Annotated in this window: 38 protein-coding genes (2 of these 38 cut by a window edge); 18 read left to right on the forward strand and 20 right to left on the reverse strand. The window is 48.1% G+C overall.

Annotation, left to right across the window (positions count from 1 at the left end):
* The 5 genes in view from HGH91_RS18875 to HGH91_RS18895 are tightly spaced (at most 12 nt apart) and all read right to left on the reverse strand, a layout consistent with a single transcriptional unit that may run on beyond the window.
* Positions 1-2,249: the 5' portion of a tetratricopeptide repeat protein gene (locus HGH91_RS18875; protein ID WP_168740357.1), read on the reverse strand. Its footprint begins 613 nt before the window's first position; only the first 2,249 of its 2,862 coding nucleotides appear in the window; it begins with the start codon at positions 2,247-2,249; its stop codon lies beyond the left edge, outside the window.
* Positions 2,250-2,259: 10 nt separating this feature from the next.
* Complete coding sequence (locus HGH91_RS18880; RefSeq protein ID WP_168740358.1) at positions 2,260-3,747, reverse strand: glycosyltransferase family 2 protein; 1,488 nt, start codon at positions 3,745-3,747, stop codon at positions 2,260-2,262.
* 12 nt (positions 3,748-3,759) lie between these two features.
* Positions 3,760-5,190 carry a glycosyltransferase family 2 protein gene (locus tag HGH91_RS18885; protein WP_168740359.1) on the reverse strand — a complete coding sequence of 477 codons (1,431 nt, stop codon included), beginning with the start codon at positions 5,188-5,190 and terminating at the stop codon, positions 3,760-3,762.
* Entirely contained in the window at positions 5,190-6,341 is a 1,152-nt protein-coding gene (locus HGH91_RS18890) for a HEAT repeat domain-containing protein (protein ID WP_168740360.1), read from the reverse strand. Before HGH91_RS18890 ends, HGH91_RS18885 begins: the two co-directional genes overlap by 1 nt.
* 3 nt (positions 6,342-6,344) lie before the next feature.
* Complete coding sequence (locus tag HGH91_RS18895; RefSeq protein WP_168740361.1) at positions 6,345-6,716, reverse strand: response regulator transcription factor; 372 nt, start codon at positions 6,714-6,716, stop codon at positions 6,345-6,347.
* A gap of 282 nt (positions 6,717-6,998) precedes the next feature.
* Between HGH91_RS18895 and HGH91_RS18900 the strand changes: the two genes are divergently transcribed.
* The 4 genes from HGH91_RS18900 to HGH91_RS18915 are packed head-to-tail and all read left to right on the forward strand — an operon-like array spanning position 6,999 to position 12,912.
* A complete protein-coding gene (locus HGH91_RS18900; RefSeq protein WP_211092354.1) occupies positions 6,999-10,391 on the forward strand; it encodes a response regulator in 3,393 nt (1,130 codons plus the stop codon).
* 7 nt (positions 10,392-10,398) lie between these two features.
* Entirely contained in the window at positions 10,399-11,220 is an 822-nt protein-coding gene (locus HGH91_RS18905) for a CheR family methyltransferase (RefSeq protein ID WP_168740362.1), read from the forward strand.
* 3 nt (positions 11,221-11,223) lie between these two features.
* Positions 11,224-11,805 (forward strand): chemotaxis protein CheB, encoded by a 582-nt coding sequence (locus HGH91_RS18910; protein WP_247651776.1) that lies wholly within the window; start codon positions 11,224-11,226, stop codon positions 11,803-11,805.
* A 3-nt stretch (positions 11,806-11,808) separates the two neighbouring features.
* Entirely contained in the window at positions 11,809-12,912 is a 1,104-nt protein-coding gene (locus tag HGH91_RS18915) for a sensor histidine kinase (RefSeq protein ID WP_168740363.1), read from the forward strand.
* Here the strand turns inward: HGH91_RS18915 and HGH91_RS18920 are convergent, their stop codons facing one another.
* The 3 genes from HGH91_RS18920 to HGH91_RS18930 form a co-directional block, all read right to left on the reverse strand.
* On the reverse strand, positions 12,913-13,746 hold the full coding sequence (locus HGH91_RS18920) for a hypothetical protein (RefSeq protein ID WP_168740364.1): 834 nt from the start codon (positions 13,744-13,746) through the stop codon (positions 12,913-12,915).
* A 26-nt stretch (positions 13,747-13,772) separates the two neighbouring features.
* A complete protein-coding gene (locus tag HGH91_RS18925) occupies positions 13,773-14,573 on the reverse strand; it encodes an alpha/beta fold hydrolase (RefSeq protein ID WP_168740365.1) in 801 nt (266 codons plus the stop codon).
* 135 nt (positions 14,574-14,708) lie between these two features.
* Positions 14,709-15,692, reverse strand: coding sequence for a YncE family protein (locus HGH91_RS18930; protein ID WP_168740366.1), 984 nt, complete (start codon positions 15,690-15,692; stop codon positions 14,709-14,711).
* A 139-nt stretch (positions 15,693-15,831) separates the two neighbouring features.
* Between HGH91_RS18930 and HGH91_RS18935 the strand changes: the two genes are divergently transcribed.
* From HGH91_RS18935 to HGH91_RS18975, 9 genes are all read left to right on the forward strand, one after another.
* Positions 15,832-16,377 carry an RNA polymerase sigma factor gene (locus HGH91_RS18935; RefSeq protein ID WP_168740367.1) on the forward strand — a complete coding sequence of 182 codons (546 nt, stop codon included), beginning with the start codon at positions 15,832-15,834 and terminating at the stop codon, positions 16,375-16,377.
* Positions 16,378-16,446: 69 nt separating this feature from the next.
* Positions 16,447-17,400: a FecR family protein gene (locus HGH91_RS18940; RefSeq protein WP_168740368.1), complete on the forward strand. Its 954-nt coding sequence runs from the start codon at positions 16,447-16,449 to the stop codon at positions 17,398-17,400.
* A 251-nt stretch (positions 17,401-17,651) separates the two neighbouring features.
* A complete protein-coding gene (locus HGH91_RS18945) occupies positions 17,652-21,143 on the forward strand; it encodes a SusC/RagA family TonB-linked outer membrane protein (RefSeq protein WP_168740369.1) in 3,492 nt (1,163 codons plus the stop codon).
* 19 nt (positions 21,144-21,162) lie between these two features.
* On the forward strand, positions 21,163-22,548 hold the full coding sequence (locus tag HGH91_RS18950) for a RagB/SusD family nutrient uptake outer membrane protein (RefSeq protein ID WP_168740370.1): 1,386 nt from the start codon (positions 21,163-21,165) through the stop codon (positions 22,546-22,548).
* A 29-nt stretch (positions 22,549-22,577) separates the two neighbouring features.
* Positions 22,578-23,783, forward strand: coding sequence for a TlpA disulfide reductase family protein (locus HGH91_RS18955; protein ID WP_168740371.1), 1,206 nt, complete (start codon positions 22,578-22,580; stop codon positions 23,781-23,783).
* An 18-nt stretch (positions 23,784-23,801) separates the two neighbouring features.
* A complete protein-coding gene (locus HGH91_RS31275; RefSeq protein ID WP_247651777.1) occupies positions 23,802-24,974 on the forward strand; it encodes a TlpA disulfide reductase family protein in 1,173 nt (390 codons plus the stop codon).
* Between the two features lie 28 nt (positions 24,975-25,002).
* Positions 25,003-25,509, forward strand: a complete 507-nt coding sequence (locus HGH91_RS18965; RefSeq protein ID WP_168740372.1) for a hypothetical protein — start codon at positions 25,003-25,005, stop codon at positions 25,507-25,509.
* A gap of 103 nt (positions 25,510-25,612) precedes the next feature.
* Positions 25,613-26,275, forward strand: a complete 663-nt coding sequence (locus HGH91_RS18970; protein WP_168740373.1) for an HAD family hydrolase — start codon at positions 25,613-25,615, stop codon at positions 26,273-26,275.
* Between the two features lie 77 nt (positions 26,276-26,352).
* Positions 26,353-27,057: an NUDIX hydrolase gene (locus HGH91_RS18975; protein ID WP_145669176.1), complete on the forward strand. Its 705-nt coding sequence runs from the start codon at positions 26,353-26,355 to the stop codon at positions 27,055-27,057.
* 4 nt (positions 27,058-27,061) lie between these two features.
* On the opposite strand, the gene HGH91_RS18980 is transcribed toward HGH91_RS18975, so the two are convergent.
* The 8 genes from HGH91_RS18980 to HGH91_RS19015 all read right to left on the reverse strand — a co-directional run bounded on the left by HGH91_RS18980 (position 27,062) and on the right by HGH91_RS19015 (position 45,719).
* The gene (locus HGH91_RS18980) at positions 27,062-29,824 is read right to left on the reverse strand and encodes a glycoside hydrolase family 2 protein (protein ID WP_168740374.1); all 2,763 of its coding nucleotides are present in this window, start codon (positions 29,822-29,824) and stop codon (positions 27,062-27,064) included.
* Between the two features lie 112 nt (positions 29,825-29,936).
* Entirely contained in the window at positions 29,937-31,766 is a 1,830-nt protein-coding gene (locus HGH91_RS18985) for an alkaline phosphatase (protein WP_168740375.1), read from the reverse strand.
* A 249-nt stretch (positions 31,767-32,015) separates the two neighbouring features.
* On the reverse strand, positions 32,016-32,561 hold the full coding sequence (locus HGH91_RS18990) for an RBBP9/YdeN family alpha/beta hydrolase (RefSeq protein ID WP_168740376.1): 546 nt from the start codon (positions 32,559-32,561) through the stop codon (positions 32,016-32,018).
* Between the two features lie 217 nt (positions 32,562-32,778).
* On the reverse strand, positions 32,779-33,537 hold the full coding sequence (locus HGH91_RS18995; protein ID WP_168740377.1) for a hypothetical protein: 759 nt from the start codon (positions 33,535-33,537) through the stop codon (positions 32,779-32,781).
* Between the two features lie 26 nt (positions 33,538-33,563).
* Positions 33,564-35,123 (reverse strand): RagB/SusD family nutrient uptake outer membrane protein, encoded by a 1,560-nt coding sequence (locus HGH91_RS19000; RefSeq protein WP_168740378.1) that lies wholly within the window; start codon positions 35,121-35,123, stop codon positions 33,564-33,566.
* Positions 35,124-35,135: 12 nt separating this feature from the next.
* Positions 35,136-38,264: a SusC/RagA family TonB-linked outer membrane protein gene (locus HGH91_RS19005; protein ID WP_168740379.1), complete on the reverse strand. Its 3,129-nt coding sequence runs from the start codon at positions 38,262-38,264 to the stop codon at positions 35,136-35,138.
* A gap of 72 nt (positions 38,265-38,336) precedes the next feature.
* Positions 38,337-41,183, reverse strand: coding sequence for a TIM-barrel domain-containing protein (locus HGH91_RS19010; protein WP_168740380.1), 2,847 nt, complete (start codon positions 41,181-41,183; stop codon positions 38,337-38,339).
* 450 nt (positions 41,184-41,633) lie between these two features.
* Positions 41,634-45,719, reverse strand: a complete 4,086-nt coding sequence (locus HGH91_RS19015; protein ID WP_168740599.1) for a hybrid sensor histidine kinase/response regulator transcription factor — start codon at positions 45,717-45,719, stop codon at positions 41,634-41,636.
* A gap of 397 nt (positions 45,720-46,116) precedes the next feature.
* On the opposite strand from HGH91_RS19015, the gene HGH91_RS19020 reads away from it, so the two are divergent.
* Positions 46,117-46,914: a DUF4350 domain-containing protein gene (locus HGH91_RS19020; protein ID WP_168740381.1), complete on the forward strand. Its 798-nt coding sequence runs from the start codon at positions 46,117-46,119 to the stop codon at positions 46,912-46,914.
* 3 nt (positions 46,915-46,917) lie between these two features.
* Here HGH91_RS19020 and queG read toward each other — a convergent pair whose 3' ends face one another.
* A complete protein-coding gene (queG, locus tag HGH91_RS19025; protein WP_168740382.1) occupies positions 46,918-47,832 on the reverse strand; it encodes a tRNA epoxyqueuosine(34) reductase QueG in 915 nt (304 codons plus the stop codon).
* A gap of 50 nt (positions 47,833-47,882) precedes the next feature.
* Here queG and HGH91_RS19030 point away from each other — a divergent pair, with 50 nt between their 5' ends.
* A complete protein-coding gene (locus HGH91_RS19030; RefSeq protein ID WP_168740383.1) occupies positions 47,883-49,913 on the forward strand; it encodes a DUF3857 domain-containing protein in 2,031 nt (676 codons plus the stop codon).
* A gap of 3 nt (positions 49,914-49,916) precedes the next feature.
* On the forward strand, positions 49,917-51,830 hold the full coding sequence (locus HGH91_RS19035) for a DUF3857 domain-containing transglutaminase family protein (RefSeq protein ID WP_168740384.1): 1,914 nt from the start codon (positions 49,917-49,919) through the stop codon (positions 51,828-51,830).
* Positions 51,831-51,905: 75 nt separating this feature from the next.
* On the opposite strand, the gene HGH91_RS19040 is transcribed toward HGH91_RS19035, so the two are convergent.
* Entirely contained in the window at positions 51,906-53,189 is a 1,284-nt protein-coding gene (locus HGH91_RS19040; protein WP_168740385.1) for an OmpA family protein, read from the reverse strand.
* A 380-nt stretch (positions 53,190-53,569) separates the two neighbouring features.
* Between HGH91_RS19040 and clpB the strand changes: the two genes are divergently transcribed.
* Together clpB and HGH91_RS19050 are read left to right on the forward strand one after the other, a co-directional pair.
* Positions 53,570-56,170 (forward strand): ATP-dependent chaperone ClpB, encoded by a 2,601-nt coding sequence (gene clpB, locus HGH91_RS19045; RefSeq protein WP_168740386.1) that lies wholly within the window; start codon positions 53,570-53,572, stop codon positions 56,168-56,170.
* A 143-nt stretch (positions 56,171-56,313) separates the two neighbouring features.
* A complete protein-coding gene (locus tag HGH91_RS19050) occupies positions 56,314-56,793 on the forward strand; it encodes a nucleoside deaminase (RefSeq protein WP_168740387.1) in 480 nt (159 codons plus the stop codon).
* Between the two features lie 38 nt (positions 56,794-56,831).
* Here HGH91_RS19050 and HGH91_RS19055 read toward each other — a convergent pair whose 3' ends face one another.
* Positions 56,832-57,188: an anti-sigma factor family protein gene (locus tag HGH91_RS19055; protein WP_168740388.1), complete on the reverse strand. Its 357-nt coding sequence runs from the start codon at positions 57,186-57,188 to the stop codon at positions 56,832-56,834.
* 17 nt (positions 57,189-57,205) lie between these two features.
* Positions 57,206-57,671, reverse strand: the 3' portion of a protein-coding gene (locus tag HGH91_RS19060; protein WP_168740389.1) for an RNA polymerase sigma factor. It continues 116 nt past the right edge of the window; 466 of the gene's 582 nt are visible here — the last part of the coding sequence; its start codon lies beyond the right edge, outside the window; it ends in the stop codon at positions 57,206-57,208.

The following is a 57,671-nucleotide window of genomic DNA, read 5'->3' on the forward strand; positions in this document are numbered from 1 at the left end:
ATAAAGCGCCGGTACTCCACCGTGGCAATATTGTATTTATTGCCCGAATAGTCGAAGCTGGAATTCAGGTAGTACAAGCCGAACTGGTTTTTCAGCGTTTTGCTTTCCAGGTAGTCGTGATAGTCCCTGTTTTCCGGTGTGTTATGCAGCTTTACCACCGTATCGGCTACCAGTGCGGCGGCCGCAAAATCTTTTTTATTTTCCAGCGTAATGGCCCGCTTCATTAAGAAGCCTTCATTGTCGGGGTAGTATTTAAGCCCCTGCGCTGTATAGGCCAGGGCGCTGTCGTAGCGTTGTTGCCCGTTCAGGATATTGATGCTGTACAGCAAGGCCATGGAGTCTTTCGGGTGCAGGGCCAGCACCTGGTTGAAGCGCTGCAAAGCACTGTCGGGCTGCTGGTGGCGCTGGTATTCGGTTCCGGCCGACATCAGGCTGTTGACATACGCTGTTTTATATTTCTGTGTGTAAGGATACCTGTTCATCAATTCGCCCGTAATGGCGGCAGCAGCGGCGTATTCATGCTGATCCTGCAATACGGATGCTTTCTTTAGCAGGAAATCGCGGTTGCCCGGGTAGTAACCTAATGCTTTGTCGGCGTAATACAAGGCGCTGTCAGGCTGGCCGGTGGCGCTTTCCAGGTTGACCATATAATCCAGTGCATCTATGTTATCGGGAGATACGTCCAGCACCTGCTTAAACTGTTGTTTGGCGAGGTCGTACTCCTCTGCTCTCATATAATTGCGCCCGTTGGTCAGGTAAAGGTCGGTGAGGTGATTGTTCAGGCGTTCATCTGCCGGGAACCGGGCAGCCAGTTGCCGGGCAATGGCGGCCGCTTCTTCATATTTGCCGGTTTCGCTCAGCAGGGCAGATTTTTTCAGCAACAAGCCGGCATTGTCGGGATAGTAGGCGAGTGCCTGGTCTATTACTTTCAGTGCGGCGGCATTATTTTTTTGGGAGATATAGGTATTGGCCAGGAGGTTAAGGGCGGTACTGTCATTGGGACTGGCCTTCAGGACACTTTCAAAAGAGGCGGCGGCCAGGTCGTACTGCTGCTGTGCGAGATAGTCGCGCCCACTGGCGGTTTGCAGGGTTACCAATCTTTCCCGGAGTGGTGCATTGGGAGTACGCTGATACAGCGTTTCTGCCAGCGCAGCCGCAGCGCTGTATTTATGGTCGCTTTCCAGTACATCCATTTTCATGGCCAGCAATCTGGCATCGGCCGGGCGATGCTTTAATCCCTGGTTAATCCAGGCGAGGGCTTCTTTATAGGCGCCCCGGGTCATACTGTAGCCAATGAGTTTATCCAACGCATCGCGGTTGCCCGGATCTTTTGCCAATACGCCGGCATACAACGTATAGGGGTCGGTGTTAGCATAGTAGTTAGCGGCTTCCAAACGCAGCGAGGTAGCGAGGGTGCGGGCTTTGGCATCGGAAGGATATCGCCGCTGTATTTCGGCCAGGGTAAGAAGTGCATCTGTATAAGCATGCATTTCCTGTTCTATGCCCAGCTTGCGCATCAGCAGGTCGTAAGCGCCCGGCCGCGCCGCCAGGGACTCGTTTACCTGGTCTAAGGCCGATTGATAATTGCCGCCTTTCAGCGCCACTGATAGATTGGCTTCGCGGGCGTCCTGGTTGCGGGGATCTACCAGTAATACGCGGTCATAACTTTGCCGGGCCATACTGCTATTGCCCAGTTGCTGAAAGTATTTGCCACTTACCAGGTAATGTTCTATATAGGCATTACGTACGGTGGTATCTTCAGGGTACTTGCTCATCAGCGTCTCTGCATATTCATTTCCCTGGTATACTTTGTGTTGCAGGTCCAGTATGCCCAGCTTCTTACGCATAAATTCCGGGCTACCGGGGAAGTTGCTAAGCGCTTCATCGGCATAGCACTCTGCTTCTGCATATTTACCGGTGGTCAGTTCTACATTGATGGCATAATAATAGGCATCGCGGTAGCGGGGATTTTTAGCCAGTACGGCTTTAAAATATTTCCTGGAGAGATCGTATTGCTTCGTGACCATATAAAGCCTGGCCAGCAGTAGCTGCTGGTCGATGAAGTCAGGTTGTTTTTCCAATGCCTGCTTCGACAGGCTGATGGCTTTGTCGTAGTGCTCCTGCTTCGTTTCCTGCACCGCCTGGTTGTACAGGGATTCAGCGTTGTCTTTTCCTTTAGAGAGCTGTGCCTGCGTTTGCAGGGCGCAACACATCACAATGCCCGTTAACAGCTGTTTTAATACCGCCATTATTTTTTATTTAAGCGTTTACTTTCTTTTTACTGAAACCTTGTCTCTGCATGTTTCCCCAGGTCGATTTTTTTCCGGTGAGAAAGAACCAATATCCTTTTAGTGCAAAAAATACGATCAGCGGGTGATAGATCAGCGGTTCCAGGAAGGCCATTAATGCCAGGCCTATCACCTCCCGCCAGGTTTTATAGTACCGGTAGGTAAGCTGATCCCAGCAAATGGCCAATGTGGTAATCATTACGGAATACAGGTACACAAAGGCCAGCAAAATGATGGCATATTGCCAGCTCACCTGTTCCGTGGCAATCAGGTAGATATAATAGCAGATACCTATAAACTCGATGATGGGCGCGAGGAATTCAAAAAACAGGTTGTAGGGAAGCACGATCAACCCCAGTTTTCTATAACGGGGATTAAACAGGAACTTCCGGTGTATAGTGATGATTTCGCTCAGCCCCCGGCCCCAACGCGTACGTTGCCGGCCAAATATTTTCAAATTGGGAGGACCTTCCGTCCAGCATTGGGTGGTGGGAATATAACGGATGGCATATTTCTGTTTATTATCGATCATGTAGGCACACATGCGGGTCACGATATCCATGTCTTCTGCAAAGGAAGTGTGATCATAGCCCCCCGCTTTAATGGCCACCTCCTTATCAAATAAGCCCAAACCACCGGATACATTGGGAACGCAATTGATGCCGCTCCAACCCATTTTCCCCAGCACATATGCCCGTATATATTCCATTTCCTGAAAGCGGGGTAGCAGTTTTTCGGGGGGACGTACCCGTATTATAATGCCTTCATCTACTTCACAGGAGTTGGCTACACGCAGCGTGGCGCCAGTGGCAATCACCCGGCGGCTGTCTTCTATCATATGTACATATCCGCATTCCGGGCAAGGTTCGCCTACTTCCTTCGTTTTCTTGTGTTCCTCATCCATAAAAGGCTTGATCATACGCAGCAACGTATCCTTTTCGATGATACAGTCTACATCTGTACACAGGAAATAGTTGAACGAAGCGGCATTAATACCGGCGTTGGAAGCATCTGCCTTACTCTTTCCATTCACTTTGTCGATCACCATCAGCTTATCATAGGCCGTGTTGGTGGACTTGAATATGCGTCGTACCGGCCGTGTTGTAATGCGCTCATTGTAGGCAAAGTCTACTTCTACCAGTTCAAACTCATTGATCAATTTTTCGAGGGTATCATCGGTGCTCCCATCGTTTACAATGATCACTTCAAAGCGGGTATAGTTCAGGGTGAGGAGGGAGCGTACATTCATGATGATGGTAACGCCCTCGTTGAAAGCGGGGGCTATCACTGATATGCCCGGTGTGAGCGGCGATTCCAGTAGCTGGTCGTAGTTGGTATAACTGCTCTTGCGCCGGAAAAGTTGGATGCCACGGTAAGATAAGTAAGCCAGCAGGGCATACATAAATAACATGGTACCTCCATATATAAATACACCGCCTTCAAAAAACGATTTCAGCATACTTTTATTACTTTATTTCTTTTTCCCAAAGCCCTGTCGCTGCATATTTCCCCAGGTGCTTTTTTTACCGGAGAGGAAATAATAGTACCCACGCAGTGAGTAGAGCACAATAAGGGGATGATAGATTAAAAACTCCATAAAAGGCGTCATGCACAAATAGGCTACTTCCCACCAGGATTTATAATACCGGAAGGAGAGCTGGTCCCACACAATGGAAATAGTGGTGATCATCACCGAGTACAGGTACACGAAGAGCAGCAGTAGCAGGGCATATGGCCAGTTGATGTTGCCGGTAACAGCCAGCAGGATATATACAACGATACCGCTGAATTCAACCAGTGGCGCCAGCAATTCGAAGAAGAAGTTGAAAGGGAAAACGATCAGCCCCATTTTCCCGTAGCGGGGATTCATGAACATAGGGAAGTGACTATACATCAGTTGTGCCAGCCCCCTGGCCCAGCGGGTACGCTGCCGGTTAAATATTTTGAGCGTAGCCGGCGCTTCTGTCCAGCACAACGTTTTGGGTATATAGCGTATGGCGTAATCGATTTCATTTTCATGCGCATAACGGCACATCCGTGTCAGCAATTCCATATCTTCTCCAAAGGAACTATGATCATATCCACCACAGCGGGTGGCCACCTCTTTATCAAACAGGCCCAGTCCCCCGGATACGTTGGGCACGCAGTTGATATAACTCCAACCCATTTTTCCCAATACAAAAGAGCGGATATATTCCACTTCCTGGAAGCGGGGGAGGAGCTGCGCCGGAGGGCGCATACGGATCATCACACCTTCGTCAAACTCACAGGAATTGGCAATGCGCAGGGTAGCGCCTACGGCAATCACGCGCATTTTTTCTTCCTGCATAACGGGCAGGATCAGCTCCAGCAGGGTGTCTTTATGCAGTATGCAGTCTACGTCACTGCAAACGAAGTAATTGAACGTAGCGAGATTGATACCGGCATTTACTGCATCTGCTTTGCTTTTCCCATTTACTTTATCGATTACTAATAAAGAGGAATAGGCGGGGTCAGTAGACTTATATATTTTCCGTATAGGATGTGTCCGTATTTTCACATTGTAGGCATAGTCCACTTCCACCATTTTAAACTCCGCAATAAGCTGTTCCATGGTATTGTCGGTACTGCCATCATTAATAAGTACAATCTCGTAACGGGGGTAGTTGAGGGTCAGCAGGGATCGTACGTTGGAAATAATGGTCATCCCTTCATTAAAGGCCGGCGCCAATATAGTAATGCCCGGCGCCAGCGGTGAACTGGATAAGAGGTCCAGCTGGTGGAGGGAATTTTTCCGGGTGTACCGGCTGACCGCCAGCCGGGAGAATATGGTCAGTAAGGCATATACCAGCAGTAACACCAAGCCATATACGAAAATCGCGCTTTGATATATTTTTCCCAGTATTTCTAAAATACCACTCATTAGTATTTGATTAATGGGTTCATACAGTGTTTCAGAATGCGCAGGTTTTCTGGTGTGGCGGTAGCCATCAGTTCTTCTATCACCTGTTGGGCAATCCAGTCATTTTTTACCAGTGATTTGGCGGCGCTCTTGCGCAGGTCAAAGTCGGTGGAGTGCAGGAATTCCAGTTTCAGGAAATCTATATGACGTCCACTGCTGATACGGCCAATGGCCTTTAATATTTCTATCTGACAATGCAGCGGTTGCGTACTGTAAATGCTTACCAGTTTGTCTTCCACGTCGGGCACCCGCAATTTTCCCAAACAGTTGATGGCGTCGGCCCGCAGGTAATGGTCTTTGGTATCTAAAAGTTTGATAACGGCAGGCACCGCGGGCAATTGGTTGTAATGCACAATCAGTTTCAGGCAAAAGGAAACCACGCTCTTATTGGAGGAGTAAGTAACCCAGCGGGCAAAGTTAGGAATCGCAATGTCCTCGGTAGTGCTGATAATACGAAGTAATTCTACCTGGTCCCACATCAGCAGGGGTTCCGTTACCACATCAAAAAACTTAAATGGCTCATTCTTACTGAGTTTGATATAGGCATGGCGGGCGGCGGCTCTCAATTCACGGTTACGGCTATTTGTTAACGGTAAAATAGTCACATCTGCCACCGACATGTTCATGCTGGTAAATTCAGTCAGCGCCTGTACTTTCTTTTCCCAATGGCCGGCTTTCATTTTTTTCATGGCGTCTTTGTCCAGCTCCAGTTGCATGTAAAGACTACGTAGCAGTAGCCCCATATTTCCCCTCACGTTACGGCGAAAGTGGATAATACGCTCGGTAAGAGCAGTCCGGGCCCACTTTTTGTCCAGTGGCAGCTCCTGGAAGGCGTCCAGGTTAAGCACCACCTGGTCGGCCGGCAGCGTGTCGGCTTCCGGGTGGGTCAATACTTCATCTATTATGAGGCTATCTATTTTGGGAAGCAGTTTTGCTAAACGCTTATCCCGGCGGTTACCCAGATAACGGTTTCTCAAAATAGAAAAATAAGCGAGCAGGGTACCCAGGGCAGCTATTACTATAAATATCATGGCTAGCTGTATCACCAGCGGAGCATACCGGAAGGTATTAATAACGGGTTCCAGGAAGGCAGGTAGTTGTATGTCGAACATCAGCTATTTATTCTTCATTAATAATCGTTTAACGCGGATCATTAATTCGGCAGGGATGATAGGTTTTTTGAGGAAATCATCTGCGCCCAGCTTAAATCCTTCCATCACCATGTCTTCGTTCCCCGCATTGGAAACAATGATCACCGGGATAGGCCGGGGCTGGCTTTTTACCTTGCTCAGAATTTCAAATCCATTGGCGTAAGGCATCATAATGTCGGTAATAATCAAATCATAACCGTACTGGGTAGACTCCAGCTTTTCAAATGCTTCCTTGCCATTAGATACATGATCCAGCTCATATTCTGAGGAGGGGAGGATTCTTGCCACTATCTTAGGCATTATTTCGTCGTCTTCTACTAACAGTATTTTACTCATAGTGGCTGCGTTTGTTCCGTAAACAATGTGAATGAACAATTGTTTACCGATTTTTATAAAATATGGTGTTGATGTCTCGCTTTAGAAATCAGTTTTGCCGTTGTATGCGTAGATATATACTTATAGCATAAATGATTAGATTTTCTATCTGAAAAATTATTTTTAAATTAATACTAAAACCACTACATAACATGACACAAAGGTATTGAATATGAAGGCATTTCGGTACTTTTATACCTAATATAACAAATTATCAGACATTAACGAATTCCTTTTTTCAACGTGGCACCAATCAAAATTTCACTGGCCAACAGGTTGTACCTCGGCTTCTCATTGGTAGTATTGCTGGTATTGCTGAGTGGTTTATTAACCTGGCGTACGTTTGATTCTCAAATGGAAGAAGCCAGCTGGGTACAACACACCTACCATGTACTCAATAATTCCGAAAGGGTACAGCGGCTCCTTTTTGATATGGAAGCCGCCAGGAGAGGGTTTAGGAGCACTTTCGACCATAAATTCCTAAAGCCCTATGAACTGGCACTGCCAAAAGTGGCGCCGGCGCTCAACGACCTCCATGCTCTGGTGTCGGATAACCCGGAACAATACAAAAACGTGGATTCCCTGGAAGATGAAGTCAACAACCTGCTTAGTTACTGGAATGAACTGGACCATACGCTGGAGCAACAACGTTTCGAGCAAAACAAATCCATCACGGAAACGGAAGCCCTGATGATGGACCGGGTACGGGCTAAAATATCGCTGGTCAACGCAGAAGAGCGCCGCCTGCTGGCACTCCGGGAAAATTATAAAAACGAGTCTTTTTCCAAAGCAGTAAGAGCATTGCTGATCAATAATGCCTTTATTTTATTGGTAGGCTGCATCCTGATGTGGGTGACTTACGTGGAATTTAAACGAAGGCTCCGTGCACAGAAAGCGCTCAATCTTAAGCTCACGGAAGTGGTAGACCTCAACGAGGCCGCCAATGAGCGCAACTGGATGCTCACCGGCGTAAATAAAATGAATGACAGTCTCCAGGGCGTAAACAGCCGGGGAGAACTGGTACACAGCGCCCTGCAAACCTTAACCACTTTCGGGGAATTTGCCGCCGGCGCTTTTTATCACTTTAATGAAGAGGCCAACCACCTGCGTTTAGAAGCCACTGTTAATATGCCTGCGGCTGTTGCGGCTGTGGTAGCTATTGATGAAGGCTTTGTAGGCACCGCCGCGAGCAACCCCGACCTGCGGGTGATCCGCGGAGTACCGCCCAGTTACTGGCAATTATCGTCGGCCAGCGGAAATAGTGTAGCCGGGGAATTGGTATTGATACCACTCTGGGTGGATAACGAACTATTGGGCGTTATTGAACTGGCCTCCTTTCAACCGGTAACCCCACTGCAGATAGGCCTGCTGGAAATATTAAAGAAAGACATTGCCGTGGCGGTGAATGCCGCCAACGCCCGTGAAAAGGTAATGCAGCTCCTTCACCAGGTACAGGAACAAAAAGAAATACTGATCAGCCAACAGGAAGAACTGCGGCAGTCGAACGAAGAACTGAGCCGTCAATCAGAAGTACTACAGGCCTCAGAAGAGGAACTACGGGTACAGGAAGAAGAGTTACGGCAGGTGAACACAGAAATCACCGTAAAAAACTACGCCCTGGAAATTGCCCGGAACGACCTATCCCAGAAAGCCGCAGAGCTGGAAGCCAGCAGCCGGTATAAGTCTGAATTCCTGGCCAATATGTCGCATGAGCTGCGTACACCGCTCAATAGTGTACTTATTCTCGCTAAAATGCTCCAGGAGAACAAGGATAAAAACCTCACGTCAAAGCAAACGGAATATGCCGGCATCATCCATAAGTCAGGCTCAGACCTGCTCCACCTGATCAATGATGTACTGGATCTCTCCAAAATAGAAGCCGGTAAAGTGGAAATGAATTTTGAGGCGATACCCGTGAGCGAAATTATGGATGATCTTTCCGATCTCTTTGAAGTAGTTTCCCAGGAGAAGAAAATACAATTCATTAAAACCATCGCGCCCGACGTACCCACCACCCTGTTTACGGATAAACTCCGGCTGGAACAGGTGATCCGCAACCTTTTATCCAATGCGTTTAAGTTTACGCCCGCTGCCGGCGTCATCACGCTTTCCTGGTATATGATCAACCCGGATACACTTAGTATCAGCGTTAGTGATACGGGGGGAGGCATCCCGGCCGACAAACAGGCCCTGATATTTAATGCCTTCCACCAGGGGGATGGCAGCACCAGCCGCAAATTTGGCGGTACCGGGCTGGGATTGAGTATCAGCCGCGAACTGATGCAACTGCTCAAAGGATCGCTGGTGCTCGACAACAGCTCCCCGGCAGGCAGTACCTTCAGCATTACCATCCCTGTCCATCCTGGTGCCGATGCAATTGTTGCTACGGAGAACACCCTGGAATATACACCATCTCCATCACCTGTACCTGCTATCAGCGACGATCGCGATAATATCAGCAAGCAGGATAAACTGATTCTCATTATAGAAGATGATATTCATTTCGCGGATATCCTCCGTGACTTTGCCCGCAATAAAGGATTTAAAACGATTGTGGCCCACAATGGCCAGGATGGATTGGCCTATGCCCGCAAATACCTGCCGGCAGCCATTATCCTCGATATGAACCTGCCGGTCATTGATGGTAAGAGCATTCTTAAAATCCTGAAAAGTAATGAAGACCTGAGCAAAATACTGGTACATGTTGTCACCGCGGCCGACAACGCAGGTATTGGTGAGGATAACGTACATGGTTATACGAGGAAGCCGCTGCAACTGCCCGACCTGGAAGCCGTATTTACCAATATCAGCGCCCGCATACAGGCGGGGCTTAAAAAAGTATTGCTCCTGTCGGCCGGCCCACAGAGTGCGGATGCGGCCATTAAAGCCAAAAGTGAAGAACGCCACCTGGAAACCCAATACGATGTGGCCGCCGGTATGCCCGACGCCAGGCAACTCCTGGCACAAAAGAAATACGATGCGGTTATCATGGAAATTAGCGCGGAGCTGAAGCTGGATACCGGGATGCAGCAATTAGAGACCCTGACCAGTATGCCCGAAACCGGCGATACCCCGCTGATCGTGTATCTCGACCAGGATATTACCAGCAGCGAGGAACAACAGCTGAAGAGATATGCCGCCGCTATTGTGCGCAACTCCGCCCTCGCCACCGACCGGCTGATGGACGAATTGGAACTCTTCCTGTATAAACTGGAGAAAAAAGAGAAAGTGGAATACCCGGAAACGCCCGGCATTGCTACAGTCCTGTCAGGAAAGAAAGTGCTGCTGGCAGATGATGATATGCGCAATGTATTTTCTATCAGCGCCCTGCTGGAAGACCAGGGAATTGAAGTGCTCACGGCGGCAGATGGTAAGGAGGCAGTACAAACCCTGCAGGAACATCCAAAGCTCGACCTGGTACTGATTGATATTATGATGCCGGAAATGGATGGTTATGAAGCCATGCGCCTGATCCGCGCCGACCCAAGGTTTCAGCAATTGCCGGTGATTGCCCTCACTGCCAAAGCAATGGCAGAAGACCGGGTGAAATGTATGGAAGCAGGCGCCTCCGATTATATCGCCAAACCCGTAGATAATATTAAATTATTGTCGTTGTTAAAAGTCTGGTTATCTTAAAGCTGATATGGTAGAAGGTATCAGCCATAGCGATTTTACTGACCTGGTGAAGATCATTCAACAGCGGTATGGCTATGACTTTACCAACTATGCCCCAGCGTCGCTGAAACGCCGGTTTATCCGCTTTATGGCATATAAGCATATCAACAGCATCTTCGAACTGAAACACCGGCTGCTCAATGAAACGCACTTTTTCCAGGAAATGGTCCAGTATATTACGGTGAATGTAACAGAGATGTTTCGCGATCCATCGTTCTATAAAGCGCTCCGGGAACAGGTATTACCGCGACTGGCATCTTACCCTAATATCAAAATATGGCATGCCGGCTGTGCCTCCGGGGAGGAAGTATATTCTATGGCCATCCTGCTGGAAGAAGCCGGGCTAATGGATCGTTGCCGCATCTACGCAACGGATATGAATGCCGCCAACCTGAAAAAGGCAGAAGAGGGCAGGGTTACGCTGAAGGAAATGAAAGACTATACTTATAATTATATACAATCGGGTGGGATTCATGACTTTTCTGGTTATTATACGGCCTACGCGGATCATGTGATTATTCAGCCGGCATTAAAACGTAATATTATTTTCTTCCAGCACAACCTGGTTACCGACCAGGTGTTCAACGAATTTCAGCTGATTTGTTGCCGGAATGTTTTTATATATTTTAACAAGACACTGCAGGAGCGGGTGGTAAAGTTATTCTATGAAAGCTTAACTTCGCTGGGCTATCTGGCGTTGGGTTTAAAAGAGTCGTTATTATATAATGAAGAAAGAGTAAAATTTGAGCCGGTAAATGCGGCCAATAAAATATTCAGACGTAAAACATAGCCGTTGACGCTTCCCCCTAAATACCGTATCCTGCTTATCGGCGGTTCTGCCGGTAGTATGGCCGTATTGGTGACGTTGCTGAACCATTTTCCCTCTCCTTTTCCAATACCGGTAGTCATTATCATGCATAGGTTAAAGAACGTTGTCAGTGAGTTGGATAAACTGCTGTCTGTACAGCAGGAGATTCGGGAACCGGAAGATAAAGAGCAATTATTGCCGGGAAAAATTTACCTGGCGCCGCAAAACTATCACCTGCTGATAGAAGAGGATGCCACCTTTTCGCTGGATTATTCGGAGCTGGTGAATTTTAGCCGCCCGGCCATAGACCTTAGTTTTGCGAGTGCTGCAACCGTTTTTGGCGCTCATGTGCTGGGCATTTTGCTGAGCGGCGCCAACAGCGATGGAGCGGAAGGATTGTCGCGCATCATTGCCGCAGGCGGTACCGGTATTGTACAAGAACCGGCCACCGCGGAATTCGACGTTATGCCGCAGGCAGCCATAGACGCCAATCCCGGCGTACAGGCGATGTCTGTGGAAGAGATCATCCACGTTATCAATAACATAAGTACAGAAAATAAAAGTTGACAAATGAAGCAGCTCAAACCGAAAACACTTACTATCCTGCTGGTAGATGATAAACCGGAAAACCTGGTGTCGCTGGAACATATGCTGGAAGGGGAGAACCGGGAAATCATCAAAGCCAATTCCGGTAATGAAGCATTAAAAATAATATTACGGCACAATGATATCGGGTTGATTATGCTGGATGTGCAAATGCCGGATATGGACGGGTACGAAGTAGCCCGGTTGTTACAAACAAATCCCAAAACAAAAGATATTTCTATCATCTTCGTTACCGCTATTAATAAAGATGAGCAATTTGTAATGCGTGGTTTCCAGGAAGGCGCCATAGATTACCTGTCAAAGCCGCTCGATATCAATGTTACCCGGGCAAAAGTCAGCGTGTTTGAGAAACTATATCGTTCCCAGTCAGAGCTGAAAGAGGCTATGGCAGAAAAGGAAAAGATCAATAAGCAACTGGAGCGTTTTATGTACGTGGTAGCGCATGATCTGAAGTCGCCCCTATCGGGCGCCATAGGGCTGCTGGCGTTGATTAACGATGATGAGCGTATCCAAAATGCGCCCGATCTGAAAGAGTATATGAAAATAGTACTGGGTGCTACCAATCACCTCACAGAAATGATCACTTCTATGCTGGAGTACACCCGGCAGAGCGATATGGAACAAACGATTGAAGACGTAAATGTGCATGAACTGATTGCGCAGTTGTCCCATTTACTGTTTCCGCCGGCGCATATCCATATTGTAACGGAAGGCACCTTACCGGTATTGGAAACCAATAAACTGAAGCTCCAGCAGGTGTTTCAGAATCTTATTTCCAATGCCATCAAGTATAACGATAAGAAAGAAGGATTGATTACCATCGGTGGCGCCGATAAGGGAGAATACTACGAATTTTATGTAAAAGACAATGGGCCGGGAGTGGCCAAACGCGATACCGACCGTATATTCCGGTTGTTCGAAAGATTGGACAACGATGGTAAAGAAGAAGGTAGCGGTATTGGGTTAAATATTTTTAAACTACTGGTAGAAGAGCAGGGAGGCAAGGTATGGGTAGAATCTCAGCAGGGCGAAGGCAGTACTTTCTATTTCCTCTGGCGTCAGTCCTGATTATTCAAATATCCATAAACGCCCGCTGATTTGCTGGGTATTCACCGGGAAGCAGGATACCTTCAGGGTGTTGTTTTCCAGTTGCCAGTTCCAGTTTGTAATTGAATTTTCGGGAGAAGAGAATAGCTGGACGGCCTCTCTGTAAATATCTTCGCTATTGGTGGCGCTGTTGCGTAATTGTGCCATGGCATCCGATAAGATGGCCGGTAGTTGTTCGCCCGGACCAGAAAGTCCCAGTAAGGTGGCGCCTTCCTGGTTAATCCACCCCGACAATCCATCGTTGTTAATGAATACCATGGCATGCGGAATGGTGTACAGGATAGCGGAAAAGCGTGTGGCAATACGTTGAAAGTACAGTTGCTGCTCAGATTGCAACAGGATTTCTTTCAGTCGCAGACTGATAGTTTCAATACATTCCTGGAATTCAGGCGTAAAGGTTTGGGGCGCACTCCAGCCCAGTATCATCAGGCTATTATTGGGAGTCGTATTTACCGGGATAATAACAGCAGAGGATAGCGCCTGCAAGATGCCTGATAGGGCATTTTCTTTAGGCGGGGGGATTTTCGACCAATAGATACTTTTAAACCCCTGTGCATACAGCAGCTTTTTGATGGGATCAGGATTCAGTACAATTCCATTCAGGTGAACGGGCGACGCGCATTTTACCTTGGCAGTAGCTTCATCTTCAAACTCCAGTTGCAGGGCAATATCTGCCATGGTAAGGCTTTTTACCAGTGAAATGCTGAACGCAAGAAAAGAAGAAATGTGTTTGTCTTTATCCCAGCGACTCGTTTGGTTAATAAAATTTAAGGCTTTACGCTCCCAGTTACTCACAGTATGAAATTAAAAGAATGAAATAATTACAGGAAGGACTGTATAGCGGCAATCACTTCCCCGGGCGCACTGATATGCGGAAAATGTCCCTCTGTATTCACTTTGGTTCGTCGGCTATTAGGTATATGCGCTTCCAGGTATTCGCTGACTACTCCCGGAACGGCAATATCGTTGGTGGTTTGTACTACCAGGGTGGGGATGGTTACTTTTGGCAACTCGTCCCGGTAATCCATATAGAAAATAGCTTTGGCTACCTGTATGGCGATGTCGGGGCGCAGCTCCTGCAGGGAGGCGGCAAATTGTGCAGCCAGTTCTGGCCGGTCTTCATTTCTCATGGCCAGTTTAGAGAAGCCGGCAGCCCAGGCATGGTAGTTGGCCTCCATGGCTTCAAAGAGACTGGTCAATGCTGCATCGTCAAAACCGCCAATATAGTTGTTGGCCGGATCGTTGAGGTAACGGGGGCTGGCACCCAGCAATACGAGTTTATCGATGATACCGGGATAATATACACTGTGAAGCAGCCCGATCATGCCACTCACGGAATGTCCGATAAAAGTAACGTTCTTCAGTTCCAGTGCCTGTAGTATATCGGCTACATCAGTGGCGTAGCCATGTATGGTTTCATAACGCCGGGAACTATATGCTTTAAGTTCAGCTTTTCCGCCGCCCACGTTATCAAACAGTACGATCTTGTAATCCTGGCTAAAGGGCGCAATGACGTGGTGAAAGGAGGTTTGGTCTATGCCAAATCCATGGGCAAAAACAAGGGTCTGCGGGGCACCGAGGTCACCAATTACATGGATGTGATTTCTTTGGATGATGTCCATAAGATGCGTTAATAATTGAAAATGTGCACTATAGCAAGCAAAACACCTGGTGATTGGGGATAACGGACTAACCCTGCAGGGTTGGTCCGTTATCATTTTGACATTTTCAAATATAACGCAATTAGTCCGAACGAACTATTTACTCACTTCCAGTACCCTGAAAGTGCCGGGAACAATGGTTTTGGTGGCGCCCTGGTAATCTGCTACCGGCAGGTATACATGATGCGTAGCAGGGTCTACTACCAGGGTACGCGCGCCTTTATGGGTAGGCACGGTGGCCACAGTCTGGTATTTATCTGCGCCTTCAGCAGCAATCACCGACAAGGTGCCTTCTCCATTGGAGGTGAAAATAGTTTTTTGGCTGGCATCAAAAGCTACCCCATCGCAGCCTCCGCCTATATTGATCGATTGCACAATATGCCCGTTGCCGGCATCCATCACCACGAGCAGTTTATTGGCACAGCCGGAGTAAAGCCGGTTCGTTGCGGTATTGATAGCCAGGCCGGTAGGTCCTTCACCTTTGCCCAGCGACCAATGAGCGCCAGCGGCAAATGTGCGGGCATCTACTTTCACAATCTCGTTTTTATCTTCCAGGTTCACATAAATATTCCCTTTCCCATCGCTCACCGCTGTTTCGGGACCGCCTCCCAGTGCTACGGTGGCTACTACCTTGTCGGTGGCCGGATCTATAACACTCAGGTTGTCGCTTTCGCCATTACAGATAATAATTTTCTGGGAGAATGGCTCAAATAGAATGGCGTCGGGCTTGGTGCCGGTTTTAATTTCACCCAGCACACGGTTGCTGCGGATGTCAAATACGGTGGCGGTATTAGACTTGCCGTTGGTAGTATATCCCTTTCCGGCTTTAACGGCAAATGCTACCCCGTGAACGCCGGCTGTATTTTCAATAACGCCGGTACTGTCGCCTTTTACTTTATCCAGTACATTTACCCGGGTGCCATGCGCAGCATATAGCTGTTGCGTAACAGGATTCAGGGCAATATAGTCCCATTTGCTGTCGCCGGCAATGGCAAAGGTCTTGGATACATGATACTGGCCGGATTGTGCGGAGGCAGCAACCACGGATAGCAGGAATGCTGCGGTGAAGATTTGTTTCATACGAATGAATGGATTTTGAACAAAACTCGGTGGCGATTCTGTAGATAACCTGTAGGACGTATACCCCCCGGGCAAAAAAACTCCTTGTTTTTTTGCAGGGCTTTTACATATATTTACGCTTAAACCTTTTTTGTGATTGATGGACTTGTCGGATTCCGCACTGCTGGAACGCATGCAGTTACTGGACGATAGAGCTGCCTTCGATGAACTATACCACCGTTATTGGGAACGGCTATACATCGCAGCATACGCCAGGCTGAAGAATGAAGCAGATGCAAAAGATTGTTTACAGGAAGTGTTTGTCGCCCTATGGCATAAAAGAAAAGCAATTGTCATCCGGGAGCAGCTGGACGCTTACCTTTTCGTTTCGCTCAAGTATCGTGTGCTCAATCATCTCCGTAATCATAACAATTACTTAAAGCATCTCGACGTTTTTTCCGCGTTTCCTCATCCGATTTTGCCTTCGGCAGATGATCACCTTTTCCTGGAAGAAATACAACAGCTGATCAGCAACGCCATCGCAGACATGCCCGAAAAAATGAAGGAAGTATACCTCCTGAGTCGTCGTGATGGCCTATCGGTACAGGAAACGGCTACCCGGTTGGGTATCTCCCAGCAAACAGTAAAAAACCAGCTCACCTCCGCCCTGAAACGCCTGAAAGAACGGCTGGGCAACTACCAATAAAATATTTTTTTACCGACCTAGTACTACCGTTTCACAGCGGTGTCTTTAACAATACAAATGGTTAAAAGCGTGGATGATCAAGATAAAATAGCAGGGATTCTCCAAAGGCTTGAAACCGGAACCTGTACTCCGCAAGAACTGCAATGGCTGCAAGACTGGTATCATTCCCAGGACGGGCAACCGGCGTATACATTCCGGGATGAAGCCCATAGACAGCAACTGAAAACAGGTATGCTGGAGGGAATCCACGCGCAGCTGGAGCCGGAAGAAGTACCCGTGGTTCGTATGCGCTATCGTTGGCAGATAGCGGCCGCAGTGGTGGCAGGAGTAGCAGGAATAGGCGGCTGGTGGTTTATGCATAGCTGGCAGCCACGCCATAAAATGATACAGATAGCAGTGGCCGCAGGGCAGCAACAGGAACTGTTCCTGCCGGATAGCACCCACGTATGGCTCAATGCCGGCGCTAAAATGGAATATCCACAGGAATTTGGCGAGGTACGCACCGTGAAGCTGGATGGAGAAGGGTTCTTTGATGTAAAACAAGATGAACATCGTCCGTTTGAAGTACATACACAAGATATTCATGTGCAGGTACTCGGTACCTCCTTTGATGTAAAAGCCTACAGCACGCTGGATGAAACCCAGGTGACGGTAAAGACAGGGATGGTTAAGGTACTGCACGACCAGAAAGGATTAGATGTACTCAGTGCTAACGACCAGCTCACGTTTAGCAGGTCGGCGCAACAATACATGAAATCAAAAGCAGACAACCAACAAATCGATGAATGGGCCAGTGGGATGATCAGCCTTTCCCAGGTAAGCTTTGCTGAACTGGCCCTGACGCTGGAAAATCAATACGGAGTACATATCCGCTTTAATCCGGCCGAAATGAAACACGACGAATACACACTGCGATGCAGTAAACAACTCACTATCACTCAGGTATTAGACCTCGTGAACAGTATTCATCCCGTACAATATGATATAAAAGAGAAAGAGATTACTATACACCGTAAAAACTAATACGCGCATACAAGGAGGATGCAACCAAAATAGGTAAGGATGGTCACGGTTATTACCATCCCTGCGATAGCTATGTCCCATAGGGAATAAAAAACCGCGTCTGTTGGCGCAGACACGGTTTTAGAAAAGTTATATAACAGTCAGGCAGTGAATTGCAGACACGCTTGATGACTGCTATATGCATTTAGTTAACACTAAAATCAACCAAATATATGCAAAAATCGCTTACGCTAACTTTTATACCAGGTCTTATGAGATGGAGCGTAATGGTCACTGTCTTTATACTGGGAGGTTTCACCCTCTTGTATGCCAACAACGGCTATAGCCAACTGTTACAACAGGTAAGAGTGACAGAAAAGTTTGAGAACGAATCGCTCGCTTCCTGTGTCAAAAAATTGGAATCCAACTATCACCTTTCTTTCGGGTACGATAACCAGGAACTGGTACGCTACCAGGTGAAAAAAATGAAATTTGTAAATGAGCGGCTGGACAAAGTATTAGATGCTTTGTTAACCAATACGCCGCTCCACTACCAGGAGAAAAACGGGGTATTGCTCATTGTGAAAGCAGCCACTACGGCTACAGCCTTAGCTGCGCCGCCACAAACAGGCCCCGGGAAAATCAGGGGCGTTGTAACCGATGGTCCCGGTGGTGCGCCCATACCAGGCGTAACTGTAAAATTAACGGGTACAAAATATTATGCAGTCACCAATGCAGATGGCAGTTTTGAAATCACTTTACCAGCTGGAACGTATCAGATAGCCCTTACCAGCATTGGGTTTGCCGCTCAAACAGTACCTGCCGTTAAAGTAGTTTCCGGCGCTATAGCTACGCCGAAAATAGCGATGACCACTACGCCTGCCCGTTTAACGGAAGCAGTGGTAATCGGTTACGGTGTGCAGGAAAGACGCAGCCTGCTGGGTTCTGTGGCCAGCTACGCCCCCGGCAAAGATCCCGGTCAAACGCCTGTTACGCTCGACCAGGCCATGGTAGGTAAATTACCCGGCGTATATATCGCTCCTTCCAGCGGTGTACCCGGCGCTGCCAGCAGCATCACCATCCGGGGTATCAGTACCCTCAACGCCAATGGCAATGCGCCATTGATCGTGGTAGATGGCGTACCGATTTATGGTATCGATCCTAACCTTAATACGGTCAATTATAACCAGGGCGCGGGGCAAAGCTTTACTTTCGGTGGTAACCAGGTACAGAACGAATACCGCCAGCCTACTACCTTCGAGAAGAATCCACTGTCTACCATCAACCCGGATGATATTGAATCCATAGAGGTACTGAAAGATGCATACTCGACCGCTATCTATGGCTCCCGTGGATCTGCCGGCGTTATCCTGATCACCACCAAGAAAGGTACCCGTGGTAAAATGAGGGTAGATGCGCAGCTGAGCATGTCTGTGAGCAAGCCCCGCAAATTGCCTTCGCTGATGACAGGCGATCAGTACGCTGGTTTTTATAATGAACTTTTTCGCGTGAAAGACTCTATCGGCAAAGCCCAATCAGGCTTTTACCGGCCGCTCAATTATAAATTCCCCCAGGGTGTGAACACCAACTGGCTCGATGAAGTAGTGCGTAATGCCATTGGCACCGATGCACAGGTATCTATGAGTGGTGGTACCGATAAATCCAACTACTATGTAAGCCTGGGATACAATAAAGAGCAATCTTATATTGTGAACAACGATTTCACCCGCTACCAGGCACGTGTAAACTTCGATAACCAGGTATTAAAATCGCTCAAAGTGGGTGTGAGCATGGCCCTGAACCAGGCTACCAATAACTCGCTCAATGCGCAAAATGTATACCGCGAGGCCGTACAAAAAGCGCCCAATATCGGGATATACGATAGCACCGGGAAGTATAACTGGCTGTATGGTAAAAATCCCACCGGTCCGGAAGATGTGTCAAACCCGGTAGGGGATGCCCGTTCCGGCCAAAACTATAGCACCGACAGCCGCGTGTTGGGTAACGTATTTGCCGACCTGAAAGTATTACCAGGTTTGACCGCACATTCCGATATGGGGGTAGACTGGATCAACTCCCGCTCTTACGATCGTATCATCGATCGCCCTAAAACCGTGGGTGGCAGCGCAAATGAGTCGCAGCAACAACTCCGCAAATGGGTGGTCAACAACCGCCTCGACTTCAACAAAATGATCGGCGATGGACATGCCATCAGTGCCATGGTGGGACAGAGCTACGAAAAATCAGTAGAAAATATCAATACTGTATATGGTACCCAGTTCCTCAACGACGACATGCTGAGTATCATTACCGCTACCAATAAAAAAGTGTTGAACTCCCTGCAACAGCAGTGGGCACAGGTATCTTACCTGGGACGCCTGAACTATGAATTCAAACACCGCTACCTGGCAGGTGTTACCTATCGGATGGATGGTTCTTCCCGCTTCTCCGCCAATCACCGCTATGTAGGATTTCCTTCCTTCGCTGTGGGATGGGTACCCAGCGAGGAAAGCTTCCTGAAAGGTGTAAAAGGAATCGATCAGCTGAAAGTACGTGCCAGCGTAGGCTTTACCGGCAACGACGGAGGCAATGGGTACTACGGTAACCAGGGCCAATATATCGTCGATGTATACGGGTCTACTTATGGCAATACATCCACGATCTCCAACAAGCAACCCGCCAATCCAAACCTGCAATGGGAACGTACCACCACCTGGAACGTAGGCGCTGACATCAGTTTGCTGAACGGTCGTATCAATGCTACGTTAGATTACTATCGCCGTCAAACTTCCAATGCTATCCTGCAATCGGCACTCCCTTACTTTATGGGCTTCAGCCTGCAGCAGCAAAACCGCGCGGATCTCAACAACAAAGGACTGGAGTTTAGCGTCACCACCCAGAACATCAACCACAAGGCCTTTACCTGGACCACCACCTTCAACATTTCTGCCAACCGTAACATCGTTACCCGGTTACACCAGATCAACGAAGAACAACTGGCCCAGCAAAATGAAACCTCCGGTGGTCGCTTCTGGCGCGTAGGACACTCTGCTACCGCATTTTACCTGTACGATTGGGCGGGCATAAACCCTGATAATGGACAGCCGCGCTGGAGCGATAATACGGGTAAAATCTCTGAATCACCTATCCAGGTACAATATTCTAACGCTCCCTATACCCAACGTAAATATATGGGCGATGCTATGCCCGTAGTGTTTGGAGGCTTTGGCAATAACTTTACTTATAAAGGGTTTGAGCTGAACTTTTTCTTCTCTTTTGCCGCAGGCAACAAAATGTATAACGGCGCCAAAGCAGGGATGTACAGCTACCTGGGCAGTTCTTACTTTGCCAACAACGTGTATAATCTTTCTACCGACCTGCTGAATTACTGGAAAGCGCCAGGGCAGCAAACTGATGTTCCTGCATTGTTCAATAACTCTAACTTCTCGCAGGCAGGTTTCGGTACCTCATACGACTATACGCTCGACCGGAAGAACTCCCGTTTCCTGGAAGACGCTTCCTTCCTGAAGTTGCGCAGCCTGGTGCTGGGATACAACTTTAACAGTAAAATGTTGAAGCCTACCAGGGTATTCAGCGCGCTGAAAGTATATGCAGAAGCCAATAATGTGTTTATTCTCACCAAATACTCAGGCCTCGATCCGGAAGTAAGTGCCTACGGATCTTCTGCACTGAATATGGGTTACGATGAGCTGACCATGCCAGCACCTCGTACCTGGAGAATTGGTCTTAAAGCATCTTTCTAATTTTTAAACTGAGCCGGATATGAAAAAATACAGATACCATATAAGCTTGTTTACCTTGTTGCTGGCACTTTGTGCCTGCAACAAGCAACTGGACCTGAAGCCGGAAAATACCATGGTAGAGGCGGAGTTGCTGAAGAATGAACCCACCACGGTCAACTATCTTGCAGATACTTACATCCGTATGATGAATGCCTGCGGCGGTAATAACTATATATTGGGAGATGTGACCGCAGGCATTATCAGCGGCTATGACCAGGATCTTGTGAAAGGGACGATAGACCCTAAGAGTGAGAACTATGCTTCCTTGTGGTCTGCTCCTTACCTTACGATTAACCAGGCTAACGTGATCATTACACAGTTGCCAAAATGGGCGCAATTCGATAAGTCTAAACAAGCAGTGTATATAGCAGAAGCCAAATTTATCCGGGCGTTCAGCTACCTGACGCTGCTACAGTTGTATGGTGATGGCGCTTTGCAAAACAAACCGGATAATATGGGCGTACCCTTACGCCTGGGCGCCTTCGATGGTTACGATGGTTCGCAGGATATTCCCCGGTCTACTAACAAAGACGTATATACGCAGATATTGAAAGACCTGGATGAAGCTATTGCAGATTTGCCGGCTAACCGTGGTGATGCATTAAACCAGGCGAGTCGCGCTACCAAAGGTGCGGCCAATGCGCTCGCTGCCAGAACCTGCCTTTATGCCCGTCAATACGATAAAGCCGCCGCTTATGCACAGGCAGCTATGGCCGGTAACTATTACCAGCTGCAGCCCAATTTCTGGACGCTGTGGCCGGATCATAACAAACAAAGCACTGGTAATTACCCGCTTAGCGGCGAGCTCCTGTTCGCGTTCCCGGAAAGCTATAACAAGTCATCTAAATTCAACGATAATAACGGCATCTACTACGCGGCCGGATATTACCCGGTACTGCCAGATTTCCTGGCCAGTTACGGCGCCGGCGACGAAAGGAAAGACAGCCTGATGTTGTCTTATAAAAACATCATCCGCAAGTTTACCGATACGAATACACGGGATAATGTGCCCATGATACGCCTGCCGGAAGTAATGCTCACCGCAGCTGAAGCGCTGGCGCATACGCAGGGGGTTAACAGCACTTCCATCAACTTACTCAACCAGGTATACGCCCGCGCCTATACGAAAAATGGTGTGCCGCATATATACACGGCTGCTGATTTTGCCACACCTGCCGCACTGATTACCCGCATACTGCAGGAACGCAGATGGGAGCTGGCCTTCGAAGGATTTGCCCGCTTCGATGCCATCCGCAACGACATGGCGCCTAACCCGCAATTGCCGGCCAACCGCTATGCCTTCCCGGTTCCCCAGCATGAAATAGATATCACCCAGGGCCTGATCAAACAAAATCCAGGCTACTAATTATCATACGGAAATTAAAACACATGCAAATGAAGCAACTTATCGCGGCTCTCTCGGGTACCCTGATCAGTTTGGGCAGCTTTGCCCAAACTGGCCAGGAGATCACACTCCAGGGTACTATTACCGGTGATCTGAAAGGACACAATAAAATGTATCTCTACTCCCGCACGTATCACGACTCTACCACGATAGAAAACGGGAAATATACCTTTCATATCCCCTTTAAAGAACCTGTATTCCTGATCCTGTACCCGGAATACATCAAAGCGGCAATGCAAATGTATACGCCCTTCGGCATTCTCATGGATAAACCGGTTACTTACACGGTTACCAGCGACGTCGCCAAAGGGCTGAACGCCTCCACCGTAAAAGGTTCAGAAGCAGTAGAATTATTACAGGCCTATGAAAAAGATAAATCAGCCGCCTGGAAATCTATCAGTGAAGCGCTGAAAAAAGAATACGGCCAGCCATGGCTGCAGGAATCAGATCCCCGCTATGCTGCGTTCGAGGAAAGGCGGAAAGCTTTGCAACAACAATACCTGGTGCCCCTGCTGCAAAAGCTGGTGAAAGAACACCCGGATTCTTATGCATCAGTATTTAGCCTCGGAGAATCTAAAAGCATTATGACGGTGGACCAACAGGATCGGCTGTACGAAGGTTTGTCTTCCAAAATGAAACAAACAAAAGAAGCCAAAGAGTTTCATGAGTTTGCACAGGGCCTTAAAAATTCAGCCGTAGGCAGAAAAGTAAAGAACTTTACCCTGCCGGATGAAAAAGATCAGCCCCTCGTATTCAGCCAGTTTAAAGGAAAGTATGTGCTGATCGATTTCTGGGCCAGCTGGTGCAGCCCCTGCCGTAAATCATTCCCGCATATGCGCGAAGTGTTTCAGCAGTACAAAGATCAGAACTTTGATATCTACAGCATCTCCATCGATAAGAGCAAGGAAGATTGGCTGAAAGCAGTAGCGCAGGAAAACAATCCCTGGAAGCAAACGCTGGACAATATCAATATTGCAGGCAGCGGCTTTGCTATCACCGGCGTACCTACCACTTACCTGATCAGCCCCGATGGCGTGATCCTGATGAAAGAAGTAGGTTTTAACCCGGATGGCAGCGGCGCTATTGAAAAGAAGCTGGCAGAGCTGTTTGGTGGGAAAGCCGCTGTAGTACCTGAAAAACCTAAGCAAGCCACCGGTATGGCAACCAAAGCCATACCCATGGCCATCATGCAATAACTTTATCAAACACTTTATATGAAACGACGCCAATATACATTTGCCGGCATACTGCTGCTGGTGGCGGGAATCACGTTCTCGGCCACCGCGCAGCAGGGAAAAAAGTTTATCACAGTAAGTGGTAAAATTAAATTTCCACCGCCGGCAGAACAACAACAAAAGTTCCCGTTCCGCGTACAAAAACAGGTAGGGGATGAGCGGGAAACCATCGACACCATTCACCTGAAACCCGATGGCAGCTATAGCATTAAGATCGATGCCACCAGGCCACAGTTCTATATCCTCAACGAATTTGAAGAAGACCGCCTTACCATTTGGGCGGGAAAAGACAACCTGAAGATCGATTTCCGTGGTTCAGATACCGCGAAAATAAGAGTGAAGAATCCTCCCTATGTATTTATTGAAGGCAGTAAAGAAAATGACCTGATCAACCAGGTGAACTTTATCAGCTATCGCAATTACCAGCAATCCATAGAGAACGGTCAATTGGAGTATAAGGCCATGCTGGCGAAAGATACTGTTCTGCAACATGCATTGAGGCAACAGTACGATTGGCTGTTTAGTGATATGACAGAAAGGATAAAGCTACTCATCCGCATGAACCAGCACACGCCGGTGTTGATGTATGCGCTGGATTACCTGCATCCCCGCAGGGATAAGGAGCTGATCCTGGCAGAAGCAAGCCGCCTTTCCAAAGAATATCCCTGGTTGTCAGAAGCCAAGCAGAAAAAAGAAGACATTGAAAAGGCAGAGGTCATTGCCCGGAAAACCGGCATTGGCGCGGTAGCTATGGACTTTGTACAAAACAACGCCAACGGCAAACCCGTAAAGCTATCCGATTACCGTGGTAAATATGTACTGCTCGATTTCTGGGCCAGCTGGTGCGGCCCTTGCCGTGCTGAAAATCCAAATGTATTGGACAACTACGAACGCTTCCACGCCAAAGGCCTGGAAATACTGGGCGTATCCCTGGATGATAAGAAAGATGCCTGGATAAAAGCCATCAAAGACGACGGTCTCGAATGGGCACATGTCAGCGATCTGAAAGGCTGGAAAAATGAAGTAGCGAAAGAATACAATATCCGCGCAGTTCCCAGCAATTTCCTGATCGACAAAGAAGGGAAGATTGTAGCCGTAAACCTGCGCGGCGAAGAGCTGACCAGCAAGCTGGAACAAATTTTTGGTAAATAATGAAGTCACCTGTAATTAAGTAATGTTTATGAAGAGAATACTCACACTGTTATTAATCTGTTGCGGTACCGCCGCCATGGCTCAAATGCAGGCAGCAAAGAAGATCATACCGGATTATACCCACGAAACCATCATAAAAAGTCCTCCGGTGAAAATCTGGCGGGTCATCCGGAACCTGCCACAGGTAAAGGATTACTCCAACGGCATGATTAAAGACGTACAGATCACCGGGGAAGGCGATAACCGCATGCGGGAAATTACTTTCGCCGATAATACCAAACGTAAAGATGCGATTGAGCAGGTACATGAATCCTATAAGTTTTTTGTATTCAATATCGTTTCTCCCTTGCCGGCAGGCATTACCCATGCTACGGTGACTGCCCTGGTAGAATCCATGCCCGATAAAGACGATACGTCGGTAGTAAGATGGAGTATAATACTGGAGGGAGATAAAGGTAGCCGCAAGCCTTTGGTAGACACGCTTTCTGCCGAAATTGCCAACTACGAAACCGGGCTGAAAAAGATGCTGGAATAGATAGCCGTGGTTTTTTTTCCTGCCCGGTGGCCGTCATGGCATCACCCGGGCAGGAAAAAAACGCGGGAATCGTGTATCTTTGCGCCTTACTAAAAAAGGCCTTATGACACAGCAGCAAAAAGCGTTTTTATTTGATATGAATGGCACCATGATCAATGACATGGAATTCCACCTGGAAGGGTGGTTCAACATGTTGAACAGGCTGGGCGCCAATCTTTCAAGAGAGGTAGTGAGGAGTCATATGTATGGTAAGAACGAAGAACTGCTGGTACGCATCTTCGGAGAAGACCACTTCACGCCGCAACAGATGAGCGAAATAGCCCATGAAAAAGAAGTGCTGTACCAGGAAGCCTTCCGTCCTCACCTGGAGCTGATTGCCGGTTTGCCCGCCTTCCTGGAAAAAGCCGCTGCCGCACATATCTCCATGGCCATTGGTTCTGCGGCCAATGCATTTAATATCGACTACGTACTGGATAATCTGCATATCCGTCACTATATGGGCGCCATCATCGGGGCCGAACAGGTAGCTACCAGTAAGCCCAACCCGGAAGTATTCCTGCAATGTGCAGCAGCCCTGGGTGTAGCGCCAGCCAACTGCATCGTGTTTGAAGATGCACCCAAAGGCGTGGAAGCAGCATTGAATGCAGGTATGAAAGCCGTGGTGCTAACGACTATGCATACGGTGGAAGAATTTGCGGCCTATGATAATATCATCGCTTTCGTGACAGATTATACCGATCCGGTGTTGCAACAACTGTTGGCTTAATTCCGGAATCTGACAATATAATTTCTTAATGTCAACAGGGAATTATAAATTGCCGGGTTATATAAAAATTTGCTGGTATGACACGTTATTCCGGGCAGTCACGAATGCTGGTGGCAGTTGACTGTATCATTTTTGGCTTTGATGGAGAAGCATTAAAACTGTTACTGATAAAGCGCGGGTTTGAGCCCCAGAAGAACAAATGGAGCCTGATGGGAGGGTTTGTACAACCCAACGAAAGCTTTGAAACTGCCGCTGAACGTGTACTGCATAAGCTCACCGGCCTGGAAGGCGTGTATATGGAACAATTATTCGCCTTCGGCGATCCTTCCCGTGATCCTGTAGAACGTACCGTATCCATCACCTACTTTGCACTGATAGACATTAACCAATACAAGCTGCAGATCAGCGATGAATACCACGCTGAATGGATTGCCCTCGATCAGTTGCCGGACCTCATCTTCGACCATACCGAAATGGTAAAGATGGCCCAGGAAAAGCTCCGCTATAAAGCCGCTATACATCCCATCCTGTTTGAGCTGCTGCCACTGAAGTTTACCATTCCGCAACTCCAGCTCCTCTATGAGGCGGTATACGATGTTACTTTCGACAAACGTAACTTCAGCCGTAAAGTATTGTCTACCGGCCTGCTCATCAAACAAAAGGATAAAGACCGCCTGAGCTCCAAGCGTGGTGCGTTCTATTTTAAACTGGACAAGCGCAAGTATAACGCGAAATTCAACGCCTTCCTGAACTTTGTGACAGATCCCGGCAACCTGCGCTGATCCTTTACATACCAGCATCTATCCATATACGCCCGCTGACCGGCGTATAATTCAGCATCAGGTTTCCCTGGCTTTCAGGCCCCATCCGGGCAGCCTCCTGGAATTTGGTGCCTATAGGCGAAATAGCGCTCATAAAGCCGATATCTCCCTCCGGAAAGGCAGGCGCCGTATGGTTGTTGCCTGCTCCCTTGGGCGGCTGGGGACGAAACACCTGCAAAAACGTACCCTCATTACCGATATAAAAGGTAACCGGGTTGCCGGTGGTGTAAAAAGTAGCCCGGCGCACCTGCGCATGATAGCCTTTAAACTCAGGATACTCCCAGCTTTCACCGGTCACCGTGTTGTTATAGGCTTTATACCAGCTGCCAAACTGCTGACCCTGCAACCGGTTTTTCCATACCCGGTACGGCCCTTCGCCAATCCAGGCCATTCCCTTCACCATATTTTCCGGGTAGTTAAAGGTGATGCCGGTAAATGGCGTTTCTCCTTTTACACTATAGCTATAATCCAGCTGGGCGGGAGCGCCGGCCTTAATCGTCCATTTTGCCTGGAGAAAACCGTTGCCTTCATAACGGGCGGTAACAATGTAACCACTGTCGCCCGGGCTGTGACTGAACTGCTGCAGGCTTTGCGCTACACCCGCCAGCACCGTCCCACCGCTGAGTGGTACCACCTGCCCGTTGACAACGATTTGCAGCAGCTGACCACTGGTACGGCTAAACGCATACCGGGTATTGCTGGCGGTAACAGTCAACGTATCCCCGCTGACAATGGCGGCCACCTGCTGCCCGTTGCCGGTAGCTGCCGGCGGCGCCGGCGACCGGAGAGGCCAGCTCTTGTGTAAGATCTCCCGTCCATAAGGGTCGGTCACTGTAATATATAGCACATCGGCCACGTCCCAGTCCCGGGGATGGGCCAATTGCAGGAAGCCTTTGGTATGTGGCGCTAATGCCGGCGCGGTAATATAACCGGCATTGATGGTGTCTGCCCGGTTATCTTTCCCGGGAGAAGGCAACCGCAGCAGCTGCCACCGGAACCCGCACTGGGAGAGGGGCGTATAGTCATAACAATTCTCCACGGGAATACGGCCGTTGAAGGCGGCTGTAATAACAGGCAATGATATTTGTACCGGCGACCAGGTGTCTTTGATGGCATAAAAGCTGCCCTCTTTCTCCCGGTGAGGGCCTACAATGCCATCAGGGGCATGATTCCCGTCGGTATCTATCCATCCGTCTTTATCAGTGCGCACCAGCCCCTCGTCTGCAAATACCCACAGGAAGCCACCACCACCCCGCGGATGCTGGGAAATACGCGCCCAGAAGTCCCGTAGCCCGGCGCCCATGCCGCCATCGTACAGGCCATGCATAAACTCAGTGGGCATCAGGATATCCTGCTGGTCATATAAGCTCGAATTCACTACGTAGTTGTAGTCGGGATAGTGTTTGGTATCTACGCCGCTGTATCGCTCCCAGGGATGCAATACCGGCCGTTGTTGCGGATCATAAAGGGCATAGTCGCCATCCAGCGCCCGGTTAAAACCACCTTCATTACCGTTATCCCAGAAGATGATAGACGGATGGTTAACGTCCCGTACCACCAGCTCTTTTACCAGCCGGCGCCCGGTAACGGTATCGTAAGCGGCCTGCCAGCCCGTAAGTTCGTCCAATACAAAAAGCCCCAACGAATCGCATACATCCAGGAAGTGCTCATCCGGTGGGTAATGCGACATACGCACCGCATTCATGTTCATATCTTTCACGAGGTTCACATCCAGGATGCTGATGTCTTTACTCAGCGTGCGACCGGTTTCCGGCCACGCACTGTGGCGGTTTACACCCTTCAGCAATACCCGCACGCCATTAACGTATATCCCGTCCCGTGGGCGCACCGCGATGGTGCGGAAGCCAAAGGGCTGCGTAACGCTGTGTACTACCTGGGAATCGTTCTTCACCTGTATGACCGCCCGGTAGCGATTGGGGAACTCAGCGCTCCAGGTGCGGGGGCGGGCTACCTGTTGCTGTAACGTATATAGGCGCTCGTTAGGAAGCGTAGTATAGGCTTTCTCGTTAGCCGTGACAGCGGCTTGTACCGGCTTGTCGTCAAGACTAAATACTTGCGCGCTGACTGTGTACCCGGCTGGAAGGTTGTTGGTAAATACCTGTACTGAAAAGTCGCCTTTGGCTGTAGCATTAATAGCCAGGCGGTTAATATGTACCCTGGGCTTTACTTCCAGGTAAACGGGCCGGTAAATGCCGCCCAGTACCCAAAAATCGCCATTGCGTTCGGCCCTGTTCACACTGGCATTGGCCGACATTTTGCTCACTGTTACCTCCAGCAGGTTGCTGCCCTTGCGCAATAATTTGCTGATATCGTAGCTGAACCGGTAAAAGCCGCCCTGGTGAATGGCACCGGCAGCGCGGCCATTGATTTTTACGTCAGCATCGGTCATCACCCCATCAAATACCAGGTTTACCTGCTGCTGCTGCCAGTTGACCGGTGCCTCAAAACGATAACGATAACTGCCTTTTTCATCTGCTTTTACTTTATCATGTCCGTAGTTGTAGCCGCCAAATCCCTGCTGTTCCCAGTTGGAAGGAACGGGAATGGTAGTCCACTGCCCGCTTTTACGGCCGCCGGAACAATAAAAGTCCCAGTCAACAGTATGGTCTTTATCGGTACCGGAAAGATAGATGCGTTGGGTTTCCTGTGCAAACGCGGTCTGCAGGCATACTATGGCCGACAGGAGTAAAACAATGCGTGCTGACATAACTGGAATTTTAAAAATGCCCTTAAAAATAAAAAAAGAAAAGGCCAATACCAGTAAAGTTTTCACTTTTACATGGTATTGGCCAGTGGCTATTTACAGGGCCCGTTGCTAACTAGCGTTTGAAGCAGGCCATCATCTTCTTAAAAATCTCATTATTCTCATATACTCCCTGGAAAAGCTGGGAGTTAGGACCATAGGCAAATACCATTACCGGTATGCCGGTATGGTCGTTGGTAGCAAAGTGGCCGCGCAGCGTACCTTTGGCAATATCGCCATCCATGAGGGCGAGGCCGCTGGTTTCATGGTCGGCAGTAACGATCACGGTCGTCTGCTTATCCTGGTCGGCAAAGCGTAAGGCTTCTCCCACGGCTTCATCAAAATCGAGCATTTCACGTACCAGGTAATCCAGGTCGTTCATATGACCGCCCTGGTCAATACGGGAGCCTTCTACCATTAAAAAGAAGCCTTTGCCGGAAGCATTGAGCTGCTGCAAAGCTTTCTTCAGCGCTGTTTTCAGGTAATTCCCCCGGCCATTGCGCATGGAGCTCACTACTTTATTAGGGAGAATAACGAGGGTACGGTTTTTCGTAGTGGCGTTCCAGTTATCGAGGTTATCATATACCTGTATACCGGAAGCCGCCAGTTGCGGACCAAAGTCTTTATCGAGCGATTCTCTGCCGCCGCCTACTGCCAGTTGCAGTTTGCTGCTCAGCAGCTGGCGTTCCAGGGTATAGGTACTATCGCGGTCGGCAGTATGGCCGTAAAAAGAAGCAGGCGTGGCGCCGGTAATTTCTTCGGTCACAATTACGCCGCTCTGTATGCCTTTAGGCGCCAGTATTTCCGGTAATACCGGGATAGACACATAAGTGTTATCGAGACCTATGGCGCGGTTATGTGTTTTCTGCCCGGTACCCATGGCAGATCCGCCGGCGGCAGAATCGGTGTGGTAATTATCGGTGGACTGGGTTTTGGATAAACCCAGCTGTTTCATCTGGAAGATATTCAGTGCGCCTTTGTTGGCCGTATAGCCGGAAAACATTTCTGCCAGGCCGGTACCATCGCCAATCATCAGGATCACGTTTTTAGAACGTACCTGGGTGGCGTCGGATACATAGGTAGGCGTATATACGGGATGTACCGGCATATTGGAGGCGGTATTGCGTTGGGTATTGTGCAGCACATCATACAATTCTTCCGGATGGTCGGAGCCAATCCAGTCTACGCCCAGGTCCATCAGCTTATAATAAGTGGACCGGGTGGAAGGCGCGCCCCAGAAGCGAAACGCATAGCCCTGCTGGTGTACCCGTTCTATCACGTGAGTTACTTTTTCCAGCTCCGCTGGTACCAGGGTGCCCTTGCCGTTCCAATGACTATAGGCGCCGAAGTCAACGCTCAGCATAGCAATGCGCGACTTTAACGCTGCCGGGTATACGCTGTCGGGCCGGCCATCGAAGAAGAAGATAGGATCGTATTTAGCCCATTCTGCCATAGGAGGTAAGTTCCCGGAGATAACCAGCTTCACAGCAGCAGGGTTCTGGCTGCGGTCAAAATAGCGGCGATAGGGAAGCAGCAGTTCCTGTAATGCCTGTAACGTGGGACTACCGGCTGTTTTCAGATCTATCAGTAATTGCATGGGAGCGCCGTCTGCGTAAGGTTTCCCATTATAGAGCGAAAACTGCCGCAGTACCGGTTGCAGATACATTTCTTTAAAGGTGCGGAAAGGGGTGATGGCACTGGGATCATGGGCCACATACAGTACCCCGTCTTTCAGGTGTATATCGGCTTCAATAGAACCAAACTGGAGTGAAGCAGCGGCATAAAAAGGAGTAGCCCGTTCATAGTCATTATGGGAGTGTGCATTGGCCATGGTATATTGTTGCATTTGGGCCTGTGCACTGCCGGCCAGTAATATACCTGATAGTATGGGCAGAAAATTCTTCATTGTATCCTAAAATCTGATTTATAACCTGTTAAATGGGAAAAGCCCCCCGTTTTAAGGGGCCAAAGTTGACATAATCCTATCTTGTATCCATACACCGCACCTTATCTTTGTGTTAATTGTTCCGCTAGAAAAATCGATTTAGTCCTGGCTCCGGGCAGCAAGATATATTTTTTGACGGCAAAAGAAAAACGTTGGAATCGGTTGGAAAGGAAAACGGTGGTTACAGGCTAAACGGAAAATAAGTTGGCATCAGAGGGTGGGCCAGTTTTGTATCAGCGCTTTCAGGAGGTTCTGGCCTTCCTGCCATTCACCCAAACCTGATTCACTGTTGATATGGCCTTTGGCGCCGGCATTCACAAAACGGCTGCCCCAGTGATTGGCCAAAAAAGCGGCTCTTTCCAGCGTACAATAGGGATCGTTGGTACTGGCGACTACCATACTGGGAAAGGGCAGCTTCTCCAAAGGAATAGGGGAAAAGCCTTTTGCCTCCGGCGGGAAGTCGGGCCTTTCGGCATCAGCAGGTGCAACCAGCAAAGCGCCGGTAATTTTCAACCTGGTTTTTCCCGCCCAATGCACCAATGCCATACAGGCCAGGCTATGTGCAGCTATCACTACCTGTGGGCCAGCATCCGCCACTGCCTGCTCTATGCTGGCTACCCAATCCTCGCAGACCGGGGCATCCCAGCTGCGCTGCTCAATTCGTCTGGTACCAGGTATCAGCTGCTCCCACAGTGTTTGCCAGTGTAATGGCCCGGAACTACCTAGCCCGGGCGCTGTCAGAACTTTAATTTCCATGACAAGAAGCGTTGTATATTGAAAGATAGTAAAAGAATAAGGAATAACACAAGGCGATTTACAGACCGGCTGTGAACAAGGCCTGCCACAAAAAAATAGCCGGTACTGGAGAGTACCGGCAACAGGTAACAACCAAAACAGCATTATTAATACTGAGTATCGTCGATTTTAAAAAATACCGGCAGGAATGTTCCCGCCGGTGTGCATAAGTGGATTTTTAAAATACAAACCCTTTCCGCTTGAACATCCAGATATTACGCCAGCCATCTCCCTGCTGTACCAGCGTCATCTCGTTTTCGTTCAGCTTTATAATATTGTAAGCCACATTATTGCCCCAGCTAATGTCGGCACCGCTAATCTTTATTTTCTGGTTCAGCGTATCCAGGCTGAAAAAGCCCTGGGTGGTAGTGCCGTTATGCGTGATGGCGAAATGGGCATTGCCATTCAGATCAAAGGTCATCTGGTCATCAATTACGCCCTGGGTTTTCAGGCCTGCGGCGCCTACTGTCCACCAGGCGGGCTTGTCAGCATCTCCCGGACCGTTACCATGGCAATAACCAGTGGGTACATCTACCGCCCATACCCAGGTTTTACCGGCAGCATCATTGGTAAGCAAATGGTATAATTTGCTGGCGAAAAATTTTGGGTCGTTGGCGCTCACCTTCACTTTCACAGAATCCGTTTTAGGACCGCCACTGCCATAGGCCGAATATTTCACGTAAAAATCACCTGCAAAAGGTAATATCACTACGGCCTTCGTTTCTTTTGTGGTGCCGAAAACATAATCCCAGAAAGGAATTACACCCTTGGTGTTGCTTTCCAGCGTTACCTGGTTATCATATCCCGGCGTTTGAGTAACGGAAAAGTCGAGCTTCATGCCAGCAGGATCCTCCGGCGTAACCCGGTCCTCGTAAGGTGTACAGGCATTCAGCGATATGGCCAGGGCGCCTGCTAAAAGTATATACAGCGATTTCATTTTGGTAGATTTTAATGTGAACAGGATTACCATCCGGTATTTTGTTTCAGCGAACCATTAGACAAATTGATCTGCGTTTCAGGAATGGAAAACAAACCATTGGTTTCACTCCTGAAACTGATATTGAAGGCAGGATCGGTAGCGGTATTGTCTATTGCGTTCTTTGCCACACTCATACCCTGTCTTAACAAATCCCAGTAACGCAGCCCTTCGAGCGACAACTCCAAACGACGTTCTTCCATGATCTGCGCCTTGCTGCTGAGCGTAATCCGATGCGTTTGATCGCCGAAAGCGCGGTCACGCACCCGGTCAATATACCCCTGGGCTTTGGCGATATTGCTACCCAGGTTTAATTCAGCGCCCATCAGCAACACATCGGCAAAACGAATGGCCATGAAGTTGTCGTAGTTATCCGTTTGGAAATTACCGCCCAGGTCATCAGCATTACCATCTTTTAAAGGCGTATATTTTTTGCAATAAAAACCGGTGTATTGTGCCTGGTCTCCTTTTACAAAAGTATTGGCATAACCTTCCCCGTTAATAGAGATGATCGAAGCTGTTTGCCTGCTGTCGCCCGGAGCAAAGGCACGGTACAGGCTTTCATTCACGGTGGCGCCACCCCAGCCTTTATAATAAGGTCCCAGCACCTGGCCGCGTATGCCGATCATCACCTGTACCCGGTTACCATTCTGCTGGCTCTGATCTCCCAGTGCCAGGTAGGTAAACTGTATGGTGAAAATGCCTTCCTGGTTATTCTGTCCCGCGTAGGCTTCCTTGCTTTCTGCTGAAGCACGGAACAGGTTTTGGTATTTAGGTACCAGGCTGTATCCACTGTTGTTAATCACATCATCAATAGCAGTAGTGGCATCTGCCTGGGTAATCACACCTGCTACGTCAGGTTTACTGTAGTAGCCGGTATAGTAGAGAAACACTCGACCTAATAACGCTTCTGCAGCCCATTTGGTGACACGCCCATTTTCTGCGGCAGGAATACTGCTGTAAGGAGTTGCCGGAAGATCGGCAGCCGCCTGCTTCAGATCACTCGCAATGAGGTGATACACGCTATCAGCGCTCGCCTGTGGAACGGTGTAATTGCCGGGTTCCAGCGGAATAGTAATCAATGGTACGTGGCCAAACATCCGTACCAGGTCGAAGTAAAAATAGGCGCGCAGGAAATGCGCTTCCGCGACATAACGCTTCTTCGTAGCATCATCGCCTTTGAAGTTTACACCATCTACCTTTTGTAAAAATTTATTGGCGCGGTAAATACCGGTATAATATTTCTTCCATGCATTGCTGTTCAGATCGGTCATCCGCACGCTTTTGTCCCATTGGCTCCAGCCGTTATCAGAGGAGCCGCCGCCGCCAAAGCAATCATCGGAGGCAATTTCGGAAGTGAGGGAAATATTGCCAAAGCCATCCCAGTTCAATACGCTGTAGGCAGCTACCAATCCCTTGTAGGCATCGGTTGGCGTCTTATAAAAATCTTCCTCTGTGATCGTATTAATCGGCAATGTTTCCAGGAATTTTTTTCCGCAGGAACTCATTACCCCTGTTATTATAATCGCTGCAAGTATCTTTTTCATGATTGCCCGGGTTTAAAATTTAACATTAAGACCGAATAAAATAGTTCTGGGTTGCGGGAAATAACCGAGGTCAGTTCCGGAAGACCAGGGATCTATACCATAACCCACTTCAGGATCCAGGCCACGGTAATGTGTAAACGTAAATACATTCAAACCGGAAACATATAGCCTTAACTGCTGCATAGGCAAACGTTTCAGTAATGTTCTCTTCAGATCATAACCAAGATTGATGCTCTTGATACGCAGGAATGCACCATTGTGTACATACAGATCAGAGAAGCGGGTATAGTTCTGGTTAGGCTCGTTGTTTTGCGTTACGCGCGGAAGGTAGTTGGAAGTACCTTCTCCATGCCAGCGGTCAAAGACGGCCGTGGTATAGTTGTTAACATAACGGTCATAGGCACGGGTACCATCTACGATATCATTGCCACCAACACCACTCAGTAATATCGAAAGATCAAAGCCCTTCCAGTCGGCCGACAAAGACATACCATATGTTTGCTTTGGATTCGGATCGCCTACCTTGGTTTTGTCTTCACCGGTAATTACTCCATCGCCATTCGTGTCTACAAAGCGTACATCGCCAGGCTGTGCATTTGGCTGTATTTTCTGACCGTTTTTGCCGGTATAGGCATCAATTTCTGCCTGGTTTTGGAAAATACCGGCTGTTTTGAGGCCGTAGAAGAAACCAATAGGCATACCATTCTGTGCCCGGAAGTATTCGTCCATATTAGAAGCCAATACCCCGTTATAAGAAGGATGCAATACGCCTTCCTGGTTAGGAATCTGCAATACGGTATTTTTGTTGAAGGAAATATTACCACCGATACCAATGTTCACCTCGCCAAATTTATGATGGTAATTGATACCCAATTCTATCCCCTTGTTTTCAATGTTACCGCCATTGATGGTAGGAGCGCCGGTACCTACAATGTCCGGTATAGGTGCGGTGACCAGCCAGTCGCGGGTGCTCTTCTTGTACCAGTCAAAAGTGATGTTCAGGTTTTTAAACAGCGTTGCATCAAATCCTATGTCTGTTTGTTCCGATGCTTCCCAGCGTAAACGGGGATTGGGAATTTTGTCGGGAGCAGCGCCCACGGCTTTCACACCGTTGAAGTAGTAGTCGCGGTAAGTAGAGTTGATGGTAGCCAGGTAGCGGAAATCGTCGATCCGGTCGCTACCGTTTTGTCCCCATCCACCGCGGATCTTCAGGAAATTCAGCCAGGAAATGTCACGCAGGAAATTTTCGTTGGTGGCAATCCATCCCACAGAAAAGGAAGGGAAATATCCATAACGGTTATCTGCACCAAATTTTGTAGAGCCGTCACGGCGAAGGGTGGCGGTCAACAGGTATTTTTCATCATAGTTATAAAAGATCCTTCCGAAGTAAGACTGCAGGGCATTCATGCTCCGGCTGCCAAATACTTTGCGGGTATCTTCGTTGGTACCATTGCTGATAATGGCATGATCAAAGTCGGGAATGATCAGGTCGGTCTTGCTGCCACCTACATTATATCCTTCATACTTTTTGGCGGTGGTACCTACCATCACATTCAGGTTATTTTTACCCACATTCAACTGGTAGGTGAGGGTGTTATCCCAGTTCCAGGTAAGATTGCGGTAAATAGCCTGGCTGGCCTGCGAATGGGTGTTACTATTGTTGGTACCCAGGTTATATACCGGGATAAATGAATTCACATAGTTATAGGAGATATCGGCGCCGAAATCAGTGCGTAAGGTTAATCCCTTGATCAGCGTAGCTTCTGCATAGATGTCGCCTATAATACGATCAATAATGGTTCTGTTGTTTTGCAGGTAGTCGATGCCGCCAATCGGGTTAACTTCATCTGCATACGCAGATTTGCCATAGCTGCCATCTGCATTGTATACGGGGTAAGTTGGGTTGGCATTTAACAGTCCGCGGATGGAGTTGTTATAGATATTGCCGGTACCAATTCCCCGTTGACGTGTATGGGTATACGTTAAGTTTTCCCCGGTTTTGATTACATCTTTATATAACTTATGTTCTGAGTTAATACGGAAAGACGTTCTTTCAAAGTTAGACCTGCCGGGCAGTCCCATAATCCCCTGCTGCCCCTGGTAGGAGAGGGAAGAGGAATAAATAGAACGTTCATTGCCCCCGGAAAATCCCAGGCTGTATTGCTGGATGGGTGCATTACGAAGGGTAGCCGCTTTTTGCCAGTCGGTGCCTGTACCCAATTTTGCGATGGAATCTGCTGAGTAAATAGGTACGGAGCCGGAGTTTATGGCCGCTTCATTCATAATATTGGCATACTGCGTCGCATTGAGCAGGTCCAGCTTTTTAGCAGGGTTCTGCAGTCCATAAGAGGCATCAAATGTTACGCTGATTTTGCCGGCCTTTCCTTTTTTGGTGGTGATCATCACCAGCCCATTCGCGGCGCGGGTACCATAAATAGCTACAGAGGCGGCATCTTTTAATACATCGATGCTGGCGATATCTGTAGGATTCAAATAGGCGATATCTTCCACGGGAAAACCGTCTACGATGAATAGCGGTTTTGCGTCGCCGTTGGTACCTATCCCACGGATGGTAAACTTCATAGGGTCGCCGGGCTGGCCGGAGTTGGCGGTTACCTGTACACCGGGAGCCTGTCCCTGTAACGATTGCTCAAGGCTAACGCTATGGTTCTTGATCAGGTCATCGTTGTTCAGGTGAACGGTGGCGCCGGTAACTACTTTCTTTTTCTGCACGCCATAACCTACTACCACCAGCTCATCCAGGCCAGTGGCGCTCGATTGCAGGCGAATAGTTATAGGACTTCCCTCGGTAACCGGCACCTCTTGCCGGGTATAACCTACCAGTGAGATCACCAGTATTTCGCCGGCATCGGCCTGTAAAGTGAATGACCCGTTGGCGTTGGTAACGGTGCCACGGTTGGTACCTTTTACGACTATATTAACCCCGGGAAGCGGCGCGCCATCTTTGGCGTCCAGTACCTTACCGGTAACGGTTTGTTTTAGAACATGCGTGTAGGCGCTGTTGTTAACAACGGAGGCCAATAACGTGGGTGGAGCAGTGGCCGCTAAACTGCAGACAGCAAGCGTCCGTAAGACATACTGCCGCGGAATGAGATTGCTGATGGCGTACCTGTTTTTCATGTGAACGTGTTTTATTTAGGCTGAAAGAGTGAACAGACAGTGAATGTTTTTTTGATGGAAGAATGGTCCAGGTCAGAGGGCCCGGACCGTTTTTGCTATTCCATTATATGTTATCATTTTACCTGCTATGTGCTGATGGTCGGGCCCTCCGGGCTGTTGCTTACTCACAAATACCACATCGAAGTACCGCTGCTGCAACATGCCGGGGAAGCTGCCTTCCCGTTGTCCTATGCGGAGCGTTTGTGCGGCTTCATCCCATTGGAAGCTAATCTGGCTGTAAGCGCCTTTCTCGTATTGATAATTATTGTTTTCATCTTCATAAAGGGTAAAAGCCCCGTCTTTACCGGTATATACATACAGGCGGATGGTGTCGGCAGCACGCTCGCTGGTATATTGCAGCGCGGGGCCTACCGGCAGGATAGCGCCTTCCTTTACATACAAAGGCATCCGCGATAAAGGCGCATCGGCTTGTATATGCCGGCCGCCCGACTGGTATTGACCGGTGTAGAAGTCATACCAGCCATTACCCGCCGGCAGATATAGTTCCCGGCTACGCGCTTTATATTGCGTAACAGGATTTACCAGCAGCGAAGGACCAAACATATACTGGTCACGGATTCCCAGCACCGCTGTATCCTGGCCATAATCCATGGCGAGCCCGCGCATAATCGTATAGTCGTGATGGTAAGTACTGCCAGCCAATGAATAGATATAAGGCAGCAAGCGGTAACGCAACTGATCGTAATACAACATCGACTGGTACGCCGTGCTGCTGTCGGGCGCTATATTAAACATCTCCCGGTAGGGATACTGCCCGTGTGAACGGAACATAGGGCAAAAAGCGCCATACTGGAACCAACGGGTATTTAATTCTCTCCACTCTTCCTGCGCAGCTCCCTGTGGATTGGGCTTATCGTATTTATCTTCTACAAAAAATCCACCTATATCAGTGGTCCAGTAAGGCAAGCCCGACATACAGAAGTTCAGACCCGCCGGTATTTGCCTGCCCAGCTCTTCAAACGTGGCGGCAATATCACCGCTCCAGGTGGCGGCAGCATAGCGCTGCAACCCCGCATAGGCGGACCGTGTGAGGATAAATACCCGCTGATCAGGCTTCTCTGACCGCTGCCCTTCGTAAATACCTTTCGCATTTACCAGCGCATAGGTATTGAAGTATTGCGTAGAAGATCCCAGTGCTGTAGGATTCATCAGCGTTTTCCTCACTTCAATAGAGGAATTGGATAAAATATCCGGCTCGGTGGCATCCAGCCACCAGGCGTCCACACCTTTACTAAACAGGTTTTTATTGATCAGGCTCCAGAACAGCTGCCGCGCCTCGGGATTAAATGCATCATAAAACGTAGATACGTACCCGTTACCAATCCAGTCACGCTGCCTGTTTTTGATGTTTTGTTTATACAGCCAGTTTTTACTGTCAAACAACTTGTAATTATCAATACCTTCGTAAAACTTAGGCCATACCGATATCATAAAGTTGGTATGATACTGTTCGTGCAAACGCTTGATCATTCCCGCCGGGTCGGGGAAACGAGCCGGATCAAACTGCTGGCTTCCCCATTCATCCTGTTTCCAATAGCTCCAGTCGAGCACAATGTTGTCGATAGGAATCTGTCTTTTGCGGAACTCCGCCGCGGTGTTTTCAATCTCCGCCTGTGTTTTGTAGCGTTCCCGGCTTTGCCAAAAACCGAGTGCCCAACGTGGAATCATAGTAGCCTTACCGGTTACCTGCCGGTATCCGCTGATCACTTCGTCCATGTTCTTACCATACATGAAATAGTAATCAATTTTATCGGCGGCTTCGGAGCTGAGCTTCATTTTATCGGCAGCTGCCGGATCAGGAGCAAGGAATTTAAGGGAGATAAACGACTGGGCTGTTTCCGGGATCCATTCTACCTTAACGGTAGCAGGTTGCCCTTTTTTCAGTGCCTCCTGGAAAACAGAGGCGCCGGGATTCCAGCTTTCACGCCACCGGTCCAGCTTCAATTGCCCATTGATCCATACTTTGGTATAGCCGGAAGTCGTCATGAAAAATTTGTAGTCGCCGCTGGCATCGGGCGTTACCGTGCCTTCCCAGGTCACCTTACCTTTCACCATCGGGAAAGCCGCCGGTAAGGCGCTCAGCCGGTCCAGGAACTCATAGTCTATTTTATCTTCGGTCTTTTTAACGTACACGGTCTTGTTATACCGGTCGCCGTAAGTGGCGGTAAACCCTCCCGGTTTACCCTCCGCGGAGGTTAAGTGCAAAGCCGACATTTGCTGGTAAGGCCGGTCATCGCCAAAACGGGTAATGGAATAATTATCCCATAAAATACCGTAGTTACGGTTAGATATCACAAAAGGTACGGCCGCCACAGAATTGTACTGGGTAAGGTCTACATCCTGGTTTTTGTAGTTCATCACCCCGGTCTGATGTTGTCCCAGCCCATAAAATGCCTCATCGGCAGGTGACTCAAATACCTGTTGTATTTTATATAAAGATTGCTGATCAATGGTTACCGGGGTGAAAGTCTTACCGCCGCCACGTTGTTCCTGTAGTATAATATGTCCGGCCTTATCAGAGAAACGCACTTCCCCTGTGTGCAGGCCTACTGTGGCTATGAGGCTGGCGGTGCTGAGGGTCACATTATCTGTACTCTCTGCCGCATCCCATTGAATGGAATTACCCTGTTTATTAATAGCCATGAGGCTGGGGGCTCCCTGGAAACTTTCACCCGGGGTAGCGGTTACATGAATCACCCTGTCTGAAACCACCTGTAATTTTATCTGCCTGGCGCCGTTACGGGCGGGTTGTTTTAAATGTACTACTATACCATCCGACAGTTTATCTACCTGGCCGGCAAAACATCCCGTGGTAAGAAGTGTGGCTAGTACGATCGGTATCGTCCTCTTTATCTGCATAACTTGACTGGATTTTTCCTTGATTGAACGTGGTTGTTGGTGATAGGTAACTGGCCTTTTCCAAAACGTGTTTACTTCAAAACGTGTGAAAACAAAAATAAACGGCCCCCCGGATTCACAGGGTACGCGTATGTTTTAGATGTGGGGCGATTATGTTAACCTGTTCTGTCTGCGAGGTGACAGAATGATAGGTAATTGGGTATAAAATGTTAATCTGGAAAGATGCGAGTGGTTGATTATAAATGAGTTACAGCAAGAATAAGCCGATGAGTAATGCGGTAATCAAACCATACAGGATGATCTCTATTAATAGATACAAACGGTTGCTCTTCTTAAAATTGTGCTTAAACATAGACAGATATAATAGTTTCCATGGCAAAATTATCTATTACCCCCTGTTGCCAGGGGGCCCGTTTCGTTATTTAATAGGGTAGGTTTGTTTTAAATAGCTCAGGACTTATGCTTTCCGCTGTCTGCTTTATACTGCGATGGCAGTACATTATATTCCATCTTAAAATAACGGGTGAAATATTTGGGGTTATTGAATCCTACCTCATACGCTACTTCCGCTACGGTGAGCTGGCTTTTCTCCAGGAGTTGAGCGGCACGTTTCAGCCGTATGCTCCGGATAAACTCAATTGGCGACCGCCCGGTAAGCGCCAGTATTTTTTTGTAAACGGATACACGGCTCATAAACAACGCCCGGCTTAGCTCCTCTACAGAGAAGTCAGGATTGGAAATGTTTTTCTCTACGACCTGCAATGCCTGTTGAATAAATTGCTCATCGGCAGAAGAAATGGCAATCTCGCTGGGATTGGCTTCGATATGCTGTTGAAAGGTTTTCCGCAGAGAGGTTTGTTGAGAGATAATATTGCGGAGTCGCGATAATAATACCTCAAAATTAAAAGGCTTTGTGATATAATCCGACGCCCCTGTTTCCAGGGCCTCCAGTTGGTGAGCTTCTTCCGCCCGGGCGGTGAGCAATACTACCGGCAGATGAGCGGTACGTTGCTGGGTCCTCACTTTTCTACAAAGTTCCAGGCCGTCCATTTCGGGCATGGAAATGTCGCTGACGATTAAGTGGGGGAGCGTTTGCTGCAACAGCTTCCAGGCTACCAACCCGTTTTCGGCTTCCAATATCTGGAAATATTGTGACAGGTTATCTTTCAGGTAAAAACGGAAATCTTCATTATCCTCCACCAACAATACTACCGGCTTTTTGCTGTTGCTGTTCACCGGTGCAGCCACAGCAGGTGCGGCCTGTTGTGTGCGGATGGTTTCCTCCATGGCACCGGCAACAGCAGGAGTAACGGCCTTCACCGGCAATACCACGGTAAAGCAGCTGCCCATTTCAGGCGCACTGTCTACACTGATATTGCCGCCATGCATTTTCACGAACTCTTTGGTAATGGATAAACCAATACCGCTGCCCTGGTTCACCACAGAGGAGGGCAAATCATGCTGGAAGAAACGTTCGAAGATATGATCCTGCTTTTCCAGCGGAATACCAATACCGTTATCCTTTACTGCTATCTCCAACTGAGCATCGGCCTCCAGGTATTGCACCTGCACAGCAATGGCCCCGTCTTCCGGGGTAAATTTGAAGGCGTTGGAAAGCAGGTTAAAGAGAATTTTTTCTATTTTGTCTGCATCATACAGCATCTTCAATTCCTGTACATTGCTCTGAAAGGTAAGCGAGATATGCTTTTTATCCGAAAGGTCAGAAAAGGAACCGGTGAGCTCCCGTAAAAAACTGATGATATCTCCTTCGCCGGTATGCAGTTTTATTTCCTGTACTTCCATTTTACGGAAGTCGAGCAACTGGTTAACAAGGTTCAGCAACCGCCGTGCATTCCGTTGCATTAGTTCCAGTTGGGCTTTTAACGGCGCCTCCCCGGTTTGTTTGATGATTTTTTCCAGGGGCGTAATAATGAGACTGAGCGGCGTCCTGAATTCATGGCTCACATTGGTGAAGAAGCGGATTTTGAGGCTATCCAGTTCATGCATGCGTGCAGCTTCCTGGGTTTGCTGCGCCATCCGGAACTTCAGCCTTTCCCGCTCCAGGATGATCCGGCGGGCCAATAACAAAGCGCCTACGATCAGTAACACATAGCACAGGAAGGCGGGCCAGGTTTTCCAGAAAGGGGGAAGTATCCTGATCTTTAAGGTAAGCCCTGCGTCATTCCATACGCCATCATTATTAGATGCCTTTACCCGGAAGGTATATTCCCCCGGATCCAGGTTGGTAAAAGTGGCTCTGCGCTGTGTTCCGTCGGTATACAGCCAGTCTTTGTTAAACCCCTCCAGCATATAGGCATACTGGTTCTTTTCCGGGTGAAAGTAGTTGAGGGACGCAAACTCCAGGGAAAAAACGTTCTCTCCGTGTTTGAGCGTAATACTGCGTATTTCGGAGATGGCCCCCGGCAATAGTACCCTTCCGTTGATTTTTTCACCGGGTAGTATGCTCTTGTTAAAGATCTGCAGATCTGTCAGTACAACAGGTGGTATGTTTTTGTTAAGGGCAATGCTGTTGGGATAAAACAGATTGAAGCCATTCCCACCACCAAAGATCAGCTCACCCCGGCTGGTTTTCAGGGCGGCATTTTCGTTGAAATCTTTGCCCTGCAGTCCATCCGATTCATCATAATTCTTGAAGTGATACGTAGGTGCCTTTCCGTTAGTGCCTGGCTGAAAGGTCATATTACACAAACCATTGGGAGTGCTCATCCAAAGGGTATGATCGTTGGCCTCGAGGATGTTCAGTACGGTATTATCCGGAAGACCGTCGCTTTTCCGGAACGTGGTGAAGTTGTCGTCTTTCGGATTGTAAAGATCCAGTCCCTCGCGGGTGCCGATCCATACACGGTCCTGGCTGTCCTGGAAAATACATACTACGTTATTATGACTCAGGCTCGCCGGGTTATTAGGGTCATTGCTGTAATGCCGGAAGATCCCTGTTTTCGGGCTGCGTATATCCAACCCATCAGAGGTGCCTACCCAAAGGCTTCCTTGCTTGTCTTCCAACAGTGCAGAAACGTATTTGGAGGGAACGGCCGGCCGGAAATGAGCAAATTTATTCGTGGCAGGGTCCAGTTGATTTAGCCCCCCGGCCAGGGTGCCCACCCAAAGACGGTGTTGACTGTCTTCCAGCAATTCCCAGATACTATTGTCGCTTAGGCTGTTACTGTCTTTCGGATCATGTTTGTAGTGTACAAACCGGTGGCCATCAAACCGGTCCAATCCTCCAAAATAAGTACCTACCCACAACTGTCGGGCATGGTCTATTAAAAGACTCACTACTACATTGCCGGATATACTATTAGGATTGGCGGGATCATGGCTGTAGGTAGTAAAGGTATTGTGGTTGCGGTCAAAATAAATTAACCCGCCCCCGTTGGTGCCTATCCAGAGATTGCCTTTGTCGTCTTCCACAAACCGGTTCACGTCATTAAATGGTAAACTGTTATGACTATACGACATGTTCTGGTAAAGTGGAAATTTTACCATGTTTTCATGGTAGTAATTCAGTCCCTTTTTAAAGGTGCCTATCCAGATGATACCGGTGTTATCTTTATACAGCGTGTTAATACTATTCTGACTCAGGCTGCGGCTATCCTCATTGATGTTTTCGATGTAACGGACCTGCTGCGCTTTTTTATCTATAATATTAATGCCTCCGTGATCGGTACCTACCCATATCAATCCATTGTTATCAGGTACAATACCTCTCACGATGTTATTATTAAGCGCAAGGCCGGGCGTATGCTGATCTATATGCCGGAAGGTATATTGACGGGTATTGAAGTGGTAAACCCCGTTGTCTTCATTGTTGTTGAATAGCCAGAGATCCCCGTCATTGTCAGCCACCATCGACCAGTTAGCGCCGCCCAGGCTATTATTGCGATAGAGGACGCGGTGACTACGGCTGTCCATCTTTTCCAGGATACCGTTGCTGTGCAGCAGCCAGCAATAACCGGCCTTGTCGGCTACCAGTGCCGAAACGCTATTGGTAGCAATACTGCCGGTGTCGGCGGTATGCGCAAGCCGTGTGGCGGTATGTTGTCCGTCTGTGATAAAAATGCCGGCATTAGGGTGTAGCAGCCAGTACTGGCCCGCAGGCATCTTGGTGATAGCTGTTAGTGTATTGCCGGGTACACCCCATTGTTGCAGCAATGTTTCCGGGTGGCGGTTAAAACGACCGGTAACGGGATCATAAACATTGATACCACTGCGGGTTCTGATCCAGAGCTGCCGCGCCGGTCCCTCCATGATCTGGCTGATATTGTTGTCGGATAAAGAACTGCTGTCGCGCAAGTCGTGGAGATAGACGGTAAAATGGTAACCGTCGAATCGGTTCAATCCTATTCCGGTGCCAATCCATAGGAAGCCAGTGCTATCCCGGAAAATGCAGTTCACCTGGTTGTTAGATAAGCCCTGGTTAATATCAATCCGGTTAAACTGGTAAGCGAGGGTTTGACCCGGTAATGTCCTGGTAAATAGTAGAAAAAAGAAGAATATAATAGCCCGCTTCCGCATGTGCACACCCCTTGGTTGAAAAATGTTAGCCCGACAATTATTAAGGCGCAACAATATAACACAAAACGATTATAAAGAAAGAAAGGTCGAAAGAATTCGACCTTTATTGCTAAAATTCCACGTTATGGCACTCAGGTCCATAAAAAGTTAATCAGTTAATAGCCCGGTAAAACCGGTATATAATAAGTGATATGCTGCAATGGTGTGGGGTGCCAGCCCCTTGTCATACAAAAGTAGGGGAAGCTAAAACGATTGTCAAGAAATTAGCAAACAATATTTTTAAAATTATAGAAAGGGGGCTGGCACCCACTTTTTACCTGCATGATAATTTCAGTAACCGCTGGAATTATAATCTTTAATGAATATTGAGTATTTTTTTGCCAATTTTAGAAATTCCATGAAACTACTCGCACTCAGCTTATTCTTGTCGGCCGGCTTAGCCTGCGCCAGCGTAGCCCAACAGCCCGCAAAGTCTCCAAAGGTCACCCTTGATTACTATTACAACAACGAATTTAAAAAAGACCATGCCGGTAACCCGTTCAGGTGGCATTATATCTGGAATGAAACTGATAACGGAGGCTTATCTATCTGGGGCGGCATCTTCGATTCGCTCGGCGTAAGAAGGGATAGCCTGCTGCAAGCTCCTACCATGGCTAACCTACAGCATACCGATATCTATATGATCATTGATCCGGATACAGACACTGAATCGCCGCGTCCCAATTACATGAATGAAAAAGATGCCCGGGAAATTTATAACTGGGTGAAAGCCGGTGGGGTATTGGTATTGATGGAAAATGACTCGCTGAACGCCGACTTTGTCCATTTTAATAAACTCAGTGAGAAATTCGGTATTCATTTCAACGGCGACAGTAAAAACCGCGTACAGGGCCGTAACTGGGCGCAGGGCGCTTTTAAAATTCCTCCGGGGCATGAAATATTCTCCGGCGTAAGCAAAGTATATATTAAGGAGCTATCTACGCTCACGCTGAAAAAGCCCGCCAGGGCAGTATATGAAGATGATGGCCATGTGATTATGGCGGTTGCTGCCGTGGGTAAAGGCACTGTATTTGCAGTAGGGGACCCCTGGTTTTATAATGAATATGTAAACGGGGAAAGGCTTACGCCCGATTATGAAAATTACGGAGCAGCCGTAGATCTCACCAAATGGCTGCTATCGAAAATAAAACGATAATGACTAATGTCCCAGGAACTGCAGGTTCCTGCGGATCCCGGCAAACTTACTGCGCTTCAGGGGAGAGTGGCGGAAAATGGTTTTAAAAGCTTCTTCCGTCAGCTCTTCCCAGTCACGGGTCGTAAAGTTCAGGATAGCCGGAATCGGGTTGAATTCCGCCTCCTGGTGAGCTTTGGAGAAACGATTCCAGGGACATACGTCCTGGCACGTATCACAGCCAAACATCCAGTCGTCAAACTGTCCCTTCATCTTCTCCGGTATCAGCTGATCCTTCAGCTCTATGGTAAAATAAGAAATACATTTGCTGCCATCTACTACGCCCGGCGCTACCAGCGCTTCGGTGGGACAGGCATCCAGGCAGCGTGTACACGATCCGCAATAGTCGCCCACCGGACCGTCATACTCCAGGGGGATGTCAGTAATGAGGGTGGCTATAAAGAAGAAGGAGCCTGCCTGTTTGTGGATCAGGTTCCCGTTTTTACCTATCCAGCCAAGCCCGCTACGCCGGGCCCAGGCCCGCTCCAGTACCGGCGCCGAATCCACAAATCCGCGTCCCTGCACCGGCCCGATATGCTCCTGCATCCGCAGCAGCATAGTCTTTAACCTCGCCCGGATCACCTCATGATAATCGTGACCGTAAGCATACTTGGAAATACGGGGAGCATCTACCCGCTGTTCGGCGGAAGGAAAATAATTGAACAAGAGCGTAATCACCGACTGGGCGCCGGCTACCAGCTTCCTGGGGTCTATCCGCTTGTCGAAATGGTTTTCCATATATTGCATGTTGCCATGCATACCCTTATTCAGCCAGGACTCCAGCCGGCGCGCATCATCATCCAGTTGCTCCGCACGGGCTATACCACAGTGATCAAATCCCAGCTCCTTTGCCAGCTGCTTTATGAATAAAGTATGGGTCATCCCCACAAAATTACATGATTTTTTATACCTTCATGTGGCATAATTACCCTATGCTTCGTAACTGTATGCGTTATATCCCTTGTTTGCTTACCTGCGCGGTAAGCGGTTTGTTGTCCCTGAGTGCCCTGGCCCAGGAAAATGGAAAAATGAAATTCGGGAAAGTCTCCAAAGAAGAATTTACCGACAAAAGATTTGAGAAAGATACCGGTGCTCACGCGGTCGTATTGTCGGAAATAGGATCTTCTGCCTTCGAAGCAGATGGGGGCGACTTACGCCTGGTCTATAAAGTACACCGCCGCGTAAAAATCGTGGATAAAAACGGCTTCGACCTGGCCACAGTGAGAGTGCCTCTATATAAAGGTGATACCAGGGAGGAGAAACTCCTCAATCTTAAAGCCGCCGCCTATAACCTGGAAAACGGGGAGGTGGTGGAAACCCGGATGGACAGCAAAAACATCTTTAACGACAAACAGGACAAATCCCTGATGGTAAAGAAGTTTACACTGCCGGCAGTAAAAGAAGGTACGATCATCGAATATACCTATACGGTGGCTTCCCCATTTTACCGTCACCTCCGCTCCTGGACCTTCCAGGGCGAATATCCCCGCCTCTGGAGCGAATACAGCGTGGCCATCCCGGAATATTTCGACTATATGCTCATCCCACAGGGATATGAAAAGTTTGCAGTAGAGAAGAAAGACTATAGCCGGGTTACCTTTTCCTTCCGCACGGAGCGTAGTGGTGCTACCGGTCCTGCCGACATGGTGACGGTAACACCTGGCGTAACCACCTATCACTGGGCGGTTAAAGAAATACCGGCTATCCACCCCGAAAGCTTCATCACCACAGTCGATAACTATGTGCGTAAAATAGAGTTCCAGCTGTCGGCCTTGAACTGGCCCAATGAAGCCCGCAAGCCTGTACAGAGCTCCTGGGAAGAACTCATGAAAGACCTGATGAAAGCGGAAGACCTGGGCGGTGTACTCAATAACAACAACGGCTTCCTTTCCGGTACGGTGGAAGATCTCGTGAAAAATGCCAAAACAGACCAGGAAAAAGCACAGCGGATTTATAACTGGGTACGTAATAACTATACCTGTACCGACCACAGCGCCCTGTGGATGGAGAAATCCCTGAAAACAGTGTTTTCCGGGAAGAGCGGTAACGTAGTGGAAGTAAACATGCTGCTGACGGCCATGCTCCGCAAAGCCGGTCTGAAAGCAGATCCTGTGCTACTCAGCACCCGCGACAACGGCTATGTGTACCAGTTTTATCCTCTGTACACCCACTTCAACTACATGGTAGTACATCTGACCATTGGCGACGAATCCCACGACCTGGACGCGTCGGAACCCCTGATGGGCTTCGGAAAATTGCCGCCGGTATGCTATAATGGCGCCGCCAGGACCATCGATGAATTTGCCACCCCCGTGTTTTTAAATGCTGATTCCCTGCGGGAACAGAAGTTTACGTCGGTATTGCTGGGTAAAATAGAAAATGGTGCAATAGCCGGAACATTTATGCAAAGGCCCACCTACTTTCAATCTTACAACATCCGCGAACAGGTGAAAGCGAAAGGCCGCGATGAGTTCTTCAAAAAAATAGCCAAGTCCTATACCGGGGAAATAGAACTGACCAGTAAAGACATCGAAGACATCGACAGCCTGGAATTACCCGTGATGACAAAATATGAGTTCAAAATGCAGGTAGGAGGAGAAGACATTGTATACATCAATCCATTGATGGGAGAGGCTTATAAATCGAATCCCTTCACATCTATGGAACGCAAGTTCCCCGTGGAAATGACCGGCGTTTCTGATGAAATCTATACTTTTAATATGGACGTTCCTGATGGCTATTTGGTAGATGAACTGCCTAAATCGGCGATCGCCAACTTTAATGAAACAGAAGGGCAATTTCAATACATGATTCAACAGGTGGAAGATCATATACAATTGCGTTGCCGCATCAAACTGACTAAGGCCAACTTTATGCCCGAAGACTATAGCGGCCTGCGGGAATTCTACGACCTGATCGTAAAAAAGGAAGCAGAACAGATTGTATTAAAGAAGAAAAAATAACGTATGCATAAGCTGCTAACAATCACCGTCACATTGCTGCTTGCCGTGGCCGCCCAACCCGCAAGGGCAGGCGATCCCGAATACCCGGTGAAAACCATTCCGGCTGCCCTGAAAGAAAATGCGCACATCGTTAAACGCCTGGATGAAACTACTATCAGGATAAATGATCTCACAGATATGCGTGTTAACCGGCACTACGTTATTACCGTGTTGGATGAAGCCGGCGCCAATGCTGCTATGCTGGTAGTTCCCTACAGTAAGCTCAGCGAAATACATGGTATCAGCGGTAGCCTTTACGATGCGGAAGGGAAACAGGTGAAACGCCTTAAACAAAGCGATATCAAAGACCTGAGTGCGGTAGATGATGGGAGCCTGATGACGGATGACCGTCTGAAAGCGCACCAGTTCTATTATAACGTATACCCATATACGGTAGAATACGAAGTCAGCGAACGCACCTATAGCACCCTTTCGATTCCAGGCTGGATACCCCAATCAAATATCGATTGTACTGTGGAACAAAGTATCCTGAAGGTAACAACGCCAGCCGATTTTATCCTGCGTTTCCGCAGCTATTTATACAACGGAGAACCAGTTACCACTACCGACAAGGACACCAAAACATATGCCTGGGAGGTAAAGCAGATCAAAGCGCTGAAGTCAGAATTAAATGCCGTGGAGTTTTACCGCCGTACACCTGCGGTATTCCTGGGAACTACCGATTTTGAATTGGATAAATATAAGGGCAACGCAAACTCCTGGAAAGGATTGGGTACTTTCTTTTACCAGCTTAATGCCGGCCGGGATGTGTTGCCGGATGCCACCAAAGCAAAGGTGCATGAACTGACCGACGGCCTGCATAGCAGGGAAGAAAAGATAAAAACACTCTACCGGTTTATGCAGCGTAACAACCGCTACATCAGTATACAGCTGGGAATAGGAGGATGGCAAACTTTTGATGCGGCTTCAGTTGCCACTAAAGGCTATGGTGATTGTAAGGCCTTATCCAACTACATGATGGCATTATTGAAAGAAGCAGGGATCAAATCCAATTGCGTATGGGTGAAAGCTGGCGAAAATACACATACTATCCGCGAGGATTTTCCTTCTTCCCAGTTCAACCACGCCATCCTCTGTGTGCCCGGCGAAAAGGATACCACCTGGCTGGAATGCACCGACCCTTATTTGCCCGCCGGCTACCTGGGTGGTTTTACAGACAACAGGCCCGTACTGCTGTTGGATGAAAAAGACAGTAAACTGGTGCGAACACCCGTGTATGGTATGGATTGTAACCAGCAAATCCGCCATATTAATGCTACCGTGGATTCCAGTGGAAACATAGCCCTGAATGCCGTAGTAGTGACCAGTGGCCTGCAACAGGATGATTTGCGCAACGCTATTCATCGCCTGAGCCGGGAAAAGCAACTGGAAATACTGCGCAAAGGCCTGGGGCTGTCGAGTTACGATATTGTGGATTATAATTGCAAAGAACTGGAAACTACAATCCCGGCTATTGAGGAGATGATGAAGGTAAAGGGAAATAATTATGCCACGGTAACGGGTAAACGAATGTTTATCTATCCCAATATCCTCGCCCGCGACGGGATGAAGCTGGAACCCGATACATCCCGCCAGTCGGATATCCGGTTGAATATGGCCTACCGCGATATTGATTCTGTAGAAATCATTCTCCCTGTGGGATATAAACCGGAATCTGTGCCAACACCGGTAAGCCTGTCTTCAAAATTTGGGAACTATAATGCTACTGTTATATTAAAAGGCAATACGGTAACCTATATACGAAAAATGGAACGGCAGTCGGGTACATTTCCTGCAGCAGAATATCCGGAGCTCGTGAAGTTCTATGGCGGCATTTACCGGGCCGATAGAAACAGGTTGGTATTGGTGAAAGAATAAAAATAGTTTTATAAAACAGGAACAGTCCCGCCAATGGCGGGACTGTTCCTGTTTTATACCTTTGATAGCAGTAGTTTATTTTTCCCTCACGCTCACAGAAATATGCCTGTCTTTTTTCCGTTCTTCATCCGGAGCATCTGCAGCTGCTTTGGCAAATTGTGAACCATAGCCTTCTGCTCCCAGCAGCTGGGCTTCATTGGCGCTTTGTTTCTTCAATGCCGTAAGCACGGATTCCGCCCTTTCTTTAGAAAGACGAAGGTTCGCAGTACTATCACCGGTACGGTCAGTATAACCGCCTATTTTGATTTTCGCCTTCGGGAAGGCTTTCAGAATAGCGGCAATATTACCTACCTGCTTCATACTTTCTTCTGTTAATTCTGCACTGCCGGTTTTGAAATTGAGATTGTCGAAATCAAACCATACATCTTTGCCCGGTTTACGGCTATCATCTTTCAGGAAGGTGACCAGCTGGTCTTCTATACCTCCTTTGAAGGCATCCAGTAGGGTGCCATTGGGTAAAGTGACTTTAATGCTTTCACGGCTGGTAGCAGCAGGCATAGCAGGACTCGGCACGGTCATAGAAGCCGAATCTGCCAGCTGCCCGGTGCTGATACTATCAGTAGTGGTGGTACCGGTTTTATTACCACCGCAACCCCGCATCAGGTACCACAGCAATATAATGGCAATCAATATCAATAGCAGCGACCATATCCAGCGATTGCTGCTGCTGGCTTGTCTCAGGTTTACTGCACCGGCAGTGGTAGCGGCGGCGCTGCCAAGGCCGCTGGCCAGTCCCCCCAGTTTCTTTCCCAACTCTCCAATGCTGCCCAGTCCCAATATGCCGGCAATATTCAATCCCCCAGGTATGCCGCCCAGGATCTTATCTTTTTGCGTATCCAGTAATGATAGAAATGAATTGGGCGTGAGATTATTTTGTACCGCATATTGCCCCACGGTACCTAATGTGGCCGGCGCTGCTGATTGTAACAACGTACTGGCCGATGATTCCTTTATACCCGCAAAATTAGACAGCATACTAATAATGGAATCTACTTTGTCTCCGAATAAACTGCGCAGCAGGTCCGCCCCCTTAGCGAGTAAACCACCCGCGCCACCCTGGATCGCACCCGCTACAGCCCCTGGATTGGCATCCCCGGCTACTCCCTTTACCATGTCCAGTAAACTGCCCGCATTGCCCGATGAGCCGGCCTTGTTTAACAGCCCGCTTAATACCACCGGCACAATTCCACTTAATGCTTTCTGAATACCTCCTTCACTCTCTCCAAGTTGTGAGGAAGCCTGACTAACTACATTGTTGTTGAAAATGTTCTTGGCGCTTTCCAGTAAATCGAAAGACATAATTGTAGGGTTTAATAATGAGGAATGTATTGCTAAGATTTGATACTTCTCTATGTGTAGACCGTATGCCGTCACAGGAATTTTATAACAACAGAGTCGGCCGTGTTGTTTGATTCTATCAGAATTTACCTTGTACCTCGCTGAAAATATATGCCTTACTTTAATTAATGAATTGATTTCTAAAGAGATACCTTGTTTGCCTGGCCGCCTCCGTCTACTAAAACCTGAAAAAATAGCAGTTTCCTCCTTCTCTTTCTGCTAAAAATGCAGTAAAACTTTATTGTATATGTCATAATTTCCGGATATACAACATTGGATCAGGGTTTGTTGTTACCTAAGCACGTTTGAGGACATCAAAAAAAGGAGAAAAATAACTAGATATGAATTTGAATAATTTCACTATAAAATCGCAGGAAATACTGCAACAAGCACAACAACTAGCCTTTAACAATCAGAACCAGTCCATCGAAACCGGTCACCTGCTGAAGGCTTTATTAAATGATGAAGATAGTCCCATTGAGTACTTATTGAAAAAGAACGATGTGAATACATCTTTCGTTACCAGTAAACTCAATGAGCAGATCAATAAATATCCCCGCATCGTAGGTGGAGAAGGTGGTCAATCCCTGAGCCGCGATGCCAACAACACAATACTCCGCGCCGGCGCTGCCATCAAGGAGTTTAAAGATGAATTTGTAAGCGTGGAACACCTCCTGCTCGGCATACTCGGCGGTAGCGACGATACCGCTAAACTGCTAAAAGACGCCGGATTAACCGAAAAAGGCCTGAAAGCCGCTATTAAAGAGCTGCGCAAAGGCGACACCGTTAATTCACAGACAGGCGGTAATCAATATAACACCTTACAGAAATATGCGAAGAACCTCAACGAAATGGCCCGGGAAGGTAAACTCGATCCCGTGATTGGCCGTGATGAGGAAATTCGTAGAACGTTACATATTCTTTCCCGCAGATCAAAAAATAACCCCATCCTGGTAGGTGAACCTGGTGTAGGTAAAACTGCCATCGTGGAAGGTCTCGGACACCGGATCATCAACGGCGACGTACCGGAAAACCTGAAATCTAAAACCATCTATGCCCTGGATATGGGAGCCCTGATGGCAGGTGCTAAATACCGTGGTGAGTTTGAAGAAAGGTTGAAAGGCGTAGTAAAAGAAGTAGCCGAAAGCAATGGGGAAATCATCCTCTTTATAGATGAGATTCATACCCTGATCGGCGCCGGTGCAATGGAAGGTGCCATGGATGCGGCTAATATCCTGAAACCCGCCCTGGCAAGAGGAGAGCTCCGCGCTATTGGTGCTACCACGCTCAATGAATACCAGAAATATTTTGAGAAAGATAAAGCGCTCGAACGCCGCTTCCAGAAAGTATTGGTAGACGAACCTTCTGTAGAAGATGCCATTTCTATCTTACGCGGACTGAAAGAAAAGTATGAAAGTCACCACCATGTGCTGATCAAAGACGAAGCCATTATTGCCGCCGTTGAATTATCGCACCGCTATATTACTGACCGCTTTTTACCAGATAAGGCCATCGACCTGATTGATGAAAGCGCGGCGAAACTCAGGCTGGAAATGAATTCTATGCCGGAAGAACTGGATGAACTGGAAAGAAGGATCAGGCAGCTGGAAATTGAACGGGAAGCAATTAAGCGCGAAAACGATGAAGATAAACTGCGTGAACTGGGCGAAGAAATTGCCCGCCTCGGTGAAGAACGCAATACCTTCAAAGCTAAATGGCAGGCGGAAAAAGAAGTAGTGGACCAGATACAGAATGCCAAGTCAGCGATCGAAAACCTGAAACTGGAAGCGGAACAGGCCGAGCGTAACGGCGATTTCGGACGTGTAGCGGAAATCCGCTATGGTAAGGTGAAAGAACAGGAAAAACTGGTAACCGACCTGACAGAAGAATTGAATAAAATATCTGCCAATCATAAACGTCTTCTTAAAGAGGAAGTAGATGCAGAGGATATCGCAGAAAATGTAGCTAAAGCAACCGGTATCCCCGTATCTAAAATGATGCAGAGTGAAAAAGATAAATTGTTGCAACTGGAAGAAGAGCTGCATCAACGGGTAGTAGGACAGGATGAAGCCATCATCGCAGTATCCGATGCTATTCGCCGCAGCCGCGCAGGATTACAGGATCCGCGCCGACCTATCGGTTCTTTTATCTTCCTGGGTACTACCGGTGTGGGTAAAACAGAGTTGGCCAAAGCATTGGCAGAATACCTGTTCGATGATGAAAACATGATGACCCGCATCGACATGAGCGAATACCAGGAAAAGCACTCCGTAAGCCGGCTGGTAGGAGCGCCTCCGGGATATGTGGGATATGATGAAGGCGGACAACTCACAGAAGCCGTACGCCGTAAACCCTATTCAGTAGTGCTGCTCGATGAAATCGAAAAAGCGCACCCGGATACTTTTAACATTTTGTTACAGGTGCTCGATGATGGACGCCTCACCGATAACAAGGGAAGGGTGGTGAATTTCAAAAACACCATCATCATCATGACCAGCAACATGGGTAGTCATATCATCCAGGAAAACTTTGAAAATATTACCGATGCCAATAGGGAAGAAGTAGTAGATAAAACGAAGGAAGAAGTAATGTCATTGCTGAAACAAACCATCCGTCCGGAGTTCCTGAACAGGGTAGATGAAGTAATCATGTTCCAGCCTTTGATGAGAAGTGAAATTAAAGGAATAATTAACATTCAGTTACAACAACTGAAGGACATGGTAGCAAAAAATGGCATGATATTGGAATTTTCTGATTATGCGCTCGAATACCTCTCTGTTCAAGGTTATGACCCACAGTTTGGAGCAAGACCGCTGAAACGCCTCATTCAGAAAGAAATCATTAACCTGCTTAGTAAGAAAATTCTCGCAGGCGACATTGACAAATCCAAACCAGTGTTGATTGATGTGTTTGATGGCGTAGTAGTAATAAGAAACAAGTAATTCTAAATACGACGATACATAGTTAACGATAAGCTCCGCGATTCTTCGCGGGGCTTTTTTATGGTCTGTACTTATACCGCATGGAGCAGACGGGTTTTATCAGTCGCTTTCAGTAAATTTGAAAGAATCAAAACTTAAACGATATGCCGGGAGAAAGAGAAAGAAGATTTATGCAGCATGCCATTGCATTGTCCCGCCGGGGCATGGAAAATGGTGATGGCGGGCCTTTTGGGTCTATTGTCGTAAGAGGTGATGAGATAGTGGGAGAGGGATGGAACCAGGTGCTTTGTGATACCGATCCTACGGCGCATGCGGAAGTGGTGGCGATTCGTGCGGCCTGTAAAAAGCTCGGCACTTTCCAGTTGCACGATTGTGAAATCTATACTTCCTGTGAGCCATGTCCTATGTGCCTGGGCGCCATTTACTGGGCGCGCCCGCAGCGGGTATACTATGCCAATACCAAGGAAGATGCCGCTGCGATCGATTTTGATGATTCATTCATTTACCGGGAAATAAACGTGCCGCATACCGATAAAAAGATTCCACTGATTGCTATGCCGGAAGCCGCTGCCCTGGAAGTATTCAGCGACTGGAAAGAGAAGGGAGATAAGACATTGTATTAAAGCAGATAGCTGTTAGCTTTGGCTAACAGCTATCTGCTTTAATGTTTTATAGTAGAAAAATGATAGGCCCAGAAAAGTGCCAGTAATAAGAAAAGTATACAGAGTATAATAACGGCCAGGTATATATAATTTTCAGATTTTCTCCGGGAGCGGTAACGGGTGCGTAGTTTTTTCAGCAGCTCCCATTTCATCTGCCGGATCCACCCGGGGATCTTTTCCTTATCTTTTATAGCTTCCAGCCCTTCCAGTGCATCGCTGCACAGCTCACAATCAGACAGGTGCATTTCCACTTCGTGTTGTTCTTCAGCCGTCAGCTTACCCTGCACATAGTCCAGTAGCTGCTGTTGTGAAAGACAGCGTGTTGTTGAAAAGATATCGTTGAAATGCTCGTTCATATCACTATGGATGCAAATTAACTTTTATTTGCGCGTTGTTGTTTTTCCAGTAAAAGTTTCAGGTTTCGCTTGCCATTTTGAATATAGCTTTTCACCTGTAGTAAACTATACCCCGTTTGATCAGCTATGTCCTGGTAGGATTTCTTCTCCAGGTAAAACAGCCGCACACAGTCCCGTTGCTCAGGATTCAACTGGTTCATCGCCTGTTCCATATTTTCCAACAGGAGATCCTTTTCCTGGTATACCCCCTTATCTTCCTGTTCTGCTGCGATGCCTCCCATATGCTTGTCGGAAATTTCTTCCTTATATTTCATATGCTTTTGCCGCAACTGCATCAGGCAGTAGTTTTTTGTTACCTGGTATATCCAGGCCCTGAAATACTGTATCTCATGTTTATTGATGTCGGACAACATCTTGAGAAAGATTTGCTGCACGGCATCCCGTGCATCTTCTTCATTCTTCAGGTACTTCATGCACATACCC

This window comes from Chitinophaga eiseniae, assembly GCF_012641265.1.
Taxonomy (GTDB): domain Bacteria; phylum Bacteroidota; class Bacteroidia; order Chitinophagales; family Chitinophagaceae; genus Chitinophaga; species Chitinophaga eiseniae_A.

Coding starts and splice junctions, on each gene's coding strand:
- HGH91_RS18880 (WP_168740358.1), bottom strand. CDS start 3,747: ATGCTGAAATCGTTTTTTGAAGGCGGTGTATTTATATATGGAGGTACC.
- HGH91_RS18885 (WP_168740359.1), bottom strand. CDS start 5,190: ATGAGTGGTATTTTAGAAATACTGGGAAAAATATATCAAAGCGCGATT.
- HGH91_RS18890 (WP_168740360.1), bottom strand. CDS start 6,341: ATGTTCGACATACAACTACCTGCCTTCCTGGAACCCGTTATTAATACC.
- HGH91_RS18895 (WP_168740361.1), bottom strand. CDS start 6,716: ATGAGTAAAATACTGTTAGTAGAAGACGACGAAATAATGCCTAAGATA.
- HGH91_RS18905 (WP_168740362.1), top strand. CDS start 10,399: ATGGTAGAAGGTATCAGCCATAGCGATTTTACTGACCTGGTGAAGATC.
- HGH91_RS18915 (WP_168740363.1), top strand. CDS start 11,809: ATGAAGCAGCTCAAACCGAAAACACTTACTATCCTGCTGGTAGATGAT.
- HGH91_RS18925 (WP_168740365.1), bottom strand. CDS start 14,573: ATGGACATCATCCAAAGAAATCACATCCATGTAATTGGTGACCTCGGT.
- HGH91_RS18930 (WP_168740366.1), bottom strand. CDS start 15,692: ATGAAACAAATCTTCACCGCAGCATTCCTGCTATCCGTGGTTGCTGCC.
- HGH91_RS18935 (WP_168740367.1), top strand. CDS start 15,832: ATGGACTTGTCGGATTCCGCACTGCTGGAACGCATGCAGTTACTGGAC.
- HGH91_RS18945 (WP_168740369.1), top strand. CDS start 17,652: ATGAGATGGAGCGTAATGGTCACTGTCTTTATACTGGGAGGTTTCACC.
- HGH91_RS18950 (WP_168740370.1), top strand. CDS start 21,163: ATGAAAAAATACAGATACCATATAAGCTTGTTTACCTTGTTGCTGGCA.
- HGH91_RS18955 (WP_168740371.1), top strand. CDS start 22,578: ATGAAGCAACTTATCGCGGCTCTCTCGGGTACCCTGATCAGTTTGGGC.
- HGH91_RS31275 (WP_247651777.1), top strand. CDS start 23,802: ATGAAACGACGCCAATATACATTTGCCGGCATACTGCTGCTGGTGGCG.
- HGH91_RS18965 (WP_168740372.1), top strand. CDS start 25,003: ATGAAGAGAATACTCACACTGTTATTAATCTGTTGCGGTACCGCCGCC.
- HGH91_RS18970 (WP_168740373.1), top strand. CDS start 25,613: ATGACACAGCAGCAAAAAGCGTTTTTATTTGATATGAATGGCACCATG.
- HGH91_RS18975 (WP_145669176.1), top strand. CDS start 26,353: ATGACACGTTATTCCGGGCAGTCACGAATGCTGGTGGCAGTTGACTGT.
- HGH91_RS18980 (WP_168740374.1), bottom strand. CDS start 29,824: ATGTCAGCACGCATTGTTTTACTCCTGTCGGCCATAGTATGCCTGCAG.
- HGH91_RS18985 (WP_168740375.1), bottom strand. CDS start 31,766: ATGAAGAATTTTCTGCCCATACTATCAGGTATATTACTGGCCGGCAGT.
- HGH91_RS18990 (WP_168740376.1), bottom strand. CDS start 32,561: ATGGAAATTAAAGTTCTGACAGCGCCCGGGCTAGGTAGTTCCGGGCCA.
- HGH91_RS18995 (WP_168740377.1), bottom strand. CDS start 33,537: ATGAAATCGCTGTATATACTTTTAGCAGGCGCCCTGGCCATATCGCTG.
- HGH91_RS19000 (WP_168740378.1), bottom strand. CDS start 35,123: ATGAAAAAGATACTTGCAGCGATTATAATAACAGGGGTAATGAGTTCC.
- HGH91_RS19005 (WP_168740379.1), bottom strand. CDS start 38,264: ATGAAAAACAGGTACGCCATCAGCAATCTCATTCCGCGGCAGTATGTC.
- HGH91_RS19010 (WP_168740380.1), bottom strand. CDS start 41,183: ATGCAGATAAAGAGGACGATACCGATCGTACTAGCCACACTTCTTACC.
- HGH91_RS19015 (WP_168740599.1), bottom strand. CDS start 45,719: ATGCGGAAGCGGGCTATTATATTCTTCTTTTTTCTACTATTTACCAGG.
- HGH91_RS19020 (WP_168740381.1), top strand. CDS start 46,117: ATGAAACTACTCGCACTCAGCTTATTCTTGTCGGCCGGCTTAGCCTGC.
- queG (WP_168740382.1), bottom strand. CDS start 47,832: ATGACCCATACTTTATTCATAAAGCAGCTGGCAAAGGAGCTGGGATTT.
- HGH91_RS19030 (WP_168740383.1), top strand. CDS start 47,883: ATGCTTCGTAACTGTATGCGTTATATCCCTTGTTTGCTTACCTGCGCG.
- HGH91_RS19035 (WP_168740384.1), top strand. CDS start 49,917: ATGCATAAGCTGCTAACAATCACCGTCACATTGCTGCTTGCCGTGGCC.
- HGH91_RS19040 (WP_168740385.1), bottom strand. CDS start 53,189: ATGTCTTTCGATTTACTGGAAAGCGCCAAGAACATTTTCAACAACAAT.
- clpB (WP_168740386.1), top strand. CDS start 53,570: ATGAATTTGAATAATTTCACTATAAAATCGCAGGAAATACTGCAACAA.
- HGH91_RS19050 (WP_168740387.1), top strand. CDS start 56,314: ATGCCGGGAGAAAGAGAAAGAAGATTTATGCAGCATGCCATTGCATTG.
- HGH91_RS19055 (WP_168740388.1), bottom strand. CDS start 57,188: ATGAACGAGCATTTCAACGATATCTTTTCAACAACACGCTGTCTTTCA.